This is a genomic window from Oscillatoria salina IIICB1, assembly GCF_020144665.1.
Lineage (GTDB): Bacteria > Cyanobacteriota > Cyanobacteriia > Cyanobacteriales > SIO1D9 > IIICB1.
The window spans coordinates 115,343-173,013 of the sequence record NZ_JAAHBQ010000163.1; the positions used below are offsets into that span (position 1 = coordinate 115,343).

The 57,671-nt window shown below is 45.1% G+C and carries 38 protein-coding genes, 1 tRNA gene and 1 riboswitch (2 of these 40 running past the window's edge); of the genes, 22 read left to right on the top strand and 17 right to left on the bottom strand.

Annotated elements, in window-relative coordinates:
- Together G3T18_RS25140 and G3T18_RS25145 are read left to right on the top strand one after the other, a co-directional pair.
- On the top strand, window positions 1–243 hold the 3' end of the coding sequence (locus tag G3T18_RS25140; RefSeq protein ID WP_224413334.1) for a glycosyltransferase family 4 protein. It extends 975 nt beyond the left edge of the window; only the last 243 of its 1,218 coding nucleotides appear in the window; its start codon lies beyond the left edge, outside the window; the stop codon is at window positions 241–243.
- A gap of 52 nt (window positions 244–295) precedes the next feature.
- Window positions 296–2,608 (top strand): tetratricopeptide repeat protein, encoded by a 2,313-nt coding sequence (locus G3T18_RS25145; RefSeq protein WP_224413335.1) that lies wholly within the window; start codon window positions 296–298, stop codon window positions 2,606–2,608.
- Between the two features lie 409 nt (window positions 2,609–3,017).
- Here the strand turns inward: G3T18_RS25145 and G3T18_RS25150 are convergent.
- Window positions 3,018–3,088 (bottom strand) — tRNA-Gly (locus tag G3T18_RS25150).
- A gap of 75 nt (window positions 3,089–3,163) precedes the next feature.
- Window positions 3,164–4,417, bottom strand: a complete 1,254-nt coding sequence (locus tag G3T18_RS25155) for a hypothetical protein (protein WP_224413336.1) — start codon at window positions 4,415–4,417, stop codon at window positions 3,164–3,166.
- A gap of 273 nt (window positions 4,418–4,690) precedes the next feature.
- On the opposite strand from G3T18_RS25155, the gene G3T18_RS25160 reads away from it, so the two are divergent.
- The gene (locus G3T18_RS25160) at window positions 4,691–5,008 is read left to right on the top strand and encodes a hypothetical protein (protein WP_224413337.1); all 318 of its coding nucleotides are present in this window, start codon (window positions 4,691–4,693) and stop codon (window positions 5,006–5,008) included.
- A gap of 232 nt (window positions 5,009–5,240) precedes the next feature.
- Here G3T18_RS25160 and G3T18_RS25165 read toward each other — a convergent pair whose 3' ends face one another.
- Together G3T18_RS25165 and G3T18_RS25170 are read right to left on the bottom strand one after the other, a co-directional pair.
- Window positions 5,241–6,029, bottom strand: coding sequence for an ABC-2 family transporter protein (locus G3T18_RS25165; RefSeq protein WP_224413338.1), 789 nt, complete (start codon window positions 6,027–6,029; stop codon window positions 5,241–5,243).
- Window positions 6,026–7,009, bottom strand: coding sequence for an ABC transporter ATP-binding protein (locus G3T18_RS25170; protein ID WP_224413339.1), 984 nt, complete (start codon window positions 7,007–7,009; stop codon window positions 6,026–6,028). The genes G3T18_RS25165 and G3T18_RS25170 overlap by 4 nt, the downstream gene beginning before the upstream one ends.
- A gap of 70 nt (window positions 7,010–7,079) precedes the next feature.
- Here G3T18_RS25170 and G3T18_RS25175 point away from each other — a divergent pair, with 70 nt between their 5' ends.
- Window positions 7,080–7,694 (top strand): DUF4291 domain-containing protein, encoded by a 615-nt coding sequence (locus G3T18_RS25175; protein ID WP_224413340.1) that lies wholly within the window; start codon window positions 7,080–7,082, stop codon window positions 7,692–7,694.
- A gap of 20 nt (window positions 7,695–7,714) precedes the next feature.
- On the opposite strand, the gene G3T18_RS25180 is transcribed toward G3T18_RS25175, so the two are convergent.
- Window positions 7,715–8,671, bottom strand: a complete 957-nt coding sequence (locus G3T18_RS25180) for an ABC transporter ATP-binding protein (RefSeq protein ID WP_224413341.1) — start codon at window positions 8,669–8,671, stop codon at window positions 7,715–7,717.
- A gap of 40 nt (window positions 8,672–8,711) precedes the next feature.
- Complete coding sequence (locus G3T18_RS25185; protein WP_224413342.1) at window positions 8,712–9,650, bottom strand: glycine betaine ABC transporter substrate-binding protein; 939 nt, start codon at window positions 9,648–9,650, stop codon at window positions 8,712–8,714.
- 136 nt (window positions 9,651–9,786) lie between these two features.
- Here G3T18_RS25185 and G3T18_RS25190 point away from each other — a divergent pair, with 136 nt between their 5' ends.
- From G3T18_RS25190 to G3T18_RS25200, 3 genes are all read left to right on the top strand, one after another.
- Window positions 9,787–10,110 (top strand): hypothetical protein, encoded by a 324-nt coding sequence (locus tag G3T18_RS25190; protein WP_224413343.1) that lies wholly within the window; start codon window positions 9,787–9,789, stop codon window positions 10,108–10,110.
- Window positions 10,111–10,323: 213 nt separating this feature from the next.
- Window positions 10,324–10,548 carry a type II toxin-antitoxin system HicA family toxin gene (locus tag G3T18_RS25195; protein WP_224413344.1) on the top strand — a complete coding sequence of 75 codons (225 nt, stop codon included), beginning with the start codon at window positions 10,324–10,326 and terminating at the stop codon, window positions 10,546–10,548.
- Window positions 10,545–10,763: a type II toxin-antitoxin system HicB family antitoxin gene (locus tag G3T18_RS25200; protein ID WP_224413345.1), complete on the top strand. Its 219-nt coding sequence runs from the start codon at window positions 10,545–10,547 to the stop codon at window positions 10,761–10,763. The genes G3T18_RS25195 and G3T18_RS25200 overlap by 4 nt, the downstream gene beginning before the upstream one ends.
- 29 nt (window positions 10,764–10,792) lie before the next feature.
- Here the strand turns inward: G3T18_RS25200 and G3T18_RS25205 are convergent, their stop codons facing one another.
- From G3T18_RS25205 to G3T18_RS25215, 3 genes are all read right to left on the bottom strand, one after another.
- A complete protein-coding gene (locus tag G3T18_RS25205) occupies window positions 10,793–11,722 on the bottom strand; it encodes a cyclase family protein (RefSeq protein WP_224413346.1) in 930 nt (309 codons plus the stop codon).
- A gap of 145 nt (window positions 11,723–11,867) precedes the next feature.
- Window positions 11,868–12,587, bottom strand: coding sequence for an aspartate/glutamate racemase family protein (locus G3T18_RS25210; protein WP_224413347.1), 720 nt, complete (start codon window positions 12,585–12,587; stop codon window positions 11,868–11,870).
- A gap of 35 nt (window positions 12,588–12,622) precedes the next feature.
- The gene (locus G3T18_RS25215; protein ID WP_224413348.1) at window positions 12,623–18,733 is read right to left on the bottom strand and encodes a non-ribosomal peptide synthetase; all 6,111 of its coding nucleotides are present in this window, start codon (window positions 18,731–18,733) and stop codon (window positions 12,623–12,625) included.
- A 205-nt stretch (window positions 18,734–18,938) separates the two neighbouring features.
- On the opposite strand from G3T18_RS25215, the gene G3T18_RS25220 reads away from it, so the two are divergent.
- Both G3T18_RS25220 and G3T18_RS25225 read left to right on the top strand, forming a co-directional pair.
- The gene (locus G3T18_RS25220) at window positions 18,939–22,259 is read left to right on the top strand and encodes a type 2 lanthipeptide synthetase LanM family protein (RefSeq protein ID WP_224413349.1); all 3,321 of its coding nucleotides are present in this window, start codon (window positions 18,939–18,941) and stop codon (window positions 22,257–22,259) included.
- A 72-nt stretch (window positions 22,260–22,331) separates the two neighbouring features.
- A complete protein-coding gene (locus G3T18_RS25225; protein ID WP_224413350.1) occupies window positions 22,332–23,144 on the top strand; it encodes an FkbM family methyltransferase in 813 nt (270 codons plus the stop codon).
- A gap of 24 nt (window positions 23,145–23,168) precedes the next feature.
- Here G3T18_RS25225 and G3T18_RS25230 read toward each other — a convergent pair whose 3' ends face one another.
- Both G3T18_RS25230 and G3T18_RS25235 read right to left on the bottom strand, forming a co-directional pair.
- Window positions 23,169–23,975 carry a 2OG-Fe(II)-dependent halogenase WelO5 family protein gene (locus tag G3T18_RS25230; RefSeq protein ID WP_224413351.1) on the bottom strand — a complete coding sequence of 269 codons (807 nt, stop codon included), beginning with the start codon at window positions 23,973–23,975 and terminating at the stop codon, window positions 23,169–23,171.
- Window positions 23,976–24,027: 52 nt separating this feature from the next.
- Window positions 24,028–24,822, bottom strand: coding sequence for a 2OG-Fe(II) oxygenase (locus G3T18_RS25235; protein ID WP_224413352.1), 795 nt, complete (start codon window positions 24,820–24,822; stop codon window positions 24,028–24,030).
- 472 nt (window positions 24,823–25,294) lie between these two features.
- On the opposite strand from G3T18_RS25235, the gene G3T18_RS25240 reads away from it, so the two are divergent.
- The 10 genes from G3T18_RS25240 (at window position 25,295) to thiC (ending at window position 46,647) form a co-directional block, all read left to right on the top strand.
- A complete protein-coding gene (locus G3T18_RS25240; protein ID WP_224413353.1) occupies window positions 25,295–25,606 on the top strand; it encodes a hypothetical protein in 312 nt (103 codons plus the stop codon).
- A 296-nt stretch (window positions 25,607–25,902) separates the two neighbouring features.
- A complete protein-coding gene (locus G3T18_RS25245; protein WP_224413354.1) occupies window positions 25,903–26,763 on the top strand; it encodes a 2OG-Fe(II)-dependent halogenase WelO5 family protein in 861 nt (286 codons plus the stop codon).
- Window positions 26,764–26,777: 14 nt separating this feature from the next.
- Complete coding sequence (locus G3T18_RS25250; protein ID WP_224413355.1) at window positions 26,778–28,490, top strand: fatty acyl-AMP ligase; 1,713 nt, start codon at window positions 26,778–26,780, stop codon at window positions 28,488–28,490.
- Window positions 28,491–28,518: 28 nt separating this feature from the next.
- A complete protein-coding gene (locus tag G3T18_RS25255; RefSeq protein WP_224413356.1) occupies window positions 28,519–29,976 on the top strand; it encodes an acyl-CoA-binding protein in 1,458 nt (485 codons plus the stop codon).
- A gap of 13 nt (window positions 29,977–29,989) precedes the next feature.
- Window positions 29,990–37,060: a type I polyketide synthase gene (locus G3T18_RS25815; RefSeq protein ID WP_224413357.1), complete on the top strand. Its 7,071-nt coding sequence runs from the start codon at window positions 29,990–29,992 to the stop codon at window positions 37,058–37,060.
- Window positions 37,057–37,587, top strand: a complete 531-nt coding sequence (locus G3T18_RS25265; protein ID WP_224413358.1) for a DUF6817 domain-containing protein — start codon at window positions 37,057–37,059, stop codon at window positions 37,585–37,587. The genes G3T18_RS25815 and G3T18_RS25265 overlap by 4 nt, the downstream gene beginning before the upstream one ends.
- A 67-nt stretch (window positions 37,588–37,654) precedes the next feature.
- Window positions 37,655–38,656, top strand: coding sequence for a TauD/TfdA family dioxygenase (locus G3T18_RS25270; RefSeq protein ID WP_224413359.1), 1,002 nt, complete (start codon window positions 37,655–37,657; stop codon window positions 38,654–38,656).
- A gap of 10 nt (window positions 38,657–38,666) precedes the next feature.
- Window positions 38,667–39,167 (top strand): DUF3598 family protein, encoded by a 501-nt coding sequence (locus G3T18_RS25275; RefSeq protein WP_224413360.1) that lies wholly within the window; start codon window positions 38,667–38,669, stop codon window positions 39,165–39,167.
- Window positions 39,168–39,244: 77 nt separating this feature from the next.
- Window positions 39,245–45,052 (top strand): non-ribosomal peptide synthetase, encoded by a 5,808-nt coding sequence (locus G3T18_RS25280; protein WP_224413361.1) that lies wholly within the window; start codon window positions 39,245–39,247, stop codon window positions 45,050–45,052.
- Between the two features lie 114 nt (window positions 45,053–45,166).
- Window positions 45,167–45,262: riboswitch (TPP riboswitch) on the top strand.
- Between the two features lie 8 nt (window positions 45,263–45,270).
- Window positions 45,271–46,647, top strand: coding sequence for a phosphomethylpyrimidine synthase (gene thiC / locus G3T18_RS25285; protein ID WP_224413362.1), 1,377 nt, complete (start codon window positions 45,271–45,273; stop codon window positions 46,645–46,647).
- Window positions 46,648–46,773: 126 nt separating this feature from the next.
- Here thiC and G3T18_RS25290 read toward each other — a convergent pair whose 3' ends face one another.
- The 4 genes from G3T18_RS25290 to G3T18_RS25305 form a co-directional block, all read right to left on the bottom strand.
- A complete protein-coding gene (locus tag G3T18_RS25290; protein WP_224413363.1) occupies window positions 46,774–47,910 on the bottom strand; it encodes a citrate synthase in 1,137 nt (378 codons plus the stop codon).
- Window positions 47,911–48,001: 91 nt separating this feature from the next.
- Complete coding sequence (gene sixA / locus G3T18_RS25295; RefSeq protein WP_224413364.1) at window positions 48,002–48,508, bottom strand: phosphohistidine phosphatase SixA; 507 nt, start codon at window positions 48,506–48,508, stop codon at window positions 48,002–48,004.
- 15 nt (window positions 48,509–48,523) lie between these two features.
- The gene (locus tag G3T18_RS25300; protein WP_224413365.1) at window positions 48,524–49,807 is read right to left on the bottom strand and encodes a DHH family phosphoesterase; all 1,284 of its coding nucleotides are present in this window, start codon (window positions 49,805–49,807) and stop codon (window positions 48,524–48,526) included.
- 197 nt (window positions 49,808–50,004) lie between these two features.
- Window positions 50,005–50,502: an HNH endonuclease gene (locus G3T18_RS25305; protein ID WP_224413366.1), complete on the bottom strand. Its 498-nt coding sequence runs from the start codon at window positions 50,500–50,502 to the stop codon at window positions 50,005–50,007.
- A gap of 465 nt (window positions 50,503–50,967) precedes the next feature.
- Here G3T18_RS25305 and alr point away from each other — a divergent pair, with 465 nt between their 5' ends.
- On the top strand, window positions 50,968–52,197 hold the full coding sequence (gene alr, locus G3T18_RS25310) for an alanine racemase (protein ID WP_318014032.1): 1,230 nt from the start codon (window positions 50,968–50,970) through the stop codon (window positions 52,195–52,197).
- A gap of 1,756 nt (window positions 52,198–53,953) precedes the next feature.
- On the opposite strand, the gene G3T18_RS25315 is transcribed toward alr, so the two are convergent.
- On the bottom strand, window positions 53,954–54,403 hold the full coding sequence (locus G3T18_RS25315) for an RNA recognition motif domain-containing protein (protein ID WP_224413367.1): 450 nt from the start codon (window positions 54,401–54,403) through the stop codon (window positions 53,954–53,956).
- 692 nt (window positions 54,404–55,095) lie between these two features.
- Between G3T18_RS25315 and G3T18_RS25320 the strand changes: the two genes are divergently transcribed.
- Window positions 55,096–55,278, top strand: a complete 183-nt coding sequence (locus G3T18_RS25320; RefSeq protein ID WP_224413368.1) for an NblA/ycf18 family protein — start codon at window positions 55,096–55,098, stop codon at window positions 55,276–55,278.
- 336 nt (window positions 55,279–55,614) lie between these two features.
- Window positions 55,615–56,493 (top strand): universal stress protein, encoded by an 879-nt coding sequence (locus G3T18_RS25325; RefSeq protein ID WP_224413369.1) that lies wholly within the window; start codon window positions 55,615–55,617, stop codon window positions 56,491–56,493.
- A gap of 179 nt (window positions 56,494–56,672) precedes the next feature.
- Here G3T18_RS25325 and G3T18_RS25330 read toward each other — a convergent pair whose 3' ends face one another.
- Window positions 56,673–57,671, bottom strand: partial view of a serine/threonine protein kinase gene (locus tag G3T18_RS25330; RefSeq protein ID WP_224413370.1) — the 3' portion only. It continues 513 nt past the right edge of the window; the window shows 999 of its 1,512 coding nt (coding positions 514–1,512); its start codon lies off the right edge, out of view — the gene reads right to left on this strand; its stop codon occupies window positions 56,673–56,675.

Here is a 57,671-nt window from a genome sequence, read left to right on the forward strand (position 1 = left end):
GCAGGCATACCAGTTGTCGGTAGCGATCGCGGCTTGGAAGGTTTGGCAGTTGATGGTGCAGATGTACCTCTACGGGCAATGCGAGCTAACGACCTTGAAGAATATATATACAGCATTTCGCGTTTGTTTGACGAACCGGCTTTGCGAAAAAAACTTTCCCAAAATGCGCGATCGCTGATCGAGAAGCAATATACTTGGGAACGTGCAGGTTCGCGTTACGAACAACTTGTTTGTGATTCTTAGTCGGATCGTAATTCAGTTATCAGTTACTCACCACCAATAAAGCACCAAACCTATGACCACCTCCAAAACGATTAAGCGTAAATCTCAATCTTCACTAAAATCGGGAGAAACTCGTCAAACTCAGTCTCGACAACAAAAAGGTTTCGCAAAATTGGCGGCGATCGCAACTCTGTTGTTAGCTATGGGCGCGATCGCTGGTGGTGTCTGGTTGAGTCTGCTTCTGATTATTAACCCTGATGCTGGATTATGGCTAAATCGTTATTTACCCAGTTGGACGCGCATTCCTGTAGCTGTACGCAATCCTCCTCAAACTTTAGCAGAAATTAGGACTAATTTGGCTCGCCAGGGCTTTCAGTTGGGTAAACCCATCTCAGTCGCATCGGAACTATTAATCCCTTTATGGGTTTCTCCCCCAACTTGTCGCGAAGGTTGTGCGGAAATTGTCCAACTGCGGGTTTATCAACCTGTTACTTCCCTTGGGGAATCAGAACCAAAATATCGTTTGGTAAGTCAAGTTGAACTTACTGAAATGAACGAAACTTTTGTCGTTTCTCCTTTACTACATCACAATAATGAAACCGTTGCTTCGGTTAATCCTCAACCTCTGAGGCAAATAAGTTTGTTTAAAAATGCACCTGTACCGGGCATTTGGCTGAATTTGAGTGGTGAGTTAATCCGCAACGATACTACTTTTGCTTACGGGTTAATTGTTCATTACAATCCCGCAGAAATGCACTTGTCGCAAATGCTGCAATGGACTTCTCCGACAGGAGAGTTTCCTCGCTGGCAGCAAGTAACTGGTGGGGATACTGAGGAATTAGTTGTTAATCATACGATTGGTTTAGAACCCAAATTCAAAGTTTATCGTCTCCAACCGCGTAATTTTGTCCCCAATCCAGTTTATCTCGAAGAAGTTCTCCTCAATCAACCGCCACCAGAAATTAATCTCTTTCTCGATGATTATCGTCAAGCTTTAACTTTAGCCGATCGAGGCTTGTTTTCTCCAGCTTTACAACGCTTACTCAGTATTAAACAACAAACTCCTGCTGAAGCTTGGTCTTTGGCTGCTGAAGCACAATTAGATACCATCCGCATGCACGCAGCAATTACTCAGTCTCAGTGTCAGCAATCATGGGCTAGTCCTACACAGCAACTTTTTGCTTGTTTCACTGATGGTCGTCCTGCTGATGCTTTATCTGTGTTTCAAGCAGCGATAACGGGAAACGCTAATTTCCAAGAAATTCTGAATTTCCTCAAAAATGACGATCGCCAACTTTGGGAACGCACTCAAACTGCTTTAAAATTTACTCCTGATGATGAAAATTGGCAAGCTTGGGGAGCATTAATTTTAACGGTACAAAAAAATCGCGAGGCGGCGAAATCTTGGCTGCAAGAGTTATCTCCCTCTTCAACTAGTCCTCGTGTTACGGAATTACTTGACTTGTTAGATTTAGCGATCGTTTCCCAAACTGGTAGTTATATTAGTAAAATTGTCGGTGCGGCTGTGGCTGTGGAGTCGGTTGAGGGAGAATGGTTACAACCGTCAGAACAAACTAATTTACCTCCTCTCCAACCCCAACAAAGTTGGTATCAAATTCAAGTTACTGATTTTTATGACGGTCAGCGCTGGCGGAAAGCACCTTTTAGTGATTTACAATTAGCTAGTTATGCCCCCGGTAAGCAACTTTGGCGACTTTTGGGTTTGGATGTTGACCCCTGGATTAACGTTACTGTCTTGACTCCTGATGGACGTTCGGTATCTTCCCCAGCAGCCGTGCAAGCTGTACAATTTAACAATGGTACGCTAAAATTACTCGCTTTGGGCGATCAACCTCAAACTGACAAACCAACTCGTTTCTTCGCTCACACTAACTCGGCTTTCCGTTGGTTAGAACCTGGTGCGGTGACATTGCGCGATTTATATAAAATTCAACCTGAGTGGGTTTCGTTGATTCTACCTGCCCTCTGGCGAGAAGTCAAAACTAGCGAAACTCGTAGTTTAGACGAAGTACCCCCTTTAGCTAAATTAATCGAATCAATGGGACATTGGTCGGTGCGTCCCGTTGATTTAACCGGGAACGATAAGCCGGAAGCTTTACTGACGATTTATGAAGAATTAGCAACCAAACCGCAGTCAGCAACCGCAGAAGTTACCGAAACTACGGAAAAAAACCAATATCGACCGCGAACGATTATCTTTGCCGATAGTGGGGAAATTCTCTATAACGAATTTCGTCAAGATATAGGTTCGTCATTAGCCGCGATCGCTGATTTCGGTGACAACACTAATCCCAGTTTAGTTATGCAGATTTCTGATAATTATCAGCTTAAGCGTTGGTCTTCCTCTCCGCGTGGTTTTGAATAAAATTGTTAAATTTTTCCCCTACCACATTTTGGTATTTTTGTCAAAACAACGGAAAATCGTGGTTTCAAAAAAAAGCGCCGCAACTCAGGATTTTGAGTCTAATTTTTCATCAAGATGAGGCGATGTCAATGAAATTAATAGCTTTTCAGGCGCTAAATTTACGTCTAGGTATACGAATAGCAAATTACAACTGTACATATTATGATACCAAATCGCTGAAATAACGCAAGCCCGTTGAGATAATTGATAATAATTCGCAGCTTTTGTCAAATAATTGAGAATGAAAGTTAGAAAGATTCAAACTAAAATTCAGTTTCCTCAAAGTTGTACTTATCAAAGAAGGCAGCACGGAGACTCCCCCTTCAGGATAACGTTAAGCTAGAGCCGAGAAATAAATCGGTAACATTTAAGCGGGTGGGGGGAATCGAACCCCCATCATCAGCTTGGAAGGCTGAGGTTTTACCACTAAACTACACCCGCAATTAATGGCGCGGTTTTTTTCCGCCGATCGTTATCATAACACAGCGATCGCCAATTTTGCCAAGCTCAGATAAATTAATTTCGACTGGGGCTAATCGTGAGCGGGAGATAGTATGCTTGAGCTACGGGAGACGAACCCATGTAGGTTGGTTCAAATTCCATTCTTTGCACGATTTTGGTAGCTAAAACTTGGGCTGCGTCAACAGTGATGCTTCCTTGCAAAATGCGCGGACTACCAACGACGCTTGCTTCTCCAGTTGGTCGAATCAAGACTACTACTTCTACTTGTACCACTCGTTCGACATTGATTCCTAGGGGTTGAATTTCTTCACTAGCGACACTGATACTATTTTGTCTTAGTTGGGCTAGTTTGTCGGGAACGTCACGATTGGGGTCGGTGAGACGATATGCTCCGACTGTCACCATAATACCTGCGGCAGTTTCGCTTTCGGTGCGATCGCTAAGATTATTGGGAGTTGTTTCGACTTCCACTGTCTCGACGGGTTGAGTAACTGTCTGTGAGTCGGAATTTGTTTCGACTTCCACAGGTTGAGTAACTGTCTGTGAGTCGGAATTTGTTTCGACTTCCACAGGTTGAGTAACTGTCTGTGAGTCGGAATTTGTTTCGACTTCCACAGGTTGAGTAACTGTTTGTGAGTCGGAATTTGTTTCGACTTCCACAGGTTGAGTAACTGTTTGTGAGTCGGAATTTGTCTCTACTTCCACAGGTTGAGTAACTGTTTGTGACTCAGATTTAGTAATTGTGTCTTGCTGAGAAGCAATTTCTAACTCACTTTTATCTTTGGTAAGAATATCTGGTGGTTGGGAAACTGTGTCAATTTCTTGCTTGAGCTTTGTCTCTCGTGAATGAGAAGACTTCTCTGATTGTTTTTTGGCTTGAAAAGAAGGTTTTTGCTTTTCAGGGGGGTTCTCGGCATTTTTCTGAGGTGTGGGAGTAACTACCACCTGTTTTTTGGGAAATTGTGGCTGAGGTGAGGAGATTTCCGAATTTATCTCACTTGCGGTAGTGGTAACTTTTGGGTTAGCTACTTTACGTTGAAGAGGAGAAGGAGCAACCGTTTGGGGAGACGAAGCTTTTTCGTTGCTGTCAGTGATTTCCGTTGAATTGGTAACAAGCTCAATCGGAATTGCTGTTTGAGTTACATTAGCGGCTGCTTTCTCGGTAAACAGTAGCGAACGTAACATAAAAAACGCGATCGCGTGAATAATAATAGATCCTGCGATCGCACCGATCCAAAGTTTAGGCGGATCGATGTGATGCCGTTGTTTCCCAGAGTTAGATTTTGAACCGAAAATTGATTCTCCCATGTACTGCTATCAATCGGCTTTTTTCCTTACTTCTCAACGGATCTCGCTAAATCGGGAAAAAAAAGTTACTATTTTTTTTTGACGTTGAAGAAAGCCTTTTTTGTTCCCCAAATCTTAGTAAGTGCGTAACTGGAGTTACTTCGATCTCAAGACAATTGTATTTCTCAATGATTGTAAATTGATGTTGCAAGTCTTTCAAAAATCTTTAAAAATCGTCTAAAACCAAGGCATAGCCCTAACCTAAAAAATTAAAAGTCAGTTTAAGGAAATACTATGGATAACGAACCACAAAAATACCGGATGAGTTGTACCTTGACATTTGGCGATATCTATGGTCAGATTATCGTCTGGTTGATTGTAATTTTCATCAGCCTTGCTTCAACTCTCGCTTTGTGGAGTAGCACTCGTCAAATCTACGCTTTAGCCACAGTGGGTTTAATTCTCGTACTGTCTCTACCTTTCTTACTCTTTGCTTTCGTAACCACCCTACTCAATCATATTGAGTTTTCACCAATTGGGGAAGGCGAAACCACAGAAACCAGAGACGCAACCAGACCCGCACCAGAAAAATCTGTACAGCAACCCGCTTAGGCTAGATTATCATGTAGAGACGTTGCATGCAACGTCTCTACAGGGGATTGGGAATTGGGAGAGGGGGACAAGGAAGAGGGGGAGGACAAGGAGGAATTGGGAGATAAACTGGTAACTGGTAACTAATAACTGATAACTGGTAACTAATAACTGATAACTGATAACTGATAACTGATAACTGATAACTGATAACTGATAACTGATAACTGATAACTGATAACTGATAACTGTACTAAGCACCCATACCAGAATATTGTTTCAAACCGCGTCGCCATAACCAACGATTGAGGAAGAAAAATAAGACAAACCAGGCGATCGCGACAACAATTCCTTGAGCTATATTAACAGGTAAACCGACTAAAATTGCTGCCGGGAAGTGGATTAAATAAGGAAAAGGGGTAAATTGCGCGATCGCGCGTACTGATGGGGGAAAAACTTCTAAAGGTGCGATCGTTCCCGAAAGAAATAAATAAAACAAAAACCAAAATTGTTGCAAAGCATTAGCCCTTTCTGTCCAAAAAGCAAACATCGCAAATGTATACTGAATAATAAACCGCAGCGCAAACGCCCACAAAGACACTAACAAAAATAATAACCCTTGACTCCAACTTGGTAACCAAAACGCATCCGGATACAATAAGAAAAACAAACCTGTCAAAACGCAAATAAACGGTAAACGTGCGAAACGTTCCCCAACGTGAGAAGCTACATGATGCCAACCTGGGTCTAAAGGTTGTAAAAGTCGAAACGAAAGAGTACCTTCCAAAACCTCCCTTTCAAAATCCCAAATTACCCAGACAATACTGAATTGTCGCACAAAAAAGACCGTAATGAAATAACGAGCAAAATCTTGCGGTCCCAAGCCAAAATTTCCCTCAGTAGATGCCTCAATCCAAACACCCATTAAAATAATTGGTAGAGAACCAGATAACGCCCATAAAAATAATTCTGCCCGATATTCGAGCATATAAGCATAGTAAACCGTAAGTAAGGTTACGATTTTTCTGAAAACTTGCTTCACGAAACAACTCCCATACGAAAAACACGCCCAATTACTTCTTCTATTGGCGGTTCAGTTACACTAAGATCGATAACTTCTAACTGCGCGAGAATTTGTCCCACCGTGTTAGTAAGTTCTTCGCGACGCACTAACAAACGCACTTCTCTACCTTCAATAGATTCAACTTCGCCGTATTGAGATAACTTGTCTGCGGGGACATTTTCTGGAAGTTCAATTTGGATTTCGCGATAAGGTGCAAAACGTTCTAAAAGTCCCTCCAAACTACCATCATAAATTAAACTACCCTGATAGATGAGCATCACGCGATCGCATAATGCTGTAATATCTGCCATATAGTGACTCGTCAACAAAATTGTTGCACCATAACGACGATTATATTCTCGCAGAAAATCGCGCACTGCTACTTGTGCATTTACATCCAAACCTAATGTTGGTTCATCTAAAAATAATACTTCTGGATGATGCAATAAAGCCGCAAGTAATTCAGCTTTCATCCTTTCCCCAAGAGACAATTTCCGCACAGGTTGACGCAGCTTTTCTGCGAGAGATAACATTTCCGTTAACTCACCTAATCGTCGCTGAAATTCCTTTTCGGGAATCTTATAAACCGCCGCATTAATTTTTAGGGAATCTAAGGCTGGTAAATCCCAAATCAACTGTTGTTTTTGTCCCATTACCAAGCTCATTTTTTGCAAGAAATTAGCTTCGCGACGAAAAGGAATATAACCCGCAACGCGCAATCTTCCCGCCGAAGGATGAATCAATCCTGTCAGCATTTTCAAAGTAGTAGTTTTCCCCGCACCATTGGGACCCAAAAAGCCGACAACCTCTCCTTTTTCTATATAAAAACTCACATCTTGTACCGCCTTTACTTCGCGATATTCACGGCGAAAAAAGTGATTTAACGTACCTTTTAAACCCGGTTCTTTTATAGCTACCGGGTACACTTTACTTAAGTTTTCTACTTCAACAATTGGCATACCTGTAATTTTAGCGTTATTTTTGTATTATGTGTGTAATATAAAGAATAATAACCCGATTGTTCCTATCATGCAAAGACAAATTCGCGCCAACTACGACAACGAAGGAATCTTTATTTACCAAGCTTACAACCCAGAAATAGCCGCAGAAGCCTTAAGTTTAGGCACATTTGGCAAAAAGTTCAAGCGCGATCGCATGACTTGGATAAAACCCTCCTTTGGGTGGATGCTATATCGTTCCGGTTATGCTATTAAATCCGGACAAGAACGCATCCTCAAGATTAAACTAACTCATTCCGGCTTCCAAGAAATTCTTTCTCAAGCAGTGCTTACCAAATTTGAACCAAAAACATATCCCAGTAAATTAGACTGGCAAATAGCCCTCAAAAATAGTTTAGTACGTTGTCAGTGGGATGGCGATCGCAATCTCCGCTTGCAAAGATGCGAAAATCGCGCCATTCAACTCGGTATTCGCGGTAGAATCGTCATTAGCTACATCAACGACTGGATAATTGGCATTGAAGACGTTACCCCCTTAGCTCATGCTATCAAAACCGCAGTCGAAAATAATCACCAAGAATTGCCACCAGTTCCCGAAGAAACTATCTATCCAGTTAGTAGCCAAATACAAGCAATTTTAGGCATGAATTCTCAGCGAACAACCCACACTTCCCAATCTAATTAAGCTCAGTTTTATCAATCTCATTAATCTTTTCCAGCCGCATCGCGAATACTATTCCAAGTTACTACCCCAATAACTTTACCATCATCTACAACCGTTAATTGTTCTGCACCCGTAGCCAAAAATCTTGACAAAGCTTGGCGCAAATTTTTCTCCTTAGCAATCGTATATTTTCCCTCATTTCGATAATCTGAACTAACAGCATTCATCGCCTTTTCTACAGGCAAAACACTTAACTGACGTAAACTTTCTTTTCCCCCCATCAAATCCTCAACAAACTCATTTGCAGGTTGATAAAGCAAATTATAAGGAGTATCAAACTGCACGATCTTACCTTGATTCAAAATTATAATTCGATCCGCCAAATGTAGCGCTTCTTCCACATCATGAGAAACAAACAAAACTGTTTTTTTCAATTGACGTTGAAGCCGTAACATTTCCTCCTGCAAACTTTGGCGAGTAATCGCATCAATAGCCCCAAAAGGTTCATCCATTAATAATACCTCTGGATTAGCAGCCAAAGCGCGAGCAATACCAACTCGCTGTTGTTGTCCACCAGAAAGTTGTGCGGGATAGCGATCTCTAAATTCGCTAGTTGGTAAATGAACTAATTCTAATAACTCATCTACACGAGATTGATATTTAACCTTTTTCCAACCTAACAATTTCGGGACAACAGCAACATTTTCGGCTACCGTCATGTGCGGAAATAAACCCGACTTTTGAATTACATAACCAATTTGTCGGCGTAAAGTTGTCGCTTTAATTCTTTGGATATTTGTCCCATCTAAATAGATTCTTCCCGATGTCGGTTCGTACAATCTATTGACCATTTTTAAGAATGTAGTTTTCCCGCAACCAGAAGGTCCTAAAATGACGACAAATTCCCCTAATTCTATTTCGCAACTACACCCATCTACTGCTGGCTGCTTTGTCCCGGGAAATTTTAAATATACTTGCTCGAATTTAATTTTCGACATAATTTCTCCTCGTTTAGAGAAGCTGATTGCTATATCTCTATTACTTCGCCGTTAATAAACCTTCGTTAAGCAAAAATTCTCTCGCTACTTCCGCCGGTTCGCGATTTTTTCCCGTCACTTCATAATTAAGTTTTTGCATTGTTTCATCGGTAATTTTGGCGGTAATTTGATTGAGAATTGTTTTAAGTTGGGGATTTTTTTCTAAGATTTGATTATTGACAACTGGTGCAACTTGTGCAGGAGGAAAAATATTTTTCGTATCGGTTAAAACGACTAAATTATTAGCACTAATTTCGCCATCAGTAGCAAAGCCAACCGCAACATCTGCTTCGCCATTAATTAAGCCTGGATAGCGCAAACCCGGATCGACAGCTTTATACGCTTTTAAGTTAAAATCACCGTAAGCTTGTTTAATTCCAGGTAAACCATCTTCACGTCCCTGAAACTCCGGCGGTCCAATTAAAGTTAATTCACTAGCATTAGCAACTAAATCTGCAATAGTTTTAATGCCATATTGTTCTGATTTTGCTTGTGTCATTACCAATGCTTGTGTATTATTCATTGGTGAAGGTTCGAGCCAAACTAAATTATATTTATCGGCGTAGGCTTGAGAAACTGTTTCATAAACTTGTTCTTTATTCGTATTAATAGGTAACTTTAAAACTGTTAAAAGAGCAGTACCAGTATACTCCGGATAAAAATCAATTGCTTCTGTCACCAATCCCGCCTGTGCAATAGGGGTACCTCCTAAATTAAGTTTCCTTTCCACAGTTAAACCATTTTCTTCTAAGGCAATAGCATACATTTCGCCTAAAATCAACTGTTCGGCGAAATCTTTCGAGCCAATTTTAATCGCGCCATTGTCGTTAGTATTATTGCAAGCTACGACAACAAACATCATCAAGGAAGCTAGCACAATACTCAGAAAAATGCGTAACAGTCGTTTCATTTGTTCAATCCCACCAGTGCAATTCTTCATTTTACTGATTCCACTGGTGACAAACTACGCCCTTAGTTTAATCTGAAATTCGCTTTTCGAGGTATACTGACCGGATGCAGCTAGAATCCCTGAGTGGCAAGTTTATAATAAACGAGAGGACTGGTAGTAGATAAATATGAGTTTACAAGACCTTGCTAACATTTCTCAAATTGCACAAGCTGTGCTAGTTGTTGTCTCTTTGGGTTTTATTTGGTATCAGTTGCGAGAAGGCGTTAGGCTAGCCAAGTCAGAAAATGCTAGATCTTTAGCAGAGCAAGCAGGAGCTTTTAATTCGCTGTTAATTCAGAATGCTGATTTGGCAGAACTTTGGTACAGTTATGGTCGCAAGCTTGAGCAAGATGGCGAAATCGATCGACTACGTTATCGAGAGATGTTGGTGCAGTGGTTGATTTTCCATGAATACATTTACTATCAGTGGAAACAGAAACTTCTTGATTAAGAGATATACTGTGCTTGGTTATCAGACTTAGAAGATGTAGTCCAAAAACATAATTTAGACGATGTGTTTTCTAGTGGGATTCAAAATGTTTTCCCCGGAGAGTTTGGACGACATCTGAATCATTTGCGAGCAAAGGCACTAAGTAGCAGGGCATAACAGTAAATTCAAAGGATGACAAAATGATAAAATAGGTTAGAAGACAAAACAATATTCATGCCTAGGAAAATTCGAGAGTTAAAAGCACAAATTGCTCGTTATGGGTTTATTTACTTACCCAAACGTGGCAAAGGCAGCCATGAGCGTTGGCGACATCCTATCCTTAGAAAAACGCTGACAATTTCCGGCAAGGATGGAGATGATGTACCACTTTATCTCGAAAAGCAACTAGCAGAGCTAATCACTGAATTGGAAGAATTAAGGAAGGAAGACGATTTATGAGTGAATACAGTATGATTATTCAATGGTCTGATGAAGATCGGCTTTTTTTGGTTACGATTCCAGAATTTAGCGATCGCGTAATTATGCCTTGCACTCATGGTAAAACTCGTGAAGAAGCAATTCGTAACGGTGAAGAAGTCATCGAAATGTATTTGGAAGCTTGGAAAGCAGAAGGCGAACCTATTCCAGCCCCTAAAACACTAGAAATTGTTTAAGTTACACTCTTAAAATGCTGCCCTAGCCGTTATCGCACTCTGATACCAAGTTTCTCATCCCAATGCAAGGGTTTAGCAGCTTTTTCCAGTGGAGATTCTGGTAATTCCCCGACTGAAACCCCATATTTCCAGTTAGGGGGACAAATGGCGATGTAACGAGCAAATCCACCTAAACCTCCTTGAAATTTAGCATAACCGATCGCGACTAATGCTCCGGTTTCCGGAACGCGATCGAGGTTCGCCACTCCTTCAGCCTGGGTGTAACCATTATTTAATAACCAGTCTTCTCCTTCCAGGGTTGGGGTACTATCTGTATCGAGAGGTTCGTGTCCGTGAAAGAGAATTTTCCGTTTGAGATGCAGAAATTTCAACGCAGCTAGAGAAACACCAGGAAATTTTCTACTGCTTGCTAATTCAGGATTAGACCACTGTTTCGACCAATCAGAACGCACAAAAACTACTGAACCTTCAGGAATTATCCCATGCTTTCTTTCCCAGTTCAAAATATCTTCTACTTGCAAATGATAGTTCGGATCTTCAGCTACTTTATCCTGAATGGGAATAACAACTAAGGGACGGACGGCAAAAGTAGGTGGTAGCTCATCAATTGTGGGATAATTAGGATTCCAGTGAGCAGGTGGATCGAGTTGCGTTCCTAGTTGATCGGTGGGAAGATCGTAATGGGTTGCCTCGAAACCATTGGCTGAGTAGGTATAAACTTTGCCAGTTTGGGGGTTGGTAGTAGCTGAAAATTTAGCAAAACCAAAACCAGCCCAGACGGGAATATTTGGCGCGATCGCATGGGTAAGATCAACATATTTTGCTGATTTGAACGACTGTTGATAAACTTGCCATAGCGTCGGTTGAGGTTGAGGTTGAGCAACGGCAACGGCGAAAGATGAGAAAGAAATAATTACGGAAATTATGGTAACAACTCCCACAAAGATGAATCGTTGCATCAACTTTTTTCTCATACTTGAATTTGTCAACTAATACTTTAAACTGAATAATAACATCAAATTAGCTGTTACTCTCAAAGCTCGCAGTTTTATGTCAATCTTCGAGTCAGCGTTAGATGTTTGTGCTGATTGTCACCTGAAAGGTTTAAGTAAGACCAAATTTATTCAATTTTTGAGCTATAATTATTAATGGATCTAAAAAAATATTACTGTTTGACTCTGGGGAATGTCGCTGCCAATATTTAATTAGCAAGTGAATTTCGGTACATCCTACTATTAAGCCATCAACTTGGTAGATAAATTGTAAATGTTTGAGTTTTTCCCAATCCTGTTGGCGATTTAAATTAAGTTTTAAATCATAAATCATTTGGTGAATAAAAATTTGCTCTTCTTCTTGGGGAAAGAGAATATAATTTTGCGCAACTTGCCATAAAGGATGACTTTGAAAAAGTTGTAGTTTGTTTGTTGCTTTTGTGCAAATTACTAAATACTTTTTCGGAGCTTCTAAAACCGATTCGAGCGTAAGATTAACCAAACAAATAATTTTTTCTCTCAAAGCGAGGGGGAATTTGGGTAAGAGATAATGAGCCGTAATACAGCAGATAATAATCTTTGTCGCCTTAAGTTCGCACAAGTGAGATAAACTTTTGACCAGAAGGTCAAGTAATGTTTTCTCATCGCCCTGGAGTAGGACTTCCGTGCGGTCTGGAAAGCTAGGATCTGAATAAAGCAATATTTTCGGGAAATTTTGTTCGCGATTCCCTGATAAATTATATTCATAAATCGTTTTGACAAATTCTGCCGAGGCTAGAGGTCCCATTCCTCCTAAAATCCCTAAAATTTTTGGTTGCTCGGGCTGAATCATAGTTTTATCTTGCTAAAATTATCGCGAATTTTACTTTATTCTAAATCGACGTTAAAACTATCAACCAGTTCTTGAATTTCTGTTCGCTCGATTAAATCAATTTGTGATAATAAAACTTTCATAGAAGCTGGAAAGACCTCTAAAAGCGCTTGAAACTGTTCCAGGATTCGCTCTATAGCGATCGCTTCATATTTTTGCGGCTCGTAGGTGATAGCAATGGATAAGTCTGGAGTCAACTCTACCGTAACGCTGAAAGGATAATTCGTGCGGGAAAAAGAACGAACGTTGAGAATTTTTAGTCCGCAGTTTCCCGACAATAACGATGTTTCAATGGGGTAATTTTCAAAAGCGATAAAGATCTCAAATAAAGGCAAATGGCGAGGAATGTCACTCCATCCTTGAATTTCGCTCAAAGAATTATATTGATAGTCCCACCTCTGAGTCTGTTGTTGTTGCAACTGTTTCAGCCAAGAGAGTAAAGAAATATCACCAGGAATCCTGACGCGCACAGGCAGGGTATTAATAAACACTCCGATCGCCGATTCAACACCAGGGAGTTCGGCTGGACGACCAGAAACCGTTGCGCCAAAAAGGATGTCTTCCCGTCCACTATATCGGCTCAACAGCAATGCCAAAGCCCCCTGGATAAGAATATTTAAGGTTAAACCATGAGTCCGGGCTAGCGATCGCAGCGCGGTGGCTGTCTCAGGAGCTAGAGACAATTGCTGGCAAACTGGATTTCTCGCTTCCCCAAAAGAGTCTTGTTCTATTCCCCATCGAGTCGGAGCGTCAATCCCGCTTAGGGTTTGTTGCCAAAACGCTTTTGCCTTGGTTCGATCTTGCTGTTGCAGCCAAGCGAGATAATGGCGATAGGGTACGGGGTCAGGCAAAGACAACGCTCGATCGCGACGATAAGCTTGGTGTAACTTGAAGACTTCATCGAGCAAAGGAGAATTGCACCAGCCATCCAACAACAGATGATGATGACTCCAGACAAATTGATAGCGATCGCTAGCGATCGCCAAGAGAGCCATTCGCATTAAAGGCGCTTCACTCAAAGAAAAACCCCGTTCTAAATCTGCCTTGAGGTAATCGTGTAGTTTCAGCTCCTGTTCTTCTAAAGACAGGTTCTGCCAATCTTGTTCCTCGAAAGGAATGTCTACCGTTTCTTTAATGACTTGCAAGGGTTCGTCTAAATTTTCCCAAACAAAAGCCGCCTTCAAACTATGATGGCGATTAACCACAGCGTGCCAAGCTTGCTTAAAGGCTGTTTTGTCTAACGTTCCTTGCAAGGTAAAAACTTTTTGCTGGCAATAGAGCCTTGATTCGGGGGCATAACGGCTGTGGAAGAGCAGTCCTTGCTGCAAAGGAGAAAGGCAGTAAATATCGGCGAGGGGTGCAAAGGTTTGGTTGAGACTAGCTAGCTGTTGGGGAGTTAAGCTGGCTAGGGGAAAATCGGCTGGCGTGTAACTGTCGCCTGGGGCAAGGCATTGAGCTATAAGCTCTTTGAGGGTAGCGATAAAATTCTCAGCTAAGGTTTCAATCGTGGAGCGACGATGCAGGTTTTCGCTGTAAGTCCAGCGCACGTGAAGTTGTCCATCCAAAACGATCGCCTCAATAGCGATCGCCTGAGTGCGGGTTCCGCGTAAGCTACGTTCGGCTCCCCGCGATTCCTTAGCTAGGCGAAAAGTGTCTGACTGGGGTAAAAGGCGGTCGTACTGTCCTAAATAGTTAAAGCTAACTTCTGGTGATGGCAGCGCTTCAAGGGCAGTGACGATTTCTGGATTCCCGCTAAGATAGCGCAATATTCCATAGCCAATGCCCCGATTGGGAATATGCTGTCGTTGTGCTTTCACCGATTTCAAGGTGTCTCGGCTGGGTCGTTCCCCGATCTCCAGGGTAAAAACTACCGGGAAACGAGCAGTAAACCAGCCCAGAGTTCGGGAGAGATCCACCCCTTCAAACAGAGTTTCTCGTCCGTGTCCTTCCAGTTCCAGGCGCAGTTTGGCTTCCCCTGTCCACTGCCCGAAGGTGTGCAATAACGAACTCAACAACAGGTCATGGAGTGGGGTGCTGTTTCGAGCGGCTACTTTTTCCAGGGCAGATTGGGTAGTGGCGGCATCCAGACTCACGGAGACGGTTCTGGCAGAAGCAACAGTGTTCGCTCCGGTGTCATCATCTTTAGGCAGAGGCGATACAGACTGACTGCCGTTGGCTAGCCAGTAATTGAACTCCGCCTTCGCCGTTTCGGTGCGGGCATAGTCAATCAGTCGTTCTGCCCATTCTTGGAAAGAAGTGGTTTTGGGTGGTAACTGAACTGTTTCCCCGCTCTCAAGTTGCTCGTAGGCGCGGTAAAAGTCCTCCAACCAAATTCCCCAAGAGATGCCATCAATAATTAAATGGTGGCAAACCACCAGTAAGCGACCGGGGCGATCGCTTCCCAAATCAAACCCAGCCAAGCTCATCAAGGGAGGAACCGACAAGTCTAAACTACTCTGAATTTGACTCGCGTGGGTTTCGATGGCTGATGCTTGTTCGCCAGGTGACAAGGAAGAAAGATCGAACCAGCGACAGGGAATTTGCTTCTGTGCTTCCCCATAGGACTGCTGCCAGCCGAGCTCTTGCCGTTCAAACCGCAGGCGTAGGGCATCGTGGTGGTGGTACAGATGGGAGAAAATCTGCTCTAGGCGATCGCGATCGAGTTGGGCAGGGATCTCCAGTAAAATCGACAGGTTCCAGTGATGGGGTTCTGGCTGTTGCTGCGCGAAAAACCAGTGAGCGATCGGCGTTAGGGGGGCATTCCCCACAACCTCACCCTGTGGTGTTCTCCCCGTCATTGGCTGGGCTACCGCCGCTAGTTCTGCCACAGTTTGATAGTGAAACGGCGCGATCGCCGCTAGCCGCAGTCCTGCTTCCCTGGCTCTGGCGACAATTTGAATGCTGAGAATGGAATCGCCACCTAGCTCGAAGAAGTTGTCAAAAATGCCCACTTGCCCCACTCGCAGAACCTTTGCCCAGATATCCGCGAGAACTTTTTCCTGGGGCGTCCGTGGGGCGATAGAAGAAGTTTCTCGATCGCACTGCTTCCAAGCGGGGACACAGAGAGCGCGACGGTCGAGTTTGCCATTCTCAGTAAGCGGCAGGGCCTCTAGCCTAACCAAAGCTGCCGGCAGAGCAAAAGCTGGGAGTTTTTGCTGCAAATAGCGACGGAGTTCTCCCACCGCGATCGCGGGCGACTCCAGAGAGGTAAAATAGGCAACCAGACGCTTTTCACCTGGTTCATCTTCTACAGCCACAACCACCGTTTCCTGAATAGCCGGATGCTGTCGCAAAATGGTTTCAATTGCGCCTAATTCGACCCGAAACCCGCGAATTTTCACTTGATTGTCGGCTCGACCGAGAAACTCAATATTGCCACTGGGCAAATAGCGGGCTAAGTCTCCGGTTCGATAAAGTCGTTCCGAGAATTTAAATTTGAGGCGATCGCTAGTGGATAAGGGCATCGTGCTGCTTTTGAGCTTAAATTTTTTGCCGCTAAACCAGCCACCGCTACTGATTTTGAGTTTGAAAGTTTCCGGTTTGCGCTTGATTTTGAGCTGATGATTGAAGGGATTAGCGTTGAACTGCTGTTGATTGAGTTGGGGTTGGTTGAGGTATCCCCGCGCTAAACTGGCACCGCCAATGTACAATTCACCCCAAACGCCGACTGGAACAGGTCGCAGGTGGGAATCGAGCAGGAAAATTTGGGTATTAGGTAAAGGTTTGCCTAGGGGAACGGTTTCCCCTTCGGTTTCCGTTCGGTTGGGTTCAATTTGATACGTGAGGACTCCTACAGTTGCTTCTGTCGGACCATAGTGATTAATAATGGTGCAGTTGGGGGCTAAAGCTTCAAGTTGTCCAATAAATTCCCAATCGCAGGCTTCTCCCCCTAGGATTAATCGCTGTCGTGGTAGCAGTTGAGCCGGATTTGGCGCATTGTTAATCAGTGCCTTGAGGTGACTGGGAACAATTTTCAGGCAATCAATGCCTCCCTGTTGGCGACAGTAGGCAGCTAGCGCCACTGGATCGCTGAGGCAATTTTGGGGAATAATCTGTAGGCAGCCTCCAGTACATAGAGCCGGGAAAATTGCCGTATTACCTAAATCGGCGGCAAAGGAGGAGATGAAACCGTAACTAGCCTTTGAGGAGGGAAGAGCCAGTTTCGCCAGGATTCCTTGGAGGTAGTTGAGCAGTTGTCGGTGTTCGATGGCAACGCCTTTGGGTATACCTGTGGAACCTGAAGTATAGATGACATAGGCTAGATCTTCGGGACTCACCTGCAATCCTAAGTTTTCGCCCTCACAGTCACTAACGGCTGCTGCGATCGGCTCCCAAACCAAAATAGCGGCTTCTTGTTGCGGCAGTTTGTCCTGGAGGGACTCCTGGGTTAAAATAGCGACGGCTTGACTTTCTCGCAGCAAGAGCGCTAGCCGTTCGGGAGGCCAACTCGGATCGAGGGGGAGATAAGCGGCACCAACCTTCCAAGCTGCCAGCAACCCGATAATCATCAAAGGCGATCGATCAACGCAGATAGCGACAATTCCGCCATGCCCTATCCCGGAATTTTGTAGGTAGCGAGCTAGCTGATTGGCACGCTGGTTTAGTTGAACGTAAGTTAAAGTTTCCCCTCCATGAGCCACTGCTATCCGCTCCGGAGTCTTCTCAACCTGCTGTTCAAATACCTGATGCAAGCCAAGTCTTTGAGCTACTTCTCTACTGGGTTGAGCCATTTCGGCAGCGATCGCACCGCTAAACTGAAGGAGTAGCGCTTGAGTTTCTGAGGAGCTAATTAGCTCTAACTCACTCAGGGAAAGGCTTGGCTTCTCTAGCGCACTAGCGAGTAAGGTTTGATAGTAGCTTGCCCAGCGAACGATCTCGTCTTGTTTATATAAACAGCGATCGTAGTTGAAATTGATGTTAATTTCTGTGGCGTTTTTTTCGCAGGATATGTTTAATTTATATCGCTCGCAACACGAATATATCTTCTCAAGCGACCAGTCTAATCCCCCTGCCGAATATTTCGGAGTCTGGTTGTCACGATAGTCAAAGCTAAGGGAATGCCAAAATAAATTATGAGTATTAGCCGTTTGTGCAAAAAATAATTGACCGTTAAAATAATCCTGCCATTGTCGATTTTTTTGCCATTGTGCCGCAATTTGTCGGCAAAAATCTGGGAGTTTCTGGGTTTCGTCTACATCAATGTTCAGAGGTAAGTATTTAGCCATTAACCCAAGGCTACCAGACAGTTCTTCCTCGTCCCGCCCGAAAGCTTTCACCCCGATTGTCAGTCGTTCTTTACGGGTAATTCTCTGGATAAGAACTAGCAAACCCGCTAAGAAAAATACTGCTGGCTCGACGTTAAGTTTTTGGAGAAGTTGTTCGAGCTGTTCAACACGAGCGGTGGAGAGACTCAGAGAAATAGTCTCAGGGATAAATTCTTCTTTCTGAACTGAAGACCTCTCAAAAGGAAGGAGAAAACGGTTCATGGCTATTTTCTCGCGGTCTAGCCAATATTTTCTGCCTAATTCTGTATCTTCTGCTTCGAGGAGTTCATTTTGCCATTCAGCAAAATCAGCATATTGAAGAGGTTCAGCAACTAATTTCTCCGGCTGTCCGGCATAACCATAACAGATTTCTAGAACTAAATTCTCTAACGATTGGCGATCGCCGCAAAGCGCAGTTAAGCTCAAAAAAAGCCAGTGTTTGTTCTTCCCTAACTGAATTAAAGCGAGCTGCCAATTAGGACAGCGCTCCAATCTCAAAGGTTGTACTAGCATCTGTTGGAAAAGGCTTTCCAGCCGGACTTGCTGTTCTGGAGGGGATAAATCGCTCAAGTCATGGCTTGGTAAGGAAGGAATGGTGATGCTTGGTTCGATAATTTGTACGGGAAGGCTCAATCCTGGTAATTGCTCGAATCTGGTTCGCAGAATTTCATGACGATGGACAATATTGGCAAGTACGGCTACCAATTTTTCCCGATCTAGCTCCCCGGTCACTAAAACCGCACCTTGACTCCGATAAGGACAATTCTGGATTTCTTGTTGCAACAACCAAAGGGATTTTTGTTGGGGAGAAAGTTGAAATCCTTGTAGGTTAGCATTTTGCATATCTAGCACTCGTATCCGGGAAGTGGGACAAATCTGCTTTTGACGTTAGCTATTTATAAACCAAATATAAAAAAAAATCAGCAATTCATCCCAAGTACCTCTCAGAGATTATCGACGTGGGGCTTCTCGCTAGTTTAAGCTAAAAATAACTTAACAGGGAGACTAAATTTGTGTTAACTTACAGCTATTTGTTAAGTCCGAGTTAATGAATGTTACCACCGCCAAATTAGCTGAGATTGCAGCTAAGGCAAGTTCTTTATCAGAACGCTGCCGAGAGCGATCGCCTCGACGAGAATCAGAAACCGAACAGCAGTTTATTGCAGAACGCCTCACCCGTTGGTGTCAAGTGACGGCTGAAGGGAACTGGGAAAAGTGGCATAAGCGTCTGCAATGGGACGGATTAGATAGCGAGGACGTGAAACATCGGCTGGTAGCGCCAAAGGGAAATAACCCAATCACTTCTTTACCTCCTTGGACGGAAACCTTAAGTCGGGTAATCTTGACTATCGCTCAATTTGACCCAGATACCGCCGCCGAACTAAACATTCCCCTGCCCAGAAACACAGAGCATCCCCTTCCCTTTGCCGAGTTTTGGCTACCCGCGATTATCGTCGGACGGCAAAATCTAGCCAATCACTTAGCCATTCCTCACCTATCCTCAGAGGAATTTCCCTTCACGCTCCTAACGGTAACAGCTTATCAGAGTTTAGAGCGAATTTTGTGGGAACGGCTCACTTTCCTCAGTGCCAGAACCTTATACGAGGAATTTTCCCAGTTTCGCCCTTGTGCCTACAACGGTTTTAACCTGTTGCTGGAACAGCTCAATTTACTGGAAACGTTGGCGGCAACCCCAAAGAGCCAGCAATATTATCATGCTTTTCTGAACGCACTCAGGCAAGATGGCGGGCTGGCTCTTTTTGAGAACTATCCAGTTTTGGGACGACTTGTGGCAATGACCATAGAATTTTGGGCAGAAGCCACTGCTGAGCTGCTCGCCCGTCTCCAAAGCGATCGCCGAGAACTCGAACAAATCTTAGGCAGCACCCTAGGACAGGTGAGCTATCTGAAAAGTTCCCGTTCTGACCTCCACAATCGCGGTCGTTGCGTCTGGATTTTATCCTTTGACTCAGGTCAAACGCTAGTTTACAAACCCAAGAATTTAGGCTTAGAAGTCGCTTACAACCAGTTTCTGCACTGGTGCAATCAGCATGATGCTCCTTTGCCGTTTAAGGTGCTTAAATCTTGGGATCGCGGTGCTTATGGCTGGGTACTGGATTATGTAGAACCTTTACCTTGTGCCGATCCTGACGCCGCCCAGCGTTTCTACCAGAGAGCAGGGATGTTGTTGTGCGTTCTCTATCTACTCGGCGGTAATGATTGCCACTACGAAAACCTAATCGCTCACGGCGAACATCCGCTCCTGGTAGATGTGGAAACCCTGATGCACCCCCAAGCCCAGGCGATCGCTGGCTCGCCCCAAGCCCTGCTAGAAACTAGGGATAGCCGTCTGTTTTGGGACTCGGTGCAGCGTACCGGACTGCTACCGCGCTGGGAATTTAGTTCAGACCGCCGCATTGCCTACGATCTCAGTGGTTTAGGTAGTGTCAGCGCCCAACCCTTCCCTGGGAAACGACCGCGATGGCAGTTCGTCAATACGGATGAAATGTATCTCACTAAGGAAAATGAGCGATTACCCCAACAAAACAATGTCCCAATTTGCAATGGTGTAGCTCTCTCGCCCAACGACTATCTAGAAGAGATCGTGGCGGGATTTGAGCAAATGTATCGCTTTTTCTGTGCCAAACGGCAAGCCTTACAGGATGCCCAAGAACTTCAGACTCAGTTGCGATCGCAGTCGGTACGGTTTATTTTTCGGGCGACTCAACTGTATGAAACCCTGTTGGAAAGGACTCTCGCTCCTGAATATCTTCGGGATGGTGCCGATCGCAGTATTGAATTAGATATTTTAGCCCAAACCTTTCTTAACGCCGCAGACAAGCCTCCAGCTTGGGAACTGTTGTCTGCCGAACTAGCGGCAATGGAGCAAATGGACATTCCCTACTTTGGCACGCTCTCCAGCAGCGATGTGCTGACGGTGGGCGTGGCTCAACCCCTATCGGGCTATCTCAAACAATCGAGCTACAGTCAGTTTTGCCATCGCCTCCACTACCTGAATCAGCAGGATTTGGCTTGGCAGGTGGCGGTGATTCGCGGCAGTTTTTCTGCTCGCATCGCCCAAACCGAAGTCAGGCGATCGCCTAATCCTGTCTTTTCCTCGATTGCTACTGACTCGGAGTTGCTTCCCCTCGCAGCAACAGATTTAATCGCTAGCGCCCAAACTCTGGCTGAGGAGATTCAGGTGAGAGCGCTCCGGGATGAACTGGGAACAGTAAGCTGGATGGGATTGAGCTATGTTGCCACGGCCGAACAGTTTCAATTTCAACCCCTAGGAGATAGCCTTTATGATGGTCGCTGTGGCATCGCCCTGTTTCTCGCCGCACTAGAAAGAGTAAGCGGAAAATCTTACCAAAACTTGATTTCAGCCACACTGGCTCCTCTGCACCAGCGACTTTACTCGCGCGATCGCGCTATGACTGAACAATGGCTACGGCAGATCGGTATTGGTGGCGCCACTGGACTCGGCTCCATCATCTATACTTTTGTGAAATTGAGTCAGTTCCTGGAAGCGGATTTTTGGCTGGAAGCCGCCGCTAGGGCAGCCAGTTTCCTGACCCCAGAACGGATTAAACGCGATCGCCAGTTAGACATTATTGGTGGCTGTGCGGGGGCGATTTTGGGCTTACTGGCGCTCTCCAACCAAACTGGGGATACGGCTGTGCTAGAAAAAGCGATTCTTTGTGGAAAGCATCTGGGTGAGGAACAGATTAGCCAGGATAACCAACCCAAAGCCTGGAGAACTCTTGCTGATATCCCGCTAACGGGCTTTTCCCACGGAGCAGCAGGAATAGCCTATGCTTTATTGCGCTTGTACGCAAAAACGGGAATTTCGGCTTATCTGGCTGCTGCACGCGAGGGAATAGCTTACGAAACTCATTTATTTACTCCTAGCGCCCAGAATTGGCCAGATTTGCGGATAGCGACCAAACCGCCTCACTTTGCCGTAATGTGGTGTCACGGCGCCACAGGCATCGGCTTAGGAAGACTAGGCGGTTTAGCTATAGAAGCGTCTGAGGCGATTTATCAGGATATAGAAGTGTCTTTACAAACTACACTAAACTATGGATTGAGAGGAGTAGATCATCTCTGCTGTGGCAATTTTGGTCGTTTAGAACTGCTGCTCGTGGCAGGGCAAAAACTTTCTCGTCCTGAGTTGGTCGAAACAGCGTTACTACAAGCCAACAACAGAATTTGGCGATCGCGCCACACTGGAGGCTATCAACTGTTTGGCAATCTACCCCAAACTACTTTTAATCCTGGTTTTTTTCAAGGAACTGCTGGTATTGGTTACGAGTTACTGCGCTTAGCCTATCCCGAAATTTTACCCTCAGTCTTATTGTGGGAATAAGACTGTACTTTGCTCCGATAGCATGATGTTTCTGCTGTTTTTTCCTGAATTTTCCCGAAAAAAAGGATCGATATGAAATCAGATTTTTTTAACAGAATACCGACGAAAATGATTGGTGCCTTTGAGGAATTGAAGTCTTTTTCTTTTCATCCTAGTTTCGATCGATTCAATTTAATGAAAATTCTCTTATTTCGTCAGTTGCTCGAACAGTATAAAATTGAATCAAAAGGGGTTATTCACTTAGGAGGACATCTAGGAGAAGAATTATTAATGTACGTCTTGACTGGCTTTACCAAAATTCTTTTAGTAGAACCGCACCCCCAAGTTTTTCATCAATTGGAAAAGTTCGCCAAGCAACTTAATACTTGTCTTAATGAAATCCAGGTTTTTTTTAATTGTTCTGTTGATTGTCAAGTCGTAGCAATTCCCTGTGCGATCGGAGATAAAAAAGGAATATCTGAACTATTTGAATTGTCAGATACCGCTCTTTCCTCTACTCTAAAACCTACCAAGGTTTTCTTGGATTCCTTAGCCGATCGGGGAAAAAACAATCAACCTAAATCTGCTGGAAAAATACCTGTCAAAACCTTAGATGATTTGCTGCAAAATTTGCCTAATAAATGGCAATTAGAAGACTTTAATTTTCTCTGGATGAACATTCAAGGTGCCGAACTATTGGCTTTAAATGGAGGAAAAAATGCCATCAAACAACTTGATTACATCTTTCTCGAAACTGATTTTGAAAAACGGTATGAAAATTCTCCATCTCCCGAAGAAATTGATAGTTTATTAAGCCACTGGGAATTTTCTCCCCAGTGGAAAATAATGTCTCCTCATAGTCAAACACTGGGCATGACTTTATATATTAAAAATCATCTTTGCTGAAATAAGCTTGTCTCGCTCGATCCCCTAACTCCAGTAATAAACCTTTTCGCGATCCCGGGAAAGTGCTAAAGATCCGCCAATGGTGATTCTCGTTTCATTACCTAATATATCAGCAATACAATGAAGAATGCTGCCCCCTTGAAAAATAACCAGATCGCCAATCTCAGGAACGATAATTTTTCGCGGAAATTTATCTATGCTTTGTTTCGCTTCTCTAATTTTTTCACGATCTGTTTCTGACTTTTTTAGTCGCTCTGCTGGTAGATCGTAAAGAATAAGTTCTCCTCCGGCTTCTGCTTTATTGACGACAACAAAGTAACTAAGTCCATCGACTAATTGGGCAATCTCTTTTAAGTAATTATACGCTGAATCGTGTAAAAATTCGTTGCCGATATGAATAGGAATTCCGCCGTGATTGGGATAAGCAAATCGAATTGTTGCTGGCGTGTAAGCCCTACCCTGTTCCCCCGGCAATTCGACTGCCTTATTTCCGGAAAGTTGACGGACTATCGACTTAATAGTTGCTTCAAAATCCGTGGGAAAAATTTCCTTTAGCTCGGCTCTGAATTTCTCTGCTGCTGCGAAATAATCGGATTTATCGTTACCCTGAGCGACTAAAATTTTTCCCCAGGTTTCTCCATAGGGCGTGGGATAGAATCCTGTTTTTTTGGTAGCTAATTTTGTTTTAAGAGCGAGCATTTCTGCTTGAGAAAATACGCCAGTGACAACTATACCTTCTAGTTCACCTTGGTAAGTTTGACTGATGACATCTGAGTATTTGTTTATTGATTCACCCTTAATTATAATCCACTTTTCTGGGACTTTAAGCATTTTAATCTTCCTGCTTACTCACCTAAATTTAATTGCTCAAATTGGTAGTTTTTTAAGCCCAATAGTGAATTTTTTCTTCGTCTTGGGATAAGCCGACAAATCCTCCAATGCTATAGCGAATCTTGCTACCTTTGACTTCAGAAACTGCGTGCCAAATACAAGCGCCATGAAAAATAATTAAATCGCCAACTTCTGGATCGTAACGCCTTTGCTGACATTTTTCTAGGTCTAGCTTTTCTTTGGGAATTGTCAACTCCTTTGGCAAGTCATCGTAGAGAATTAGTTCTCCACCTTGTTCGGGTTTGTCGATGACTAAATAATAACTCAGGCAGTTCTTCAGTTTAACGATTTCATGTAATTGTTCAAACCCTGGTAAGTTAATAAATTCGTTACCTTTATGCAAGCCAATTCCGCCGCGATCGGGATAGGTAAATCGAATTTGAGCGGGAGAATAAGCGTTATCATTTTTATGAGCAACTTCAACCTGGCGTCCGCCTGAAAGTTCTTTAAAAATAGCTGTAATGGTAGATTCGTAATCAGGATTGAAAATAGCAGTTAACTCATTTCTTAGTCTAGCTGCATCTTGAAAGTATGAGGTTGTATCGCTACCATTAGCAGTCAAAACTGCTCCAATTAAGTCCCCATAGCGCTGTTGGCTACACAGTTGCGATAATTCCTCTTTTTTACGATCTAAATTTTGTTTAACTAGAAACATTTCTGCCTGAGTAAAAACCTGCTTGATGTGTATGCCATCAATTTCTCCCCGATAAATTTGATTAATACCATCAGGGTAGTTAGCTAAATCGCTAACCTCAATCTTTACCCATTTTTCTGTTAAATTTACCATCTTTATTTATTGTTATTTGCGGCATTATAGTGTTTCTCTTCAGGATGAGGAATAATGTCTGGGCGCAAGCTTTGCCCCTATACATTTGGCTATACCTCACGCTCTGAGGATCTGCTATAGTCTCAAATTGAATCATAGCAGCAAGTAGTCACACAGAAGCTTTTGTCTGTGTAAGCTTTTGTAAAACATTTCTAGTTCTCTGGGGTAAGCTGATTTGTCCTAATTGATACTAATAGCTATTAGTACTCTATAAAGCTTGATAGCTATAGATTGATATTGTCAAAAAACAAATTAGTCTCATAGTTATTAAAAAATAATAGCACTAAATTATACATAAATTAGGTATTGATAAAGATAAATAATTGATTAAATTTGACAAGCAAATAGATAAGTCATAAAATCAAGCCAAGTCGATAAAAAAATTGACAACAAAGTTAAGGAAATATTAACGTCTAGTAGAAAGGAAAAACAAGTGTCTAAACAAGGGTTCGTAGATTTCATTCAAAAAGTTACCAAAGCAGAAGATAAAAAAGCATCAAAACACCCATTGACGGGGACAATAGGTAACTTCGATCGCAGCCTCAGTGGTGAAGCCAAAGTCAATGCAGTAGCTAAACAACTGGCTACAGCAGCTAAAAGCGAAGGCTTTGATGTCAGCGAAGCTGACGTAAAAGCATATATGGAAGACCTGAAGAATAAGTATGAAAGCGATCCGATGACAGCAGCAATGATGGATTCTTTCTGCAATTCGACTTGCCACATCGGAACAGCAGTAGGCAGTTAAGCTCTTGATTAATTCACTGGATTAATTCACTGGTTTTCCGTACGTCTGATCTGCTGTGAGTTGTTAAAGTTTGGGTCTAAGTGAAGACAGCAACTAACTTTTTCTCAGGATCGAATCGATCGACTAAAGTTATCTTGCTCGGTGGTTTAAGAAAATAATTCTCAGAAGAAAAGATGCACGGAAGCTTTCTGAATTGTTCTGCCTAATGAAAAACAAAAAAAGCCGAAAAATTGGTACCTTTTTATTAAAAGTGTGGGTAGTTCACTACCAACTCGATCAACATATACTAAACCATAATGATTCAGTCGCCTGTCGTTAAATCGCTTTATAATTTTGCTACAGTCAATGCCGAGGAAGTAGCTCAGGTGTATCCAAACGGGATACAGGATATTTGCGATCGCCAAATTGATGGCTTGATTATCGAAAATATCCTGAATCCAACCGAGATAGGTAAGGTCGTTAGCCAGTTAAACCGGAAAGGACCATTGGAAGGGTCGCCCTTTGGAGACATTCTGATTTACGGACCCGCACTCTACGTTTCGAGCGAAGACACGGGAAAATATTGCCAGGAAGCAGTGGAATTTCGCCATTTTTGTCGCCAACTCTTTAGTGGTGGCAGGGACTTCGAGAGGCGTATGAGTGAGGTGCTATCGACCCTCTCAGGCGGACGGGTAGTTGAATTACCAAAAGCCGCCGATGGTTCTGAATATACGCCAGCCAGTATCCGAGTCTTAGAAACCGATCAATTCATGGGTTGGCATTTCGAGAACCAGTTTTTGCACTGCACTCCAGGCTACAGAGAATTAATCAACAAAATTGAACTCAGCGATCATCTTGCCTACTTCGTAGTGCTGAGCGATCCTGAAGCAGGAGGCGAGTTGGTTCTCTACGACATTCAATGGCACGAAACCGAGTGGACAGATAGAGAAAACGGCGGTCGGGGGTGCAATGGAACGATTAACGGTAGACCGCTTGCAGAGGTAATGGAAGAATATTCGCAAATGACCATCAGCCCAAAACCAGGTTCTCTGGTGATTTTTGATGGTGGACGAATTTTGCATCGCGTCTCGGCGGTAAAAGGCAAGCGCCGTCGCATCACCATTGGTGGGTTTGTTGCCTTCTCCCGCCAGCGAGAAAAAGTATTTTACTGGAGCTAATCTAACAGAGGTGAATGCAATTGCCAGGGGAGACGTTAGTCGATAGGTTAAGACAAAGGGCAGCAGCACAGCCCGAAAAGAGAGTTTACACCTTTGTGCGGGAAGAAGGTATCGAAGCAGATAGTCTCAATTACAAACAGCTAGACCAGCAGGCTCAAGCGATCGCCAGCCAACTCCAAAGCTTAGGAGAAATTGGCGATCGCGCCCTGCTGCTATATCCGCCAGGGCTAGACTTCATCGCGGCTTTCTTCGGGTGCTTGTACGCTGGTGTAGTAGCAGTTCCGGGGTGTCCCCCAAAAGCCAATCAATCCCTGAGCCGGATTAAAGCGATCGCCACTGATGCAAATCCGCGCTTTGTGCTAACAACGAAGAGCTTATCTACCCATCACGAACGCTGGCGTAGCCAATTACCTGAGTTAGCCACCTTACCCTGGCTAGAAACCGACGCGATCGCTCCAGAAGAGCGGCAACAGTGGCAGCCACCAATATTAAATCCCCAGAGCCTGGCGCTACTTCAGTATACTTCTGGCTCCACCGGAACCCCAAAAGGAGCGATAGTAACTCACGCCAACCTGCTGATTAACTGCGAAGACTTGGATCGCGGCTGGAAACACGACCCAGACAGCATCATCGTCAGTTGGCTGCCCACATTTCACGATCTCGGACTCATCTACGGCGTGATTGAACCCCTCTACAAAGGCTGTTCCGCCTACCTCATGTCTCCCATGTCCTTCCTGTTGCGTCCGAGTCGCTGGTTACAGGTAATTTCCCAGTACCAAGCCACCCATAGCGCTGCCCCAAACTTTGCTTACGACCTCTGCGTGCGTAAAATAAAGCCTGAAGAGAGATCCCGTCTAAATTTGACCACCTGGCGCATGGCATTAAACGGTGCCGAACCCGTTCGCGCTAGCGTCTTGAAAGAATTTGCCCAAACCTTTGCCCCTTGTGGCTTTGACCTAAGTGCTTTTTGTCCCGGCTACGGCTTGGCAGAAGCCACATTGAAAGTAGCCGCCGTCCCCCAAGAAGACCCCCCCCACTTTTATGCCGTTGACTCAGAAGCCCTGAAACAAAATCAGATTAAGCCACCCCAAGCCGATCGCCCCGTGCAAACCTTAGTCGGCTGTGGCAGGAGCGAAATTGACACCCAGATTCGCATCGTCGATCCTCAAACCTTGAGGCAATGTCCCCCAGACGCGATCGGCGAAATTTGGGTTTCCGGGGCAACAGTGGTTCGCGGCTACTGGAATAATCCTGCTGCCACGACTGAGACCTTTCAAGCCTATCTCGCAGATACGGCAGAAGGACCATTTTTGCGGACGGGAGATTTAGGATTTCTTCACGACAGACAACTATTTGTCACCGGACGCCTGAAGGAAACAATCCTGATTCAAGGACGCAACCACTATCCCCAAGACATCGAGCTAACCGTCGCCAATTGTCATCCTGCTTTAGTTTCGGGAGGAGTAGCCGCTTTTTCCGTAGACAAAGACGGAGAAGAACGATTAGTAGTAGTTAGCGAAATTCAGCGCCACCATCGGCGATCGCTCAATCCCGCAGACGTCTTGACCCAGATTCGTCAAACCGTAGCCGCCGAACATGACCTGCGGGTACAAGCAATTGCCCTGATTAAACCCGGAACCTTACCGAAAACCTCTAGTGGTAAAATCCAGCGTCGCGCTTGCCGTCAGCAGTTTTGTCAGAACCAGCTAGTCCGAATCGAGGACTAAACCGTTGTGCCAGTCGAGGAGTTAATTGATGCTTTCCCCCGCCGAGATCGAACAGTTTCAGCAAAAAGGATGGGTAGGTCCGCTAACTATTTTTTCCCCCGAGCGAATTGCCGCCGTCAAGCATTGTTTAGAAACCCATAGTCGCCTGATTGTAGAAGCCAACGGGCAGGAAATTCTCGGATTCTACAACAATGTCATGAACATGGACACCCCTCGCGACCAGCACTTGTTCCATCGGTCGCTAGCCGACCTGTTCAAAGATTGTCGGCTAGTGAAGCAATTAAATCAAATTGCCGGTCCAGACTTACTCCTCTGGTATACAAACGTATTTTGTAAATTACCCGGACAGGGAGAAATTAAATGGCATCAAGCAATTGAATACTATACCTCCAGTGACATTGACTATCAGAAAAAAACCCTCGTTTATGCCCCCGATGAAGCCCCGATCAATCTCACCGTTTGGGTAGCATTAGAAGATGCTGACCTAGAAAACGGTTGTCTGCGCTTTGCCAATGGTTCCCATCGCAAAACCTTTCCCATCATCCCAGGCGCGCGTCCTGCCCAAGAAGGAGTTTTTGCTGGCATTAGCGCCCATAAAACCGTTTGGCAGCGCGAGCAAAAATATTCTCTCGCTTATGACTTTGACGAACAGGACTGGGAACTGGAAGCAGTTCCGGTCAAAGCTGGACAGGCAGTTATCTTTACAGAGAAGGTCATGCACAGTTCTTTGCCGAATCGCTCAAACCGCCGTCGTTTAGCCATTATTGGTCGTTACGTGCGTCCCAGTACCCAAGTATATCCCTATCGCCGACAGGGAGATTTTATTGACGAAAACGGACACAATATCGCACGGCATTACTGTATTTTAGTGTCAGGTGAGGATCGATACGGACATAACGTCGTCAGAGATTGGCATAACTTAGACCCGATCGAAGTGGAATTTCAACAGATGTCGAACCGAGTACGCTTCGGTCAAGTAGAGATTCCTGAAGATAAACGGCAACTGGAAATTTATGGCTTAGAAAAGCAAGCAATTCAGGGAGATTGCACCGAAGCCGAACCGAATCCGATGTTACATCCACGCCAGTATATTCAGTGGCAAGCCTGGAATCAATATCGCGGACTATCTAAAACTGAAGCCATGGGACGCTATAGCCAACTTGTCGTGAAGTTGCCCGCCAAAGCAGTTCCCTCAGAAGGATTAAAATCGGGGCAAGGAAAATTTTCCAGACGCACCGCCACCGATATCCAAGCCTGGCTATTGGCTTATTTAGGAGAACTGCTAGAACTCTCCACCGATGAAATCGATCCGGCTAGTTCTTTTCAAAGTTATGGGTTATCCTCAGCAGAAGGAGTTGGATTAATTCGGGATCTCAGTGACTGGCTCGGAGAGACTCTCACCCCACCCCTGCTGTTTGACTATCCCACCGTAGCGGCTTTATCTGCCCATTTAGCAGCAAAAGCCCCGATCGCCAACAAAGAGTAAGAAGGAGAGAGGCGTGGAACCCATTGCGATTATTGGCATCGGCTGTCGCTTTCCCGGAGCGAACAATCCCCAAGAATTTGGTCAGCTACTCAAGAATGGCATAGATGCGATCGGCGAAGTTCCCCAAAATCGCTGGTCAGTAGAGGACTACTATCATCCGGAACCCGCGACTCCGGGAAAAATGAATACCCGTTGGGGAGGATTTTTAGCCCAAGTTAGCTTATTCGATCCGAGCTTTTTTGGCATTTCTCCTCGGGAAGCCAGCCGTATCGATCCTCAGCAGAGGCTGGTTTTGGAAGTAAGTTGGGAAGCCTTAGAAGATGCCGCGATTAGCCCCGATTCTCTGGCAGATAGTCAAACGGGGGTATTTATTGGCATTGGCAACTACGACTATGGTCGTCTTTTGTGCCAGGATGAGTCCCGCATCGATTCCCATCACGGCACGGGACTCACCCTGAGTTTGGCAGCCAATCGAGTTTCCTATTTCTTGAATCTACACGGACCATCAATGGCGATCGAAACCGCCTGTTCCTCGTCCTTAGTCGCCGTCCACACCGCCTGTCAAAACCTGCGGAACCGAGAGTGCGAGATGGCTCTGGCAGGGGGAGTGAGCTTAATGCTACTACCCGACATGACGATTACCTTTTCTCAGGCACGCATGATGTCCCCCGATGGGCGTTGCAAAACCTTCGATGCGGGAGCAGATGGTTACGTTCGTGGAGAAGGCTGCGGTATGCTCGTACTCAAGCGCCTGTCCGACGCCGTCGCCTCCGGCGATCGCATTTTAGCCGTTATTCCCGGGTCTGCTGTTAACCATGATGGACTTAGCAATGGCTTGACGGCTCCCAACGGTTTAGCCCAACAAGCGGTCATTCGTCAAGCCCTATGTCAGGCAGGGGTACTCCCAGCAGAAGTCAGCTATGTCGAAGCTCATGGTACGGGAACAGCATTAGGAGACCCCGTAGAAATTCGGGCGCTCCAAGCAGTTTTAGGGGAAGGTCGCCAAACCGGGCAAAGTTGCTCGATTGGGTCAGTTAAAACCAATATCGGTCATTTAGAACCAGCAGCAGGCATTGCCGGGCTGATTAAAGTCGTCCTCTCGCTACAACAGGAAGCCATCTTTCCCCATCTGCACGTCAAGCAGCTCAATCCTTATCTAGAGCTAGCCGGAACCCCCTTCACCATCCCCAAAACCTATCAGCCCTGGCAACCCAAGAACGGACGGCGGATTGCTGGAGTCAGTGCCTTTAGCTTTGGCGGCAGCAATTGTCATCTGATTGTCGAAGCTGCCCCACCTGTTACCAGCCAAGAGCAGAACAGCGATCGCCCCTGCCACCTGCTCGCCATCTCCGCGAAAACCGAACCAGCGCTACAAGCGTTAGCCCAGCGCTATGAGACGTTTTTAGCCAATCATCCCCAAGCTTCCCTAGGCGAGATCTGCTTTACTGCCAATACGGGGCGTTCTCACTTTAACCACCGATTGACCGCCGTCGCCACAACTACAGACCAGTTGCACCAGCAACTCCAGGCATTTAATCGAGGACAGGAAACCCCAGGAGTCGCAACTGGTACAGTGAAACGGGGCAAGAGTCCCCAGATCGCCTTTTTGTTTCCCGGGCAAGGATCGTCGTACATCGGCATGGGACGTCAGCTTTACGAGACAGAGCCGAGGTTTCGCGCTATTCTCGACCACTGTAATGAAATTTTGCGCCCCGAACTGGAGCAACCCCTATTAGAAGCCCTTTATCCCACCGCAGAGACTAACGCAAAATTACTAGAAACCACAGCTTATGCCCAACCCGCCCTGTTGGCGATCGCCTATGGATTGTCTGAACTCTGGAAATCCTTTGGGGTAGAACCCCAGGCTGTCCTGGGTCACAGCCTGGGAGAGTATGCCGCCGCCTGTATCGCTGGCTCATTTAGCCTAGAAGCCGGATTAAAACTCCTGGCTCAACGGGGTCGTCTGATGCAAAAATTGCCGACTGGCAGAGGAATGGTAGCCGTCTTTGCCTCTGTAGAAACCGTAGCCGCCGCTATCCCAATCAACACCAAAACCGTTACCATTGCGACCCTGAACGGACCGACCCATACCGTGATTTCTGGGGAAAGACAAGCCCTGGAGTCCGTAGTGGCGACACTAGCTGCTCAAGGCATTAAAACCCGAGTTTTGCCCGTTGCTGGCGCTTTCCACTCCCCTTGGGTTGAACCCATCCTCGACGAACTGGAACAGGCGGCTAACGCGATCGCCTCACAAGCACCGCGAATTCCCCTGGTTTCTAACCTAACTGGAGAGATCCTGCCGACGGACTGGAAACCGACAGGACAGTACTGGCGTCAACAGGCTCGAAATCCCGTCCGATTTATGGCTGGCTTCCAAACTTTACTCAACCAGGGCTATGACCTGTTTGTGGAAATTGGTTCTCAGTCGATTTTAAGCAGGATCGCTCAAAGCTTCAGCACGGCAACCTGCTTGCCCTCTCTCATGTCCGACCAGTCTGACTGGCAGGTACTGCTGGAGAGTTTAGCCTCTTTATACCGTCGAGGTGTCTCTGTCAACTGGACTGCTGACGGTCGTGCCTACACCCGTCGTCCACTATCTCTGCCCACCTATCCCTTCCAAAGACAGCACTACTGGATCGAGCGATCGCCGACAACTGCCAGCAAACCCTCCGAACGGCGATCGTCGCCAGCCAAAATGCTGCCAGAAACTCAGCCCGAGCGCATGACAGAACCCACGCGCCGAGGGGAAATTGTCGCCCAATTACGCAATTTAGTGGGGAACTTACTCCACATTCCCTTTGACCGAGTAGACCCAGATACACCATTTCTAGAAATGGGCGCAGATTCTTTAGTCCTGGTAGATGCCATCCGGGCAATTGAAAAGACCTATAAACTCAAAATTGCCCTCAATCAGTTATTTGCGGAGTGGAAAACGATCGATGCCCTAGCTGCCTACATTGATGAGCAGCAATCCCCCACCCCATCAGCCCCAGAGACCTCAGCCGCCCCCCTCTCAGAAACAGCTACTGAGCGAATCATGGCACAACAGTTGCAGGTCATGTCACAGCAGCTAGCAATATTGCAAGGGCAAAAGGGAACGCCTTCACCCCCGTCAGGAAATAGGCTAAACCCTAGCCTCCCCGATCGCCAAACAGTCCCTCAGTCCCCCAAACAAGCCACAGCGATCGCTCCTAGCCTGTCCCCTCCAGGACAAAAACTGACTCGCCGACAGGAACAGCATTTAGCCTCTTTAATTGAGCGCTATACTCGCAAAACCCGAAAATCGAAGCAACGAGCAGCAACCTCTCGCCCTATTCTCGCCGATAGCCGTGCCTGTGCCGGATTCCGTCCTTCGATTAAAGAAATGCTCTATCCCATTGTCGGAGAGCGGGCAGCAGGCGCTAAATTCTGGGACATCGATGGCAATGAATATTTGGATATTACTATGGGTTTTGGCGTATTGCTGTTCGGTCACAATCCTCCCTGTATTGCCGAGGCAATGCAAAATCAGCTACAACAGGGTTTGCAGATTGGTCCCCAGTCGAATCTCGCCGCCGATGTCGCCCGATTAATCAGCGATTTGACCGGAGTCGAGCGGGTTTGCTTTTGTAATTCAGGAACAGAAGCGGTGATGACAGCCCTGAGACTGGCTCGCACGGCAACCGGACGGCGCAAGATTGCCCTATTTGCTGGTTCTTATCACGGTCACTTTGATGGCGTCTTGGCAGTGCAACAGCCAGGAGAATCTACCCCTGTACCCCTAGCCCCCGGAATTTCTCCGAACGCGATCGCCGACGTTCTGGTCTTGGAATACGACAATCCCGACACTTGGGAACGCCTGTACCAACACGAGCAGGACTTAGCCGCCGTGTTAGTCGAACCCGTCCCCAGTCGTCGCCCCGACATCCAGCCCCAAGCCTTCTGGAAACAGTTGCGAGAATTCACCCGTAAGGCGGGAATTGCACTGATTTTTGATGAAGTGCTGCTCGGATTCCGGATTCATCCCGGTGGCGCTCAAGCCTGGTTTGGTGTAGAAGCCGATCTTGTAGCTTATGGTAAGATAGTCGGCGGTGGCTTACCCATTGGTGTAGTTGCTGGGAAAGCAGCTTACCTGAATGCCATTGATGGTGGTTTGTGGAATTATGGGGATGCTTCCTACCCAGAAGCAGAGAAAACGTTTTTTGCCGGAACCTTTAATAAAAATCATCTGGGAATGGCGGCAGCGCGAGCCGTACTTCTAGCCCTCAAACAGCGCGGACCTAGCTTGCAGCAAGAATTAAACGATCGCACCGCCCGATTAGCTCAGCGACTCAACGCCTATTTTACCGGCCAACAGATCCCCATAGAGTTAGTGCATTTTGGCTCTTTGTTTCGCTTCTCCTCCAGCGAAAACATCGATTTGCTCTACTATCATCTGTTGGAAAAAGGGGTTTATCTTTGGGAAGGACGCAATGGCTTTCTGTCTGTAGCTCATACGGATGAGGATCTTGAATTTCTGATCGCAGCAGTTAAAGCTAGTGTTGAAGAACTTCGAGACGGCGGCTTTTTTGGCGATCGAGTTGGAGAGGTAGTGGATTCACTTCCACTGACGATCGCCCCCAGCCAAATCTGCGCTCGCCTTGCTCCTTTGACGGTACCACCGGAACTGGAAACCTATCCCAATGCCTTCCACCACCTGGAAAAATTGAGTTTGGCTTGGGTGGTACAAGCGTTCGGCAAAATGGGCTGGCAGTTTGAAGAAAAAACCTTCTCCACCCCAGCCTTGGCGAAACAATTAGGAGTGGTTCCATCCCACTATCGATTGTGCGATCGCTTACTGGAGATCTTGGCAGAAGAGGGGATACTGCGGCAAACTCAATCGGGCTGGGAATTATTGCAGGTTCCGGAAATTTCAGCTCCGCAGACATTAGCCAAGACGGTACGCTCTGAATTTCCGCAGCTAGAGGCAGAACTAAGCTTGTTGAATCGCTGCGGGGCAGAACTGGCGTCAGTTTTGCGAGGAGACTGTCATCCTCTACAGCTATTATTTCCCCAGGGCGATTTAACAGCAGCAACAAACTTATATCAAAGATCGCCAGTGGCGCGAATGCTAAATACCTTAGTCGCAAAAGTGGTGAGTTTAGCCGTTGCCTCAGCGAACCGTCCGCTCCGTATCCTAGAAGTAGGTGCTGGCACAGGCGGAACCACATCTTATCTACTTCCATCCCTCAACGGCGATCGCGTCGAGTATACGTTTAGCGACGTTTCCCCACTATTCCTCGCCAAAGCCCAGCAAAGGTTTCGCGACTATCCCTTCGTCGAGTATTGTACCCTAGACATTGAACGAGACCCCAGTAGCCAAAACATTAGCCCGCATCAGTACGATATTATCGTGGCAGCTAACGTATTGCACGCCACGGAAAATTTGCGCCAAGGGTTAAAGCACATTCGCCAGTTACTGGTTCCAGGAGGCTTGCTGGCGATCGTTGAGGGAACGATGCGTCAGCGCTGGCTCGATTTAATCTTCGGGCTAACGGAAGGCTGGTGGAAGTTTACCGACACCGATGTGCGCCCCTCTTATCCCTTACTTCCGGCTTCCCAGTGGCGAACCCTCTTGTGGGAAACTGGCTTCAGAGATATCTGCGTTCTTCCTGAAGATGCAGGGATACCATTTCCCCAACAATCAGTCACGATCGCTTGTTCTCCACGCCAATTCCCCTTAACTAAAGCACAACAGCAACTTTGGGTACTCGCACAGCTACAAAAGCAAGGATCGATTGCTTACAATGAATCGATCCGTCTAGAACTGCGGGGTACCTTGCAAGTCGCCGCTTTGCAGCAAGCTCTACAGCAACTCGTTCATCGTCACGAAGCGCTGCGAATCCGCATTAGTGAAGGAGGAGAAGCGCAGGAAATTTTACCGACTTTAACCCTGAACTTGCCTTTAATTGAAGTTTCCGAAGCTAGGGAAAAGGCGGCTGAATGGGTGCAACAACAGGTGCGTCAGCCGTTTAATCTCAGCCAGGAACCTTTGTTGCGGGTTCAAATTTTGCAGCTAAGAGAAAACTACCACTGGCTAGTTCTCACCGTACATCATCTCGCTATCGATGGCTGGTCAATTGATGTTATTTTACGAGAGTTAGGCGAGTTATATTCAGCATATTGTCAGCAGGTTTCCCCCCAACTCGAAACCCCCGTTCCCTTTAGCGACTATTTGAAAGCTCAGTTTAATCAGCGCGATCGTTTGGCGGAAGACAAAGCCTATTGGCTGGCAGAATATGCTGATTCGGTTCCCCTGTTGTCTCTACCAACAGATTTTCCACGACCGACAGTTCAAACCTATTCAGGACGTCAAGAAAATCGCTTAATTGAGCTATCCTGCTGTCGTCAATTGCAAGGGTTCAGCCAACAGCAGGGATGTACTTTATTTATGGTACTACTAGCCTGTTTTAATCTTCTTTTACATCATCTTTCGGGTCAAACAGAATTTGCCGTAGGAATTTCGGCGGCGGGACAATTGGCGTTAGGATGGAAAAATTTGGTCGGCTACTGTGTCAATGTGCTACCTCTGCGCTGTCAGATTGCTGGAGAAACGTTTGTCGATTATCTCAATCGCCTCCAAAAGACAGCCTTATCAGCTTACGAACATCAGAATTATCCCTTGAGCGAGCTACTCGATGAGTTGAATCTCAAGCGCGATCCCAGTCGTCCCCCGCTAATTTCTGTTTTATTTAATTGGGATAAATTCGGGGAAGGGTTGAGATTTTCGCAATTAAATGTTAAAGCAGTCGATCATTTTTCGGGAGCAACAAAGCGGGATTTAACCTGGAATTTAACGACTACAGGAGAACAACTACGATTAACCTGCACGTACAATACTGACTTATTTAAACCGGAAACGATTCAAGATTGGAGCGATCGCTACGAATTTTTGCTGCGGACGGTGGTAGAAAATCCAGCGATTACCTTAACAGCAATCGAGCAACATTGGCAGGAATTAGACCAACGTAAACAACGCCAGAACGAACAAGCCCTGGAAGCCACTAAGCGCCAGAAATTAAAACGAGTCACTCGTAAACCGATTCAGGGAAGAGAAGGATCATGAAAGAGGCGATCGCCACTCTAAAAAAATACCAAACTCAAAGCATTTCTCACTCGACACGAACACTTTTCGACCATCCGATCGGAACGGGTCAAATTTTGCAGGAGTGGGACTGCGATCTAAATCTATGTCTGGCAGGGTATTTTCATTCTTTTTATGGCACAGAAGGAACAGGCAAAAAACGCATTCTTGACTTTAGCGAGCGTGAAAAAATTCAGCAAGAAATTGGCAGAGAAGCCGAAATTATTGTTTACTTATACTGGGTTTCTCGGCGCAAATTTTATTATCGCTGCAATGGCGACTATATTTGGGATCGATTAACCAATCAAAAGAGAAGCGTTACCAAAGAAATATTTAGACAACTTGTAATCCTTGACATAGCTAATTTGGTTGAAGAGTTTCCGCGTTGGAAGTATTTATTTGGCTGCGGTTTTTTAGTAGCGCGTCGGCGAACAACTTGCGCCATGCCTTACTTACCTGAAGTAGCTCATGAAAAGGTTAAAACACTGTTTAAAATTAGTCATCGTTAACTGAAATTAGAGATTATTAATGGATAAAATAAACTCAAATCAACCTGGATCTAAAAAAATAAAAGGTGTGAAACGTAAAGCTATTAATTTGTCTGAATATCGGTTAATTAATCCTCAATATTTTGACGCAGATAAGAAACTGCCTCTAGTGATTAAAGGAACCGTAGGCAAATTAAATTTAATAGACTGGGCGCGGGAAAATCATTCTTTTATTGAAGAAAATTTGTGCCAGCATGGAGGAATCCTCTTTCGAGGTTTTCAGGTCAAAGGAGTAGCCGAATTTGAGCAGTTTATCCAATCGGTATCGGAGACACTTTTAGACTATACCTATCGTTCTACACCCCGTTCTCCTGTTTTCGGAAAAATTCAAACATCAACGGAATATCCAGCTCATCAAGTTATTCCACTACATAATGAAATGGCTTACTGCCACAATTGGCCCCTAAAAATTTGTTTTTTTTGCGTTCAAGCTGCTGAAAACGGAGGAGAAACTCCGATTGCTGACAGTCGAAAAGTTCTCCAACGTCTTAACCCGAAAATTGTTGAAAAATTCGAGGAAAAAAAAGTCATGTATGTTCGCAATTACGGAGAGGGACTTGATTTAAGTTGGCAAACAGTTTTTCAAACCAACGATCCTTTAGCAGTGGAAAAGTATTGCGATCGTGCCGGAATTACCTTTGAGTGGAAACCTGGTAATCGTCTCAGAACTCAGCAGATTTGTCAAGGCGTTGCTACCCATCCAAAAACCAAAGAAAAGGTTTGGTTTAATCAGGCACATTTGTTTCATATTTCTAATTTAGTACCAGAAGTACAGCGATTCTTTTTAGCCGAATATGGAGAAACTAAACTGCCTCGCAATGCTTATTATGGAGATGGAAGCCCCATTGAATCCTCATTCCTCGATGAAATCCGCTCTGTTTATCAACAAGAAAGGATCGTTTTTCCCTGGCAGTCTGGCGATATTTTAATGTTAGATAATATGCAAGTTGCTCACGGACGCAATCCTTACAAGGGACAGAGAAAGGTTTTAGTAGGGATGGCAGATAATTACGCTAGAGAAAGAGAATAAAACTACCTCCATGATTCAGATCGAAAATTTCCAGGTTTTTCCTCAATGTATTGGCGATTGGCAAGGAAAATGGATCGCTTTAGATCCGAATGGACGAGAACTTTATCGTTTTACAAGTTTATTAAAGCAACGAATCATTGATAATCGCTGGGTACAAACCAATGAAAATAGCTATTCAGATGGACGACAGGAGATTCTGCATTTTGAGGGAACGGCGGTTAAACAGGGAACGCTATTACTAGAAAGTCCCGATTCGCCTTACGATCGTTTTGTGATGCTCGCTGAAGAACAGGGCGATAACCTAATTATTATTAGTGTTTCAGAGCGAACTACGGGTTTGCTATTAGCAACAGAAACGATTAATTTAGTCAGTAAAATAGAGCGCATCCGAACGTTGCAGCAATTTAAATCGACCGAGGGAAAGCTGAGGGGATTTACTCTGGTTATTGAGAAAAAATTGGCTGATGGGGCTGACGAACGATCGCGACAAGCTGGGGATAATTTCCCATAATAATTAACCAAAGATGCGAGTAGTAGATTAACCGCTTTCAATGCCAGCACTCTTTAAATGTTTAAATTCAGGGTAAGATGAAAAACCTTAAAATTCAAGAATGGTTTAGTCAGACAGCCGCAACATTTAGCCAGCAAATTGCGATCGCAAGCCTTACTCAAACAGTTACTTATGGCGAACTCGAACAGCGTACCAATAATCTCGCCAATTTTCTCCAGTCACAGCAAACACCAAAAGCAGCCCGAATTGCTATTTTGTCCGAGGATTCCCTTGAAGTTATTATCGCCGTTATTGCAGCATTAAAAGCGGGATGTGCTTTTGTTCCTTTATCAACCAATATACCCAGAAAACGACTAGAAACGTTGATTCAAGACATTTCTCCTCATTGGTTAATCATCGATGCCAAACAAGGGGAAAAACTCGCTAACTTGGGGTTAGATTGCACTAAACTAATTGTTTTAGGTGACTGGGAAAATCCACCGCAACTCGATTTAACTTTAAGCAAAGACTATGAGCAATACTGGAATATCGGCAAACCTAAAGACCGCTCAGAACCCGACGATTTATGTTATTTATACTTAACATCAGGTTCCACCGGAAAACCCAAAATGATTGCGGGTCGTTTAAAGGCAATCGCGCAGTTTATCCATTGGGAAATTAATCTGTTAAAGCTGCCCAAGAATGTGCGCGTCAGTCAACTCATTTCTCCGGCTTTTGATGCCTTTTTAAGGGATATTTTTGTGCCGCTTTGTTCGGGAGGAACGATTTGTATTCCCGATAGCTGGGAAACGATTGTAGATGCCAGAAAATTAGTTGATTGGCTCGAGCGGCAAAAAATTAACCTAATTCATTGCGTTCCTTCCCTCTTACGTTCGTTGCTAGCCCAAGACCTCAAACCAACACAGTTTAGCGCCTTGAACTATATTTTGCTATCAGGAGAAGTATTACTGGGAGCAGACATTCGTCGCTGGCGGTCAGTTTACGGCGATCGCGTGCAGTTAATCAACCTTTATGGACCCTCAGAGACAACTATGACCAAGTTTTTTTACCTGGTTAAGTCCTCTGATGAAACACGAAAAACCATTCCCATTGGTAAACCAATGGAAGGCGCGGCGGCTTTAGTGGTTGATGCCAACGGGAAAGTTTGTCCTCCTGGAATCGTCGGCGAAATTTATATTCGGACTCCCTATCGGACTTTAGGTTACTATCAGCAACCGCAACTAACACAAGAGGTTTTTATTGCCAATCCTTTTAGTAATAAATCAAACGATATAATTTATAAAACTGGAGATTTAGCCAGAATTTTAGAAGATGGTAACTTTGACTATGTGGGGCGCAAAGATCGGCAGGTTAAAATTCGCGGCGTTCGGGTTGAGTTAGGAGAAATTGAGAACGCCCTGCAACTGCATCCGGCGGTCAAAGAAGGTGTGGTTGTGGCTTGGGACGATCGCTACGGCAATAAATATCTCTGCGCCTATGTTGTCCTCAACAAAACTTTAGATTCCGCTCAATTAAGAGAATTTTTATTAGCCAGACTACCAGAATCCTTAGTTCCCTCAGCTTTCGCGATCGTGGAAGCCTTGCCGAGAACCATCAGTGGCAAAATCGATCGGCGATCGCTGTGCGAACCTACCCCAGCCCAAAGGACTCGTGCTTTCACTCCACCGAAAACCCCCTTAGAAGCTCAGCTAGCCCAGCTTTGGCAAGAAGTATTAAAAGTAGCGCAAGTAGGGGTAGAAGACAACTTCTTTGCACTAGGCGGTCATTCCCTGTTGGCAACTCAGTTAGTCTCCCGCATTGAGCGTAGCTTCCAGATTCAACTGCCCTTACGAGTCTTGTTTGAGTCTCCAAGCCTAGGCGTACTCGCTCAAACCATTCAAACCCTTCAAGCCACCCAAACTCCCTCAAAACAGCCCTTTCCCAGGATTTACCGACCCAGAAACCTACCCTTATCCTTTGCTCAGCAGCGCTTGTGGTTTCTCGATCGCCTCCTGCCCGACTCTAGCGCCTATAATATGCCGATGGCGGTTCAAATTCGGGGTCATCTCAATATTACCGCCCTAGAAAAGAGCCTCAACGAAATTATTCAGCGCCACGAAATTTGTCGCACCAAGTTCCAAACTGTTGCTGGAAGCCCAACTCAAATTATTGTTCCCCATTTAAGCTTAACCCTGGAGCCGCTCGATCTGACGACATTGCGAAACGAACAGCAGCAAGCCCAGGTTCAACAGCTAACCGCCGCCGCCAACGAGCCATTCGATCTCGCCACCGCACCTTTACTAAGAGCCAGCTTAGTGCAATTAAGCGATCGCCACTATATCCTCTTGCTGACGATTCACCATATTATCTTTGATGCCTGGTCGATGGGAATCCTGATTCAGGAATTAACTGCCCTTTATTCAGCCTTTTCCCAGGGAAACCCTTCTCCCCTAGCGCCCCTGAAGATGCAGTACGCTGATTTTGCTTGTTGGCAGCGACAGCAACTTAGCGAGGCTAACCTAGACAAGGCGCTAGCCTACTGGAAACAGAAACTAGAAGGAGACTTACCGCCGTTAACCCTGCCCGCAGATCGCCCCCGTCCCCCTATCCCCACCTTTAAAGGCGCTCGACAACCATTCCAGATTGACAACACCCTGACAGCGCAACTGAGACAACTCAGCCAACAGCAGGGAGCAACGTTATTTATGATTCTGCTGACCGCTTGGAAAATCCTGATTTATCGGTATACTTCTCAGGAAGACTTGCGAGTCGGAACCGCGATCGCGGGTCGTCCTGGGCCAGAAGTCGAATCATTAATTGGCTGCTTTGTCAATACCCTGGTATTGCGTTCGCACCTCTCAGGAGACTGCACGGTTTTAGCTGCCTTAGAACAGGTGCGAGAAGTCGCCCTAGAAGCCTACGCTCATCAGGAATTGCCCTTTGAGAAATTGGTCGAAGAATTACAGCCAGAGCGGGTTTTGAGTCACTCGCCCCTATTTCAAGTTGGCTTTGCCTTCTATGGCGATCGCCGACCCGATCTGACCCTAGAAGGACTGAGCCTGAATCCCATCAACGTTGATAGTGGTACGGCAAAGCTAGATTTAACTCTCTCACTGCGGGAGGAAGAAACGGGGCTAACTGGCTGGGTCGAGTATGCCACTGACTTATTTGATGTCAGCACGATTGAACGAATGCTTGGTCATTACCAAACCCTGCTCGTGGGTATGGTGAGGAACCCCGAACAGCGCCTCGATCGCTTACCCTTGCTCGCAACTCAGGAACGCCAACAACTACTTCAACAGTGGAACCAAACCCAGACTCCCTATCCCCAAACCCTTTGCTTGCACCAGCAATTCCAGCATCAAGTGGCACAAACGCCCGCATCCATTGCCCTTTTGTCTGAGGGGGTGCAGCTTACCTATGGGGAATTAAACCAGAAAGCCAATCAACTGGCTCACTACTTGCAGGATTTCGGCGTCAAACCAGAAGTGCGAGTGGGTCTGTACTTATCGCGATCGCCAGAAGCTATTATTGCCTTGTTCGCCATCCTCAAAGCAGGTGGGGCTTACGTTCCTCTCGATCCCAGCTATCCTCAGGAGCGCTTGGCTTTGATCCTGGACGATGCCCAAATTTCTGTCTTAATCAGCCAAGGTACTCACTTCCCTCTAGACTCAATTCTTACCACCCCCCAGCACATCGATCTAGAGCGCGATCGCGATCGCATTGCCCGAGCAAGCCAGGACAACCCGGAAAGCTCTGTTACCATCGATAATCTCGCCTATATCATCTACACCTCTGGGTCTACAGGCAAGCCGAAAGGAGTGCTAGTCGAACACCGGGGATTGGTCAATCTCGCCTTAGCTCAAATTCAGGCATTTGGGATCGAACCTAGCAGTCGCGTACTCCAGTTTGCCTCGCTTAACTTCGATGCCTCAGTCAGTGAAATTGCCATGACTTTGCTAGCCGGAGCTACTCTCTGTTTGTCAGTTTCCCCCTTGCCCTTGGTCGGCAAAGCCTTAACGAACCAACTGCGGGATTGGGCAATTAGCACAGTTACCCTACCACCCTCAGTCCTCGCCACCCTTCCGGTTGTAGACCTCCCTGCCCTCCAAACCCTGATCCTGGCTGGAGAAACCCCTGCTGCGCGCGCGATCGCTTCCTGGGCATCAGGTCGCCGTTTATTCAACGCCTATGGACCGACAGAAGCCACAGTCTGCGCTACCTTGGCTGAGTGTAACCCTAGGGGCGATCGCGTCCCCATAGGTCGCCCGATTGCCAATGTCCAGGTTTATCTTCTCGACTGCGCTCTCCAACCCGTCCCCATCGGCATTCCGGGTGAGCTGTATATCGGTGGTGTGGGTGTAGCCCGAGGCTATCAAAACCGTCCCGACTTAACTCAGGAGCGATTTATCCCTAATCCCTTTGACCCGACTAGTCAGGGTCGCCTTTATCGGACAGGAGACTTAGCCCGCTACCAACCTGACGGTAGCCTGGAATTTCTCGGTCGCCTGGATACTCAGGTGAAAATTCGCGGCTTCCGGGTGGAACTGGAAGAAATTGAAGCCACACTCAATCAGCACCCTGATGTTCTGAGCGCAGTTGCCCTCTGCCAAAAAAGCCAACCCGATTCGCGCTTAGTAGTTTATGCAGTTCCTAAAGCGGGTCAGACTCTAGAGTGCCAAACCCTAAAAGACTTTCTCAAGCAACGCTTACCCAACTATATGATTCCCGCCGCCGCGATCGTCCTTGACACACTGCCTTTAACTGCCAATGGCAAAATCGATCGCCAGGCTCTGCCTATGCCTGAATTAGGGCTCCCTAAAAAGATTCCTGCTCGTGATTCCCTGGAAAGAGAACTGATAGCAATTTGGGAAAAGGTGCTTAATCTTGCCTCGATTGGCGTTACCGATAACTTTTTTGACCTCGGAGGACATTCTCTCCTGGCTGTGCAGTTGATGGCTTTAATTGAGCAACATTTCGGCGTAGAACTGCCTCTTTCCCTACTCTTCGAGGCAGGAACTGTTGAACATCTTGCCACTAAAGTGCGTTCTACTTCTGGCTCCCAAACTTGGTCGCCCCTAGTCAATCTTCAAACCCAAGGGTCTAAACCCCCTTTGTTCTGCGTTCATCCTATCGGTGGCTCGGTTTTTGGCTATGAGGAGTTAGCTCGCCAGCTCGCACCGGAGCGACCCTTCTATGGCTTGCAAGCCCCCGGTTTGGCAGAACACCAGCAACCTTACACTTCGATTCCCGATCTAGCCACCTACTACCTAAAAGCGATACGGTCGGTACAGCCGTGCAGTCCTTATTACTTGGCGGGACATTCCTTCGGCGGATTGGTCGCTTTTGAAATGGCACAGCAGCTTTTTGCCCAAGGAGAGGTGGTTGCTTTATTAGCAATCCTGGATACCCCTGCCCCAATTGGGCGAAAAGTGCCAGAACCCATTGATGATGCTCTGTGGTTAGTTCGCAGAGCGCAGGTGTTAGAGCGGTTTTTTGGCAAAACTTTATCTTTAACTTACGCAGACTTACAACAAAAGACTCCAGAAGCTCAAATTAAGGACTTTTGCAACAAGTTGAGAGAAGCAGAGCTGCTACCTCCAGACGCAGGAGAGCCAATGATTCGCCGGATTTTACAGGTTCAAAAAGCATCTCATCAAGCACTCCTCGACTACGTTCCCCAGATTTATCCGGGAAAAATTACTTTACTACAAGCTGCTGAGGTTGTAGCTTCCGATACGAGGGGAATCTATGCTGAGAGCTTTAATCAACCTGCTTTGGGGTGGAATTGTTTGACGAGGGAAGTTGTCTCAGTACACAGCGTTCCTGGCAATCATATTACTATGCTAACTCGCCCTTATGTCCAAGACTTAGCCGACATCCTTCAATCCTGTTTAGCTCTCTAATCGAGAGTTAAATGAAGCTAAATTTTGGCGATCGCTCCATCGCTCCCGACAACCCCAAAGGTTAAAATTTAGTAACATTACTACCCACCACTGAAATCCACTGCTAACCTAAAAGGTTAAAGCTAGGGGTGTCTGGAAATTCGGGCTGAGAAAGACCCTAAGAACCTGAGTCTGGGTAATACCAGCGGAGGGAAGCTGTTATTAGAGGAATATCGAGAATGAGATCGGAATGGGTCGCTAAACGGCGTGGTGATGGTAATGTTAGCCAAATGTACTACGCTCGTCAGGGAATTATTACCGAAGAAATGCACTATGTTGCGAAACGGGAAAATCTCCCTGCGGATTTAATTCGTGAGGAAGTGGCACGGGGTAGAATGATTATCCCGGCGAATATTAATCACGTTAATCTCGAACCGATGTGTATTGGCATTGCTGCTAAATGTAAGGTAAATGCTAATATCGGTGCGTCGCCAAATTCTTCTGAGATTAATGAAGAACTGGAAAAGCTAAATTTGGCGGTAAAATATGGTGCGGATACCGTTATGGATTTGTCTACGGGTGGCGGTAATTTAGATGAAATTCGCACCGCGATTATTAATGCTTCGCCAGTACCAATTGGGACAGTTCCAGTTTATCAGGCTTTGGAAAGCGTACATGGTAAAGTTGAAAATCTGACGGCTGATGATTTCTTGCACGTTATTGAAAAACACGCCCAACAAGGTGTAGATTACATGACGATTCATGCAGGAATTTTGATTGAACATTTACCTTTGGTCAGAAATCGGATTACTGGTATTGTTTCTCGCGGTGGTGGTATTCTGGCGAAGTGGATGCTGCACCACCACAAGCAAAATCCGCTTTATACTCACTTCCAGGATATTGTCGAAATTTTTAAGAAGTACGATGTTTCCTTTAGTTTAGGGGATTCTTTGCGTCCGGGTTGTACTCATGATGCTTCTGATGATGCACAATTGGCTGAGTTGAAAACATTGGGTGAGTTAACTCGCAAAGCTTGGGAAGATGATATCCAGGTAATGGTTGAAGGTCCCGGTCACGTACCGATGGATCAAATCGAGTTTAATGTGAAAAAGCAGATGGAAGAGTGTTCGGAAGCACCTTTCTATGTGTTGGGTCCCTTGGTGACAGATATTGCACCTGGTTACGACCATATCACCTCAGCAATTGGTGCAGCGATCGCGGGTTGGCATGGCACGGCTATGCTTTGTTATGTTACTCCCAAGGAACACCTTGGACTTCCTGATGCTGAAGATGTCCGTCAAGGCTTAATTGCTTATAAAATAGCTGCTCACGCGGCGGATATCGCCCGTCATCGTCCGGGAGCGCGAGACAGAGACGATGAACTCAGTACCGCCCGTTATAATTTTGACTGGAATCGTCAATTTGAGCTAGCTTTAGACCCAGAACGAGCTAGAGAATATCACGACGAAACTTTACCCGCAGATATTTACAAAACTGCTGAATTCTGCTCGATGTGCGGTCCGAAATTCTGCCCGATGCAAACTAAAGTTGATGCCGATGCACTGACTGAATTAGAGAAGTTTTTAGCTCAAGAACCTGCAACTCAGCAAAGTTAATTTACTTCGATAATTTTCTTGACAAAAGCTCAGTTTTATGGTATGAGACTGAGCTTTTTTTAGTAGAGTTAGCGATTAGCGTCTAAGGGGACTGATAACTGATAACTGAAAAACCCAATCCCAAAATTAACGTTCCTCGATCGGGATATAAGGAGCCTCACGAGGACCGAGATAAACTTGAGTCGGACGGAAAATGCGGTTAACGCCCAATTGTTCCTTCCAATGAGCCAACCAACCAGCCACACGCGCGATCGCAAATACAGGCGTAAACAGATCGGTAGGAATACCTAATTTCCTGTAAACCAAACCCGAATAAAAATCTACATTCGCATAAATTCCCTTATGCCCTAATTTTTCCTCAACTACTCGCTCCAACTCAACTGCGAGTTCATAATACTTATCGTAACCAGTCTTTTCAAACAACTGTTCTGCTAAATTTTGCAAAATAGTTGCTCTGGGATCTTTCACCTTATAAACTCGGTGTCCAAAACCCATAATTTTCATCTTCTTCTCTAGACAATTCTCCACATAAGGTCGTACATTTTCTCTTGTGCCAATTTCTGCTAACATCGAGATCACTTCTTCATTTGCACCACCATGCAAAGGGCCTGCCAAAGTACCAACTGCCGAAGCAATTACTGCATAAGGATCGGTCAAAGTTGAAGCTGTCACCATTGCACTAAAAGTGGAAGCATTAATTGTATGTTCCGCGTGCAAAGTCAAACAAACATCAAAAATTCTTGCAGCAAGAGGATCTGGTTCCCTCTCAGTTAGCATATACAAAAAGTTAGCCGCGTAATCTAAATCATCATTTGGCTTAACAGGATCGTTTCCCTTACGCATTTGACTAAACGCCGCTACCATCGTCGGAATTTTCGCCAGCAGTCGCACCACCGCTTCGCGAATATATTCCGGGTTATCCAAAGCACGACGAGAGTAAAAAAGTCCTAATGCCGCCGCAGAAGTTTGCAGCGCGTCCATTGGATGACCAGTTTCCGGGAAACACTTCATCATATCCCGAATCCGATATTTAACCCGTCGATGGTAAATAATATCAGTTTGAAAAGCAGTCAATTCTTCTTTAGTCGGCAGTTTACCCCAAATTAATAAAAAGCTAGATTCGAGAAAAGTCCCTTTTTGCGCCAATTCCTCAATACGAATACCGCGATACTCTAAAATACCCTGTTTTCCATCCACATAACTAATACTGGACTGAGCGGCGGGGATACCTTCTAAACCTGGTTTATATTCGCAAACCGTCATAATTATACCTATAACTAGAGAAAATTTATTCAAGATTAACTTACCGGAAAAATTCCGATAAATTACCTGTTTTAGCAAAATTAAACAGTAGCTAAATTAACCATTTGGGCGAAGTAAGCAAAAATAATTCACTATTGCCCAAAGGCTCAGTTTGGGGAACTTGTAAACCGATGATACCAGCTTTTTTTACCACTAGCTTTTCTTCAGTTTTTCCCCAGACTAAAATTTCCGCCCAATTGCCTAAATCGGGTTGATGACCAACTAAAGCCAAGGGATGGCTGCGCTGATGCACTTCGTGCGTATCGCTCTGATTTTCCTCAAGCCAGTTTACCAAAGCGCGAACCTCCCCGTCAGGAGCCAAAGCGGGAAATTCAACTACGTTTGTCCCCAAACCTACATTTTGGAGAATTTTGGCAGTTTGTTGCGCTCTAACTAAAGGACTAGTCAAAATTGTCTCAAAACGCAAACCAATTTCGTGAAGTCGCAGAGCAACCTTTTTCGTTCTTTGACGACCTTTATCTGTTAGGGGACGATCTTCATCTCGATCGTAACTTCCTCGTTCGGCGGCGATACCGTGGCGAATCAGGTAAATTTCCATTTAACCGAATTAAACTTACAAGCCAGAAATTACACTATCATCCGGATTCACCAAGCGCAACAGCTTTTGCTTAATTTGCGTATCAAAAACTTCCCATTTAATTTTGGCATAATCCGAGTTATCATTGAAGCCATAGAGAAAACCCAAAGGAATTTCAAAGCCACCCGCCATATAGCGTCCGCCACCAAAAAAACGTCCTTGAGCATCTTGTCCAAAAGCTTCTTTAATAAATTCATCCGGATCGAGAGTTAATTTGCTAGTTCTGAGGGAACCAATTACCAATTCCAGTTCCTCATCTTCATCGTGAACGATACCATAAACAACTGCGGTATGGACATTTTCTTCTGTCACCAAAAAATCAGCAGCTTGAGGAATAGCATCGCGATCGTCATAACGTAAATAACCCACACCAGCGATCGAAAAACTATTTTGGACAAGGCGATTTTTCAGCGATCGCTCGATCACATCCATCACTCGCTTAGAACGAGCCGACTGTAAAATCGCATTGAGTAATTGCGGATCGTAAAAACGACTTAGAAAAGCCGCAGCCAAAAAATCTTCTTCCTGTGCTTGTAACAAACTATTAGTATCCGATCGCAAACCGTGCATTAAAGCAGTAGCACATTTAATATGTTTCTTATTACTCGTACTTAACTTTAACAATCCTGCTTCCAAATACTCAGTCAAAATTGTCGCTGTTGCTCTCGCTTGCGGACGTAAATCAATAAATTCCGCCTGAATGTCTCCCTGAGAGCTATGATGGTCGATCGTCACAATCAAAGGAATATTTGCCTTATTTACCAAAGACATTAGTTGACTGGTCGTACCTTGACCATCCACAAGAACACAACCTTGATAAACTGATAAATCTTGCTCTTTAACATTTGGTACACTCCAGCGTTTCGCAGGTAAACCAGTTAACTTCACCAAAGCAATATTTTCTTGGTGAGAAACCGTACCAGCATAAACAATATCGCACTGAATATCATACTGTTGGGCAATAATACTATACGCCCAAGCACTAGAAAGAGCATCCGGATCGGGAAAATCTTGTAACAAGACTAATTGACGTTCGCCCCGATGACGCTCTAAAGTTTCTCGCAGAGCTTCCACTAATTTTTCTATCGGTGAATCTGTTTGTGTTAAATGCTGATAATAAATATCTCTCTCCTCGTCTTGAAAAATCGACTCCGGAGAGCGAACAGAAGGTTTTTCTTTAGCTTCAATTACCGCCGCATCCATTTTGGACTCAGCCGCTACCAGCGAGTTGTTGGCAGAATTTAAAGATTCTGAGGGCATAGTTAACTTACAAAGCAATAAAATTATCTTTGTGCTGTTCAAGCAGCTTGCCGTAATTATGCAGTTAAAGTGAGTTACGCTCAACCCCCTACCTAATTCGACTTACAAATACAATATGCAGCGATCGAGACAAGAACCGTAACCCTCTCTCGGCTGAATGAGACAAAAAAACCTGCTTTTGATTAATTGCAGGAAACCTAGATACCAATTACATATTTTTTCCACTCCTGATTGCGATCGCCTTTCACGTGCTTGATTATTTCAAAGTGAAGGCTACTATATGGTCGGCGCGGCTGACGTTTTAAAAGCATACTTGCTTCTTTTGGAGTCCGATTGCCTTTATTAACGTTACAGCGCACGCAGGCGGTGACGATATTCTCCCAGCTATCTCCTCCACCACGAGAACGCGGGACTACATGGTCGAGGGTCAAATTATCGCCTTTATAACTACAGTATTGACAACTATGCTCATCTCGTTCGAGAATATTACGTCGGGTCAGAGGTATTTCTTTATAGGGAACCCGCACGTAGTAACGGAGTCGAATCACTGTTGGTAAGGGAAGTTCGGTGTAAAGATACTTCCCGTTATGTTCGACTTGCTCTGCTTTGCCTTTGAGCAATAAAACCACTGCCCTTCGCCAACTTGTAATGTTGAGCGGTTCGTAGGAAGCATTAAGCACCAGGACTTTACTCATTCCCTTGTCGTTTTAATTGATTGAATGATTATTATTCCAGATGCTAACATACCTGGTCGGTTATCAGTTATCAGTTGGGATTGGGGATTGGTGATTGGGGACTGGGGACTGGTGAACAGTTACCACCGAACAGTGAACAGTGAACAGTTACCACCGAACACTAAACAGTTTATTCGCTAATTGCTTCTTATCTCCAATATCTACTGATAACTGGTAAATGCGGGTACGTGAAAACCCCCTCCCCCAAGTCTTCCCTCTCCCCCAAGTCTTCCCTCTCCCCCAAGTCTTCCCCCTCTTCCCAGTCCCTAGTCCCCAGTCCCCAGTCCCCAGTCCCCAATTCCCCCAAGATAGTTGACAGCACAGTGTTGATTTTGTTTGATTAGTTGCAATACTCAAGGCAATATATCCGGATTATCTCGATTTTTGCCTGGGTTAAAAAAATGTGAGTGATGAGGAGTGTAAGCTGTGCTAAATAGGGAGCAAAGCCGAGGTGTTGCTTCTGTTCGCTGTAACGTCTGCGGCAAACTAACTTTTGGAGCTTCAGAAGCAGTTCGACAGCGTGCTTGGGTGGAAATTGATTTGGAGGCTTTAGCGAATAACGTTCGCCAAGTTAAGGGCATTTTACAGCCGGAAACTGAGTTAATGGCGGTGGTTAAGGCTGATGCTTATGGTCATGGTGCGGTGAGAGTTGCACAAACGGTTTTAAGGGCTGGTGCTAGTTGGCTAGCAGTTGCTACTTTACAGGAGGGAGTAGAATTACGTGAAGCTGGTATTCTGGCTCCGATTGTAATTTTAGGTGCGATTAATACTTCCTCAGAAGTGCAGGCGATCGCCTATTACGATCTACAACCAACCTTGTGTACTCCTCAACAGGCTTTGATTTTTTCGGAGACGATGAGTGTTTTGGGAGAGTCTTTACCTGTTCATCTGAAATTGGATACGGGTATGTCTCGTCTGGGTACTCCTTGGTATTGTGCGACGGAGTTTGCTCAGTTGGTACAACAGTTGCCTAATCTAGATTTGGCAAGTATTTATTCTCATTTGGCTACGGCTGATGACTCCGATCCGACGGTGATGAAACAACAGCAGTTTCGTTTCCAAGAGGCGATCGCCCAATTAAAGGCTGCTGGGATTCAACCACCTCGTTTGCATTTGGCTAATTCGGCTGCGACTTTAAGCGATCGCGCTTTACATTACGATCTCGTTAGAGTTGGTTTGGCTATTTATGGTCTTTATCCGGGGGAACATTTGCGTTCTATACTTGAATTAATGCCTGTTCTTCAAGTTAAGGCACGAGTTACTCAAGTGAAAACCATTCCTCCAGGAACTGGTGTCAGCTATGGACATAAATTTGTTAGCGATCGCCCAATGCGTCTTGCTGTTGTGGGTATCGGTTACGCTGATGGCGTACCGCGCAATCTTTCTAACCGTTTGCACGTTCTGATCCGAGGTAAGTCGATCTCTCAAATTGGTGCAATTACTATGGATCAACTAATGCTTGATGTCACTAGCATTCCTGACTTACAGCCTGGAGAAGTTGTCACCCTCCTGGGTAAAGATGGTAACTTACAAATTACTGCTGACGATTGGGCATCTGCTCTGGGGACAATTTCTTGGGAAATCCTTTGTAGTTTTAAACATCGCTTACCCAGAGTTGGCATTAGTCAACCACAAGAAGAATTAGCAATAAGTTAAATTTGTTTTCTTTGCTTGACAAAATAGCGATCGTTTTTCGTAGAGACAGGATATTTTCTGTCTCTACTTTTCTCTTTTGCTGTTAAAATTTAGGTATGTTTTGACCTTTTTGGGAGTGCCGCCAGCATTTGATGTCTTACCGCTTTTGCCCAACGGTCAAAGTTAAACTCATTATCTTTGGTTCTAATTTTTGGTAGCTGGATGGATCGATTTTCTAGCTTAGTGCCACTCATAATTTTCATCCTTATCTTTATAAAACCCACTACTACTCTTTAGTTCATGCTTCACAAAACAGGTTAATAGCACCTCCCACAGCTATAGTATCAGCTTCAACTAAGAGTAACTACTAAACTTAGGTAAAATAAGGATTAAGTTTCCCGTTGTTCAGTTAAGGTAAGATAAAAACAGTAAAAAAATGCTTTCGAGCTAGCGAAATTATCTTAGATGAAAATAGAAAGATTTTTGCAGACAGTAGAAATGTATGAATCAGCCAAAACAAGCACAAATTAACAAGCGAATTGTCAAAGCACCAGATCCAAGCGATCCCTCGATCCCGCCTTCGATCTATTACATTGAAATTAGACCTGATTATGAGGTCGAATGGAAGTGGACGGTTTTTCCTGATGGTAATCGTGTAGTGACAGGATACCAATTAATTCAAAAAAATACTGTGAAAATAAAAGAGGTCAGGAACTCCCGTTAAATGCTCCGCATTCTAACAGGAGCTTGAGGAAACCCAAGCTGCAAACCTGACCAGACTTAGTTCTGTCGAGAACTCCGTTGTTTGAGTCAAGAAACCTACAGATACGTGCCAGTTTGTAGCTCTTTCGTACAACTTTAAACAGATTTGACTACTCCCCTCCCTCCGCGTTGCTAAAGGGAGGGGCACAACTACTTCTCTTTCCTCTTGCCGGCACAGTTAAGTTGCCTATAGACGCTCGATATTTTGGCATATAGCCGCATATATTGCGCTTACTTTTTTAGTTTTATGCTTTCAAACATCCATCACCAAAGCTAGTTTAGTACGCTCCTCGCTCTGAAGAAAGCTAGCAGTGGTTTAGTCATACTGCCGTTAGAGCCAATCTAACCGTTGTTTCTTACTTACCGGGATTACTCCGAACTAGAGCGAAGAATCACGTAGATTTTCATTTTACTTGCTATCAACTAATGTACTAACTTTCTAGTTTCTTTTCAATCAAAGTCGCCGTAGAACAGCGAGGCTTTAAACCCATTTTTTTGGGTAAGGAGTTAAGTTAGTGAGTTGTATCGAACAAGCTCATGGGAACATTGTCGAGGCAAACCTTACCCGATTTTTCAGAGTTTACTTATGCGGGTATTTGTCTTAGTTGACATACTCCTCAGCCTGTTCGCGCAGGGTTGCCGCAGGCTAGGCGTGAGGATTTGTGCTACGGTCGTAATCTTACCATCCCTCGACGTACATTTAAGGTCGTGCCGATGCCCCATGCCGACCATTTCTATATTCTGGGAAGCATTATCATCGGGCTGTGTTTACGACTCAAAGCCTTAGATTGATTGAAAAATCCTTTAAGGAAGTGTCCCAGAAAATGAGCGGAATGTAGGCTAAAAGCCAATCTCAGCTACCCCTTGAAAAATGGAACTCCCAGTTAATAAACATCAGCCAGGAGAACCATTATTTTTTAGCCAAGAAACTTGCTTGCCTCTTAACTTAAACTTTACCTTCAGCCACGAAAATAGTCGCCAGAAAAGCTGGCGATCGCACTGCCGCCAAAACCGATCAAGAATTGCTCGTCTGGGTTGCCAGCATCTCCTTAAGTTTCGCCAATTCATCCGCCCAACGAGGATCTGGTTGAACCGCCCCCGTATCTGAAGAACTGCTACTACTACGCTTTGACTTCTTGTTGCGTCGTCCTGAAGAACTACTACCGCTTCCTCCAGAGCGAGAAGGAGTCTCATTCGTATTTCCCTTACTTTTTGAGCGCGGTAGAGCCTTTTCAATTTTCAGGTTACTATCCATGAAAGGCTGACCGTTAAACTTAGAAATCAACTCATCCGCCATTTCATCGTTAGGTACGGTCACGAAAGCAAATCCCCGACACTTGCCAGTTTTGCGGTCTTTGATTACCTTAGTGGAAACATTTTCCCCAACTTCTGCAAACATAGTTTGCAACTCCTGGCGTTCCACAGGCTCTTTTGGCAAGTTACCTACATATAAACGAACAGACATTTGTCCTTACCTCCATCATTTAATTGGTGAAAAACTTCAATCTCAGGCATAGGTTTTCAGGCAAAGTTAAGATTAACTGGTAAGCTGAGTATTCTTCAAGCTCTACCCATAATTTTGCTAACTTTGCCACTCTTTACAATATCGGCTTATGCCGCTCCTCATAAACTTTTTCTTACATACCAGATTGCGTAGCTCTACCACTCAAGTTCCTAAAGCCCTCAAAGCCATCGCTACTGTGTCTTGACCTAAATATTTTCTTCTCTTTAGATTATTACAGAATATTTACACTATTTATTAACGTATCATAACCTTTTTTCACTTCGCCAGTTTTTTTTCGTCTTCCCCAACAAATTTGAGTGGGATGCCTTGGCTCACTTTTTCTATCTTAGCTTTTTTTGGCACTCTTTATTCTCGCCCCTGAAGATCTTTGAGTATATCTACTCAGGGGTTTTGTTCGCTCTGAGCATTTTTCTGACCGGACACTTGCTACATATGATTTAACTATCTTGACAAATTGTCCGGGTTAGTCATCATCTTATCCGTATTAGACCAAAGGAGGGATTTGCATTTTGTCAATCATTTGTTATATTTTGTAATAACAACTGGAAACAGTCGTCTCCCAAGCGACTCAACGAGAAGGTCAAATCCACTCAAATCCAGTAGTTCAGTTTAGTTGTAGTTAGGAGTTAGTTATGTCTCAACAACTGTCTCTCGAACAAAAATTCAATATTCGCTCATTTGAAACTCAAGTGCAAAAAATGAGCCGCGAGCAAGCCCAAGACTTTTTAGTGAAGCTTTACGAGCAAATGCTGGTTCGCGAAAATATGTATAAAGAGTTCCTCAAGCATGAATGGGGTTTAGAGCCAAGAGCGTAAATTAACCTTGTGACGTGCCTGAGCTAAAGCTAGGCGACCTCTGTCTCTTGCTGAGTTCGTGTCAAGACGAAAAAAGCTGGGGATGTTGGGGCGTCAATAACTACTCGAAATGAGATGAGTTGATTTGTAGTTTATTTCTGAGTGTAGGCTCGCTCGCGAAGCTAGAAATTGCCTTTCGTTCGCTACCTCAACCAGGCAACTCCACACTAGCGTCAGAGATGTGAAAGCAAAAGCGCGAGCTAGCAGCAACAAAAAAATTAAAATTGAGACTGAGAAGGTGCTGTTTAAGAGAACATATAAGGTGTTAGTGTTAGAAAAAAGTGATTCACCCTGAATATGTTCCAGCGCTGCTTAATCTGCACAGACTTTTCCGATGGTTTGCATCGCCTCGTTCATTTCGTACCCAGTCTAGCTATGAGCGGCATTAAGCAAATCGTCTTCTTGCATAGCGTACCTCTCTGGGAAGAGGGTGGCGTTCCCCGAATAGACGAAGAGAAAGTCGAGCAAGCAAAAGCTCGCCTCTCAGCCGCACTCGAAAACGTACCTGAAGGAGTCGAAGTGCAAATAGAACTTCCTTCTGGTCGTCCTTTAGATACTATTCCTCGGATTCTCGAAAAATATCAGTTTGATGTGATTATGACGGGAACGCCAATCCGGAGCTTACTGCAAGAAAAGCTTTTCGGTAGTACCAGCGTTGCTTTAGGAAAAATAACTTCTACGCCTTTGTTAATTTTCCGTCCTCAACTGATTTCTACCTACACTCGCGAAGAACTCGATTTACGCTGTCAACATATCGGGCGTTATTTGTTAATTCCTTACAATGACTCTCAGGCAGCACGCTATTTGGTCGAACAAATTAAAAACTATGCTCAAAATCGACCAGAGAACTCTCTCCAACAATGTATGTTGATTTGGGTAGTAGATGATTCAGTACGGCGGGGAATGCCGATTGAACATCGTCTCCAAGAAGCAACTGAGAAGTTAGAGTCAGTCAAAGTGGAGTTAGAACAACTAGATTTGCAAGTTAATACAGAAGTGCGACAAGGAAATCCGATCTTAGAAATTTTAGAAGCCGCAATCGAATTTGATATTAGCGCGATCGCGATCGCCAGCGACTACCGCAGCACTTTACTCGAATGGACTGCTCCCAGCTTTGCTAACGAAATTCTGCGTAAAAGTTGGTTTCCGATGATTTTCTTCTCCCCCAAGAAATGAGGGACTGGGGACTGGGTTCAGTTAGCAGTGAACAGTAAACAGTGAACAGTGAACAGTTTATCCTTTTTGTCCTTTCCCTTTTCCCCCTCTTGCTTGCTTGTCTCCAATCTCTACTCTCTACTGATAACTGATAACTGTTCACCGAAATCCCCAATCACCAATCTCCCAATCCCCAAAAATCATCCACCAGAGAGATCGGTAGCAGAACCAGTAGTATAAACTGCTTCCAAGCGCATCAAAATCTTCGGTTTGAGCCTTTCAAACTCTTTTTTCAGGACATTCTTACTTATTTGTGGCGAAGCAGTAACTCTCATCCCCTGAGAATCATCTGCCCACTTAATTAGCATTTTGCATTGAGTAGGGTCAATAGTAGACTTAAGGACATTTTGACAGCGTTTCGGGTCTTCAAGAGCAAAAAACAAAATTCTGTAACTTCCAGATTCTCCAAGAATTCTAGCCATACGCTGCCCTGCCGAGGTTTTCAAATCGAGATAGCAAGGCAACCAGCGCGGACCGTATTCTTGGTTATGGAGAACTGTAATCCACAGCACCATCGGATGAGGAGAAGTTAAAAACAAAAATTGGTTATAGCGGGTACTGACAAGGCGATTTTCAATATCTTGCTTACCCAACATTGTCCATAAAGTAGCAAAAACAGCTTCTTTAGTACGAATTAGACGGGGAAAGACAATTTTCTGTCGGGGTTTGTCTGAAGGCCACTTAGTTTTCCCACAGAGATCGTCAATAGTCGGACCGGCATCAACAAAAGTTCGATCGTCTTTGCCAGAATCCCAACGGCGAGAACGATTTTTACTAAAGCTTTTTTCGAGAGGTTCTAAAATATCTAAAATTTCCGCCGCACTTTGAGGGCGATCGCTCGGTGCTTTTGCCAAACACTTGACGATCAAGGCGGACAAGGATGAGGGAATTTTTAAACTCGGATCGAATGGTGATGGTTCTACATGATGATGGGCTTGATACCAGCCGCCAAAAGAGTGAGTTTCTGGGACAATGGGCATTTCATTAGTTAACATCTCGTACATCACCACTCCCAGACTGTAGATATCCGAGCGACTGTCAAGTTCTTTCCCCTCCATTTGTTCTGGAGAACAATAAGCAAGAGTCCCCATAAACGAGTGGGTTTGATTGCTGCTCGACTGAATTAGTTTGGCAATCCC

What these genes read in the sequence shown, in the direction of transcription:
- G3T18_RS25145 (WP_224413335.1), top strand. Translation starts at nt 296, where the DNA reads ATGACCACCTCCAAAACGATTAAGCGTAAATCTCAATCTTCACTAAAA.
- G3T18_RS25155 (WP_224413336.1), bottom strand. Translation starts at nt 4,417, where the DNA reads ATGGGAGAATCAATTTTCGGTTCAAAATCTAACTCTGGGAAACAACGG.
- G3T18_RS25160 (WP_224413337.1), top strand. Translation starts at nt 4,691, where the DNA reads ATGGATAACGAACCACAAAAATACCGGATGAGTTGTACCTTGACATTT.
- G3T18_RS25170 (WP_224413339.1), bottom strand. Translation starts at nt 7,009, where the DNA reads ATGCCAATTGTTGAAGTAGAAAACTTAAGTAAAGTGTACCCGGTAGCT.
- G3T18_RS25175 (WP_224413340.1), top strand. Translation starts at nt 7,080, where the DNA reads ATGCAAAGACAAATTCGCGCCAACTACGACAACGAAGGAATCTTTATT.
- G3T18_RS25180 (WP_224413341.1), bottom strand. Translation starts at nt 8,671, where the DNA reads ATGTCGAAAATTAAATTCGAGCAAGTATATTTAAAATTTCCCGGGACA.
- G3T18_RS25185 (WP_224413342.1), bottom strand. Translation starts at nt 9,650, where the DNA reads ATGAAGAATTGCACTGGTGGGATTGAACAAATGAAACGACTGTTACGC.
- G3T18_RS25190 (WP_224413343.1), top strand. Translation starts at nt 9,787, where the DNA reads ATGAGTTTACAAGACCTTGCTAACATTTCTCAAATTGCACAAGCTGTG.
- G3T18_RS25195 (WP_224413344.1), top strand. Translation starts at nt 10,324, where the DNA reads ATGCCTAGGAAAATTCGAGAGTTAAAAGCACAAATTGCTCGTTATGGG.
- G3T18_RS25200 (WP_224413345.1), top strand. Translation starts at nt 10,545, where the DNA reads ATGAGTGAATACAGTATGATTATTCAATGGTCTGATGAAGATCGGCTT.
- G3T18_RS25205 (WP_224413346.1), bottom strand. Translation starts at nt 11,722, where the DNA reads ATGCAACGATTCATCTTTGTGGGAGTTGTTACCATAATTTCCGTAATT.
- G3T18_RS25210 (WP_224413347.1), bottom strand. Translation starts at nt 12,587, where the DNA reads ATGATTCAGCCCGAGCAACCAAAAATTTTAGGGATTTTAGGAGGAATG.
- G3T18_RS25215 (WP_224413348.1), bottom strand. Translation starts at nt 18,733, where the DNA reads ATGCAAAATGCTAACCTACAAGGATTTCAACTTTCTCCCCAACAAAAA.
- G3T18_RS25220 (WP_224413349.1), top strand. Translation starts at nt 18,939, where the DNA reads ATGAATGTTACCACCGCCAAATTAGCTGAGATTGCAGCTAAGGCAAGT.
- G3T18_RS25225 (WP_224413350.1), top strand. Translation starts at nt 22,332, where the DNA reads ATGAAATCAGATTTTTTTAACAGAATACCGACGAAAATGATTGGTGCC.
- G3T18_RS25230 (WP_224413351.1), bottom strand. Translation starts at nt 23,975, where the DNA reads ATGCTTAAAGTCCCAGAAAAGTGGATTATAATTAAGGGTGAATCAATA.
- G3T18_RS25235 (WP_224413352.1), bottom strand. Translation starts at nt 24,822, where the DNA reads ATGGTAAATTTAACAGAAAAATGGGTAAAGATTGAGGTTAGCGATTTA.
- G3T18_RS25245 (WP_224413354.1), top strand. Translation starts at nt 25,903, where the DNA reads ATGATTCAGTCGCCTGTCGTTAAATCGCTTTATAATTTTGCTACAGTC.
- G3T18_RS25250 (WP_224413355.1), top strand. Translation starts at nt 26,778, where the DNA reads ATGCAATTGCCAGGGGAGACGTTAGTCGATAGGTTAAGACAAAGGGCA.
- G3T18_RS25255 (WP_224413356.1), top strand. Translation starts at nt 28,519, where the DNA reads ATGCTTTCCCCCGCCGAGATCGAACAGTTTCAGCAAAAAGGATGGGTA.
- G3T18_RS25265 (WP_224413358.1), top strand. Translation starts at nt 37,057, where the DNA reads ATGAAAGAGGCGATCGCCACTCTAAAAAAATACCAAACTCAAAGCATT.
- G3T18_RS25275 (WP_224413360.1), top strand. Translation starts at nt 38,667, where the DNA reads ATGATTCAGATCGAAAATTTCCAGGTTTTTCCTCAATGTATTGGCGAT.
- G3T18_RS25280 (WP_224413361.1), top strand. Translation starts at nt 39,245, where the DNA reads ATGAAAAACCTTAAAATTCAAGAATGGTTTAGTCAGACAGCCGCAACA.
- thiC (WP_224413362.1), top strand. Translation starts at nt 45,271, where the DNA reads ATGAGATCGGAATGGGTCGCTAAACGGCGTGGTGATGGTAATGTTAGC.
- G3T18_RS25290 (WP_224413363.1), bottom strand. Translation starts at nt 47,910, where the DNA reads ATGACGGTTTGCGAATATAAACCAGGTTTAGAAGGTATCCCCGCCGCT.
- sixA (WP_224413364.1), bottom strand. Translation starts at nt 48,508, where the DNA reads ATGGAAATTTACCTGATTCGCCACGGTATCGCCGCCGAACGAGGAAGT.
- G3T18_RS25300 (WP_224413365.1), bottom strand. Translation starts at nt 49,807, where the DNA reads ATGCCCTCAGAATCTTTAAATTCTGCCAACAACTCGCTGGTAGCGGCT.
- G3T18_RS25305 (WP_224413366.1), bottom strand. Translation starts at nt 50,502, where the DNA reads ATGAGTAAAGTCCTGGTGCTTAATGCTTCCTACGAACCGCTCAACATT.
- G3T18_RS25315 (WP_224413367.1), bottom strand. Translation starts at nt 54,403, where the DNA reads ATGTCTGTTCGTTTATATGTAGGTAACTTGCCAAAAGAGCCTGTGGAA.
- G3T18_RS25320 (WP_224413368.1), top strand. Translation starts at nt 55,096, where the DNA reads ATGTCTCAACAACTGTCTCTCGAACAAAAATTCAATATTCGCTCATTT.
- G3T18_RS25325 (WP_224413369.1), top strand. Translation starts at nt 55,615, where the DNA reads ATGTTCCAGCGCTGCTTAATCTGCACAGACTTTTCCGATGGTTTGCAT.